57 protein-coding genes and 1 pseudogene (2 of these 58 cut by a window edge) are annotated in these 57,671 nt (G+C 66.1%); 49 read left to right on the top strand and 9 right to left on the bottom strand.

Features of this window, described 5'->3' with window-relative positions:
* Together OG430_RS33295 and OG430_RS33290 are read left to right on the top strand one after the other, a co-directional pair.
* On the top strand, nt 1-918 hold the 3' portion of the coding sequence (locus OG430_RS33295) for an amino acid permease (protein ID WP_327356351.1). It extends 609 nt beyond the left edge of the window; the window shows 918 of its 1,527 coding nt (coding positions 610-1,527); the start codon falls outside the window, past its left edge; its stop codon occupies nt 916-918.
* A gap of 156 nt (nt 919-1,074) precedes the next feature.
* Nucleotides 1,075-1,566: a helix-turn-helix transcriptional regulator gene (locus OG430_RS33290; protein WP_327356350.1), complete on the top strand. Its 492-nt coding sequence runs from the start codon at nt 1,075-1,077 to the stop codon at nt 1,564-1,566.
* Here the strand turns inward: OG430_RS33290 and OG430_RS33285 are convergent.
* Nucleotides 1,541-2,131, bottom strand: coding sequence for a 2'-5' RNA ligase family protein (locus OG430_RS33285; RefSeq protein WP_327356349.1), 591 nt, complete (start codon nt 2,129-2,131; stop codon nt 1,541-1,543). The two genes, OG430_RS33290 and OG430_RS33285, sit on opposite strands and share 26 nt — an antisense overlap.
* A gap of 52 nt (nt 2,132-2,183) precedes the next feature.
* Nucleotides 2,184-3,575 carry a helix-turn-helix domain-containing protein gene (locus tag OG430_RS33280; protein WP_327356348.1) on the bottom strand — a complete coding sequence of 464 codons (1,392 nt, stop codon included), beginning with the start codon at nt 3,573-3,575 and terminating at the stop codon, nt 2,184-2,186.
* Nucleotides 3,576-4,023: 448 nt separating this feature from the next.
* Between OG430_RS33280 and OG430_RS33275 the strand changes: the two genes are divergently transcribed.
* From OG430_RS33275 to OG430_RS33220, 12 genes are all read left to right on the top strand, one after another.
* Entirely contained in the window at nt 4,024-4,911 is an 888-nt protein-coding gene (locus tag OG430_RS33275) for a phosphotransferase enzyme family protein (protein WP_327359326.1), read from the top strand.
* The gene (locus OG430_RS33270; protein WP_327356347.1) at nt 4,908-5,711 is read left to right on the top strand and encodes a class I SAM-dependent methyltransferase; all 804 of its coding nucleotides are present in this window, start codon (nt 4,908-4,910) and stop codon (nt 5,709-5,711) included. Before OG430_RS33275 ends, OG430_RS33270 begins: the two co-directional genes overlap by 4 nt.
* A 5-nt stretch (nt 5,712-5,716) precedes the next feature.
* The gene (locus OG430_RS33265; protein ID WP_327356346.1) at nt 5,717-6,763 is read left to right on the top strand and encodes a phosphotransferase enzyme family protein; all 1,047 of its coding nucleotides are present in this window, start codon (nt 5,717-5,719) and stop codon (nt 6,761-6,763) included.
* A complete protein-coding gene (locus OG430_RS33260) occupies nt 6,760-7,443 on the top strand; it encodes a 3'-5' exonuclease (RefSeq protein WP_327356345.1) in 684 nt (227 codons plus the stop codon). The genes OG430_RS33265 and OG430_RS33260 overlap by 4 nt, the downstream gene beginning before the upstream one ends.
* A gap of 31 nt (nt 7,444-7,474) precedes the next feature.
* Nucleotides 7,475-8,074: a hypothetical protein gene (locus OG430_RS33255; RefSeq protein WP_327356344.1), complete on the top strand. Its 600-nt coding sequence runs from the start codon at nt 7,475-7,477 to the stop codon at nt 8,072-8,074.
* Nucleotides 8,071-10,335, top strand: a complete 2,265-nt coding sequence (locus tag OG430_RS33250; RefSeq protein WP_327356343.1) for an ABC transporter ATP-binding protein — start codon at nt 8,071-8,073, stop codon at nt 10,333-10,335. The genes OG430_RS33255 and OG430_RS33250 overlap by 4 nt, the downstream gene beginning before the upstream one ends.
* Entirely contained in the window at nt 10,263-11,276 is a 1,014-nt protein-coding gene (locus OG430_RS33245) for an aminoglycoside phosphotransferase family protein (RefSeq protein WP_327356342.1), read from the top strand. Before OG430_RS33250 ends, OG430_RS33245 begins: the two co-directional genes overlap by 73 nt.
* Nucleotides 11,276-12,535, top strand: a complete 1,260-nt coding sequence (locus tag OG430_RS33240) for an MFS transporter (RefSeq protein ID WP_327356341.1) — start codon at nt 11,276-11,278, stop codon at nt 12,533-12,535. Before OG430_RS33245 ends, OG430_RS33240 begins: the two co-directional genes overlap by 1 nt.
* Nucleotides 12,536-12,839: 304 nt before the next feature.
* Entirely contained in the window at nt 12,840-13,433 is a 594-nt protein-coding gene (locus OG430_RS33235; protein ID WP_327356340.1) for a hypothetical protein, read from the top strand.
* Between the two features lie 86 nt (nt 13,434-13,519).
* Complete coding sequence (locus OG430_RS33230; protein WP_327356339.1) at nt 13,520-13,963, top strand: hypothetical protein; 444 nt, start codon at nt 13,520-13,522, stop codon at nt 13,961-13,963.
* A gap of 288 nt (nt 13,964-14,251) precedes the next feature.
* Entirely contained in the window at nt 14,252-14,764 is a 513-nt protein-coding gene (locus OG430_RS33225; protein ID WP_327356338.1) for a hypothetical protein, read from the top strand.
* Between the two features lie 89 nt (nt 14,765-14,853).
* Nucleotides 14,854-15,450, top strand: a complete 597-nt coding sequence (locus OG430_RS33220) for an AAA family ATPase (RefSeq protein WP_327356337.1) — start codon at nt 14,854-14,856, stop codon at nt 15,448-15,450.
* 353 nt (nt 15,451-15,803) lie between these two features.
* On the opposite strand, the gene OG430_RS33215 is transcribed toward OG430_RS33220, so the two are convergent.
* From OG430_RS33215 to OG430_RS33190, 6 genes are all read right to left on the bottom strand, one after another.
* Nucleotides 15,804-16,229: a hypothetical protein gene (locus tag OG430_RS33215; RefSeq protein ID WP_327356336.1), complete on the bottom strand. Its 426-nt coding sequence runs from the start codon at nt 16,227-16,229 to the stop codon at nt 15,804-15,806.
* Between the two features lie 113 nt (nt 16,230-16,342).
* Nucleotides 16,343-17,311, bottom strand: a complete 969-nt coding sequence (locus tag OG430_RS33210; RefSeq protein WP_327356335.1) for a WD40 repeat domain-containing protein — start codon at nt 17,309-17,311, stop codon at nt 16,343-16,345.
* A gap of 86 nt (nt 17,312-17,397) precedes the next feature.
* A complete protein-coding gene (locus tag OG430_RS33205; RefSeq protein WP_327356334.1) occupies nt 17,398-17,523 on the bottom strand; it encodes a hypothetical protein in 126 nt (41 codons plus the stop codon).
* Nucleotides 17,524-17,596: 73 nt separating this feature from the next.
* Nucleotides 17,597-18,397 carry a hypothetical protein gene (locus OG430_RS33200; RefSeq protein ID WP_327356333.1) on the bottom strand — a complete coding sequence of 267 codons (801 nt, stop codon included), beginning with the start codon at nt 18,395-18,397 and terminating at the stop codon, nt 17,597-17,599.
* A 71-nt stretch (nt 18,398-18,468) separates the two neighbouring features.
* Nucleotides 18,469-24,843, bottom strand: coding sequence for an RHS repeat-associated core domain-containing protein (locus OG430_RS33195; RefSeq protein ID WP_327356332.1), 6,375 nt, complete (start codon nt 24,841-24,843; stop codon nt 18,469-18,471).
* 206 nt (nt 24,844-25,049) lie between these two features.
* Nucleotides 25,050-29,090, bottom strand: coding sequence for a LamG-like jellyroll fold domain-containing protein (locus tag OG430_RS33190; protein ID WP_327356331.1), 4,041 nt, complete (start codon nt 29,088-29,090; stop codon nt 25,050-25,052).
* Nucleotides 29,091-30,227: 1,137 nt separating this feature from the next.
* Here OG430_RS33190 and OG430_RS33185 point away from each other — a divergent pair.
* The 14 genes from OG430_RS33185 (at nt 30,228) to OG430_RS33120 (ending at nt 43,871) form a co-directional block, all read left to right on the top strand.
* Nucleotides 30,228-30,596, top strand: coding sequence for a hypothetical protein (locus tag OG430_RS33185; RefSeq protein ID WP_327356330.1), 369 nt, complete (start codon nt 30,228-30,230; stop codon nt 30,594-30,596).
* Nucleotides 30,589-31,011, top strand: coding sequence for a DUF6093 family protein (locus tag OG430_RS33180; protein WP_327356329.1), 423 nt, complete (start codon nt 30,589-30,591; stop codon nt 31,009-31,011). The genes OG430_RS33185 and OG430_RS33180 overlap by 8 nt, the downstream gene beginning before the upstream one ends.
* Nucleotides 30,972-31,409 carry an HK97 gp10 family phage protein gene (locus tag OG430_RS33175; protein ID WP_327356328.1) on the top strand — a complete coding sequence of 146 codons (438 nt, stop codon included), beginning with the start codon at nt 30,972-30,974 and terminating at the stop codon, nt 31,407-31,409. The genes OG430_RS33180 and OG430_RS33175 overlap by 40 nt, the downstream gene beginning before the upstream one ends.
* 5 nt (nt 31,410-31,414) lie before the next feature.
* Nucleotides 31,415-31,645 carry a hypothetical protein gene (locus OG430_RS33170; RefSeq protein WP_327356327.1) on the top strand — a complete coding sequence of 77 codons (231 nt, stop codon included), beginning with the start codon at nt 31,415-31,417 and terminating at the stop codon, nt 31,643-31,645.
* Entirely contained in the window at nt 31,642-32,076 is a 435-nt protein-coding gene (locus OG430_RS33165; RefSeq protein WP_327356326.1) for a hypothetical protein, read from the top strand. Before OG430_RS33170 ends, OG430_RS33165 begins: the two co-directional genes overlap by 4 nt.
* A gap of 638 nt (nt 32,077-32,714) precedes the next feature.
* Nucleotides 32,715-33,212, top strand: a complete 498-nt coding sequence (locus tag OG430_RS33160) for a phage tail tube protein (protein ID WP_327356325.1) — start codon at nt 32,715-32,717, stop codon at nt 33,210-33,212.
* Between the two features lie 5 nt (nt 33,213-33,217).
* On the top strand, nt 33,218-33,805 hold the full coding sequence (locus OG430_RS33155) for a hypothetical protein (RefSeq protein WP_327356324.1): 588 nt from the start codon (nt 33,218-33,220) through the stop codon (nt 33,803-33,805).
* 26 nt (nt 33,806-33,831) lie between these two features.
* Nucleotides 33,832-34,137 (top strand): hypothetical protein, encoded by a 306-nt coding sequence (locus tag OG430_RS33150; RefSeq protein WP_327356323.1) that lies wholly within the window; start codon nt 33,832-33,834, stop codon nt 34,135-34,137.
* Nucleotides 34,138-34,436: 299 nt separating this feature from the next.
* Nucleotides 34,437-39,155 (top strand): phage tail tape measure protein, encoded by a 4,719-nt coding sequence (locus tag OG430_RS33145; protein WP_327356322.1) that lies wholly within the window; start codon nt 34,437-34,439, stop codon nt 39,153-39,155.
* Nucleotides 39,152-40,039, top strand: a complete 888-nt coding sequence (locus OG430_RS33140) for a hypothetical protein (protein ID WP_327356321.1) — start codon at nt 39,152-39,154, stop codon at nt 40,037-40,039. The genes OG430_RS33145 and OG430_RS33140 overlap by 4 nt, the downstream gene beginning before the upstream one ends.
* Before the next feature lie 22 nt (nt 40,040-40,061).
* Nucleotides 40,062-40,994: a hypothetical protein gene (locus OG430_RS33135; protein ID WP_327356320.1), complete on the top strand. Its 933-nt coding sequence runs from the start codon at nt 40,062-40,064 to the stop codon at nt 40,992-40,994.
* 20 nt (nt 40,995-41,014) lie between these two features.
* Nucleotides 41,015-42,091, top strand: a complete 1,077-nt coding sequence (locus OG430_RS33130; RefSeq protein ID WP_327356319.1) for a hypothetical protein — start codon at nt 41,015-41,017, stop codon at nt 42,089-42,091.
* 24 nt (nt 42,092-42,115) lie between these two features.
* Nucleotides 42,116-43,657 carry a hypothetical protein gene (locus OG430_RS33125; protein ID WP_327356318.1) on the top strand — a complete coding sequence of 514 codons (1,542 nt, stop codon included), beginning with the start codon at nt 42,116-42,118 and terminating at the stop codon, nt 43,655-43,657.
* 7 nt (nt 43,658-43,664) lie between these two features.
* Nucleotides 43,665-43,871: a hypothetical protein gene (locus OG430_RS33120; protein WP_327356317.1), complete on the top strand. Its 207-nt coding sequence runs from the start codon at nt 43,665-43,667 to the stop codon at nt 43,869-43,871.
* A gap of 68 nt (nt 43,872-43,939) precedes the next feature.
* Here the strand turns inward: OG430_RS33120 and OG430_RS33115 are convergent, their stop codons facing one another.
* Nucleotides 43,940-44,431, bottom strand: coding sequence for a hypothetical protein (locus OG430_RS33115; protein WP_327356316.1), 492 nt, complete (start codon nt 44,429-44,431; stop codon nt 43,940-43,942).
* Nucleotides 44,432-44,631: 200 nt separating this feature from the next.
* Here OG430_RS33115 and OG430_RS33110 point away from each other — a divergent pair, with 200 nt between their 5' ends.
* The 21 genes and pseudogenes from OG430_RS33110 to OG430_RS33015 all read left to right on the top strand — a co-directional run.
* Complete coding sequence (locus OG430_RS33110; protein ID WP_327356315.1) at nt 44,632-44,991, top strand: hypothetical protein; 360 nt, start codon at nt 44,632-44,634, stop codon at nt 44,989-44,991.
* 58 nt (nt 44,992-45,049) lie between these two features.
* Nucleotides 45,050-45,742: pseudogene (locus OG430_RS33105) on the top strand (N-acetylmuramoyl-L-alanine amidase); the annotation flags it as partial.
* Nucleotides 45,728-46,105, top strand: coding sequence for a peptidoglycan-binding protein (locus OG430_RS49525; RefSeq protein ID WP_442816747.1), 378 nt, complete (start codon nt 45,728-45,730; stop codon nt 46,103-46,105). The pseudogene OG430_RS33105 and the gene OG430_RS49525, both read left to right, overlap by 15 nt.
* Nucleotides 46,106-46,109: 4 nt before the next feature.
* Nucleotides 46,110-46,325 (top strand): hypothetical protein, encoded by a 216-nt coding sequence (locus tag OG430_RS33100; RefSeq protein ID WP_327356313.1) that lies wholly within the window; start codon nt 46,110-46,112, stop codon nt 46,323-46,325.
* Nucleotides 46,326-46,413: 88 nt separating this feature from the next.
* Nucleotides 46,414-46,953, top strand: coding sequence for a flavoprotein (locus OG430_RS33095; RefSeq protein WP_327356312.1), 540 nt, complete (start codon nt 46,414-46,416; stop codon nt 46,951-46,953).
* Between the two features lie 61 nt (nt 46,954-47,014).
* Entirely contained in the window at nt 47,015-47,527 is a 513-nt protein-coding gene (locus OG430_RS33090) for a hypothetical protein (RefSeq protein WP_327356311.1), read from the top strand.
* 20 nt (nt 47,528-47,547) lie between these two features.
* Nucleotides 47,548-48,225 carry a non-canonical purine NTP pyrophosphatase gene (locus OG430_RS33085; RefSeq protein ID WP_327356310.1) on the top strand — a complete coding sequence of 226 codons (678 nt, stop codon included), beginning with the start codon at nt 47,548-47,550 and terminating at the stop codon, nt 48,223-48,225.
* 133 nt (nt 48,226-48,358) lie between these two features.
* Nucleotides 48,359-48,700, top strand: coding sequence for a histone-like nucleoid-structuring protein Lsr2 (locus OG430_RS33080; RefSeq protein ID WP_327356309.1), 342 nt, complete (start codon nt 48,359-48,361; stop codon nt 48,698-48,700).
* A 226-nt stretch (nt 48,701-48,926) separates the two neighbouring features.
* Nucleotides 48,927-49,508, top strand: coding sequence for a hypothetical protein (locus tag OG430_RS33075; RefSeq protein WP_327356308.1), 582 nt, complete (start codon nt 48,927-48,929; stop codon nt 49,506-49,508).
* Between the two features lie 349 nt (nt 49,509-49,857).
* Nucleotides 49,858-50,199, top strand: coding sequence for a hypothetical protein (locus OG430_RS33070; protein WP_327356307.1), 342 nt, complete (start codon nt 49,858-49,860; stop codon nt 50,197-50,199).
* Between the two features lie 40 nt (nt 50,200-50,239).
* Nucleotides 50,240-51,349 (top strand): AAA family ATPase, encoded by a 1,110-nt coding sequence (locus OG430_RS33065; RefSeq protein WP_327356306.1) that lies wholly within the window; start codon nt 50,240-50,242, stop codon nt 51,347-51,349.
* A gap of 75 nt (nt 51,350-51,424) precedes the next feature.
* Nucleotides 51,425-52,570, top strand: a complete 1,146-nt coding sequence (locus OG430_RS33060; RefSeq protein WP_327356305.1) for a PD-(D/E)XK nuclease family protein — start codon at nt 51,425-51,427, stop codon at nt 52,568-52,570.
* Between the two features lie 89 nt (nt 52,571-52,659).
* Entirely contained in the window at nt 52,660-53,514 is an 855-nt protein-coding gene (locus tag OG430_RS33055; protein ID WP_327356304.1) for a hypothetical protein, read from the top strand.
* Between the two features lie 223 nt (nt 53,515-53,737).
* Entirely contained in the window at nt 53,738-54,151 is a 414-nt protein-coding gene (locus tag OG430_RS33050; RefSeq protein WP_327356303.1) for a hypothetical protein, read from the top strand.
* Nucleotides 54,148-54,666 (top strand): hypothetical protein, encoded by a 519-nt coding sequence (locus OG430_RS33045; RefSeq protein ID WP_327356302.1) that lies wholly within the window; start codon nt 54,148-54,150, stop codon nt 54,664-54,666. Before OG430_RS33050 ends, OG430_RS33045 begins: the two co-directional genes overlap by 4 nt.
* A gap of 33 nt (nt 54,667-54,699) precedes the next feature.
* A complete protein-coding gene (locus OG430_RS33040) occupies nt 54,700-55,158 on the top strand; it encodes a hypothetical protein (RefSeq protein WP_327356301.1) in 459 nt (152 codons plus the stop codon).
* Between the two features lie 276 nt (nt 55,159-55,434).
* Nucleotides 55,435-55,782: a hypothetical protein gene (locus tag OG430_RS33035; RefSeq protein WP_327356300.1), complete on the top strand. Its 348-nt coding sequence runs from the start codon at nt 55,435-55,437 to the stop codon at nt 55,780-55,782.
* 281 nt (nt 55,783-56,063) lie between these two features.
* On the top strand, nt 56,064-56,198 hold the full coding sequence (locus tag OG430_RS33030; protein WP_327356299.1) for a hypothetical protein: 135 nt from the start codon (nt 56,064-56,066) through the stop codon (nt 56,196-56,198).
* Nucleotides 56,199-56,368: 170 nt separating this feature from the next.
* The gene (locus tag OG430_RS33025) at nt 56,369-56,677 is read left to right on the top strand and encodes a hypothetical protein (RefSeq protein ID WP_327356298.1); all 309 of its coding nucleotides are present in this window, start codon (nt 56,369-56,371) and stop codon (nt 56,675-56,677) included.
* 83 nt (nt 56,678-56,760) lie between these two features.
* Nucleotides 56,761-57,078: a hypothetical protein gene (locus tag OG430_RS33020; protein WP_327356297.1), complete on the top strand. Its 318-nt coding sequence runs from the start codon at nt 56,761-56,763 to the stop codon at nt 57,076-57,078.
* 465 nt (nt 57,079-57,543) lie between these two features.
* Nucleotides 57,544-57,671 carry the beginning of a hypothetical protein gene (locus OG430_RS33015; RefSeq protein ID WP_327356296.1) on the top strand. Its footprint extends 319 nt past the window's final position, so the window shows 128 of its 447 coding nt (coding positions 1-128); the start codon lies at nt 57,544-57,546; its stop codon lies off the right edge, out of view.

The following is a 57,671-nucleotide window of genomic DNA, read 5'->3' as shown; positions in this document are numbered from 1 at the left end:
GACAGGCACCAGTCCCCCGGGTTCGTGTTCACCGAGTTCGTCAACAACACCGGCTGGGGCTCCGCCGTCTATGTCGGGCTCATCGGCTTGTTGATGGCGCAGTACACGTTCACCGGCTACGACGCGTCCGCGCACATGACCGAGGAGACGAAGAACGCCTCCGTCGAAGGACCCAAGGGAATCGTCCGGTCGATCCTCGTCTCTTGGGTGGCCGGCTTCGTTCTTCTCTTCGGCCTGACCTACGCCATCCAGTCCTACAGCGGCGCTCTCGACTCAGAGACCGGGGTGCCTCCGGCCCAGATCTTTATGGACGCGCTCGGCGCGAGCACCGGCGAGATGATGCTCCTCATCGTCATCGGCGCCCAACTGTTCTGCGGCATGGCATCGGTGACCGCGAACAGCCGCATGATCTATGCCTTCTCGCGCGACGGAGCACTTCCGCTCTCCAAGGTCTGGCACAAGCTGAACCCGGGAACCCGGACGCCGACCAACGCCGTCTGGCTCGCGGCCGGCGGGGCGTTCGTCCTCGGCCTGCCGTACTTGTACAACGTCACTGCATACGCAGCCGTCACCTCGATCGCGACGATCGGCCTCTACATCGCGTACGTCGTCCCAACTTTTCTCCGGCTGCGCCAAGGTGAGGGCTTCCACCGGGGGCCTTGGCATCTGGGGCGCTGGTCGAGGCCCGTGGGGGTGATCGCGGTGCTCTGGGTCGTGGTGATCACGGTCCTGTTTATGCTGCCCCAGGTCTCCCCGGTGTCCTTGGAGACGTTCAATTACGCGCCCGTCGCCGTCGGCGTGGTCCTGGTCTTCTCCGGTACCTGGTGGCTCGTATCTGCCCGCAAGTGGTTCCTCAACCCGAGCCACTCGCGGAATGCCACTCCCGTGACCCGCGCACCGCACCAGGCGGCCCGGTGACGGGCAGGTCGAGCATCTGATGTTCTGAGGCCTGCGGAGCGACCAGCGTCAGAGGTCGGTCCGCAGGCTCAGTGCCGTGTCCAGGCAGATCGTTCGCTGCCAGAGCACACCATGTTCGTGCGGACGATCATCACCATGAGAGAAGAGCTACCTCGCATGACCACACATCGCTACGCCGTGCCTGACCGATTCACCCCGGCCCACCTGCGCATCCTCGCCAAGCTGGCGACCGGCGCCAGTAGCGCGAGCGTGGCCCTCGACTTGGAGATCACTACCGGCACCCTGGCCACCCAAGTGCAAGCGATGGGGCGCCGGACCGGTGTGAGCGGGCGCGCCCCGCTCCTGCACATCGCGTATCGCACCCAGCAGCTTCCGCGCCCCGAGCAGGCTACCTTCGACGGCATCCCGGACGAGATCGAGTTGCAGATGGTCCAGTTGGTCGCTTCAGGGGCAGCAATCCCGGAGATTGCCGACGCGTGTCGGATCTCCCGCGGCACTGCGAAGCACCGGCTGAAGCTCTTGCGGGATCGCGCGGGGGCCGCGAACGATGTCCAGCTCATCGCGCTTGGCTGGTGCTACGGGTGGCTCGACGAGTCGCTCGAGGTGAGGCCTGCGGACTTCCTTAGCGCAGCTCCAACTCGTGGATGACGTCCCAACGGTAGGTGTGTCCTTCACGCCGCAGTTCCACCAGTTGAACCCGCCGCACAGGCACAGTCACGGAGTCCAGAGCACGGAGGGGCAGTACGGCGTCTCTCACAAGGTGTGCGGGCATGCGGCGGTTGCTGTAGGCGATGCCGATGTGCGGGCGGAGAGCGGACGTCGGCTTCTTCGGCGATAGTCCTACCACGGAGCCAGCTCTGCTGAGGGCGGCGTGCAGGTCGATGGTGGAGATCCAGGGGGCCACGCTGTAGCGGATCGCGCCGCGGGAGGCTGTGAGTGGTACCGCGCGGAGGTTGAACGCCTCGGGTCGTGCTGCATGAGCGGCAGCGATCAAGCGGTGTAGCTGGCCGGGGGCTACCTGCTCGACGGTGCCAATGCGTCCCAGCGTCAGGTGGAGGGCATCTTCGTCAACGTCGTCGAAGCCGAGAGGCCGGAGTTCCTTCTGGCAGTGCCGTGCTTGATCGATGAGCAGGTCCGCGTCGGGGAAGGTGAGCATCCAGTAGTAGGCGCGGGTCGAGGAGGTCCAGCCGGGCCGGTCCCAGTGGTTGGTCATCTCCTCGACGTTGGCGAAGGCGGCCCAGTCGTGGTCTGCGATTGCTGATGCGTCAGTGGTGCTGGGTGGAGGGGTGGGAGGGAATGCGCCCGGGTCGGTCGTGAGCTGCATCCGCTGCCCCTCTCGTGTGCTCCGTCGGCGGGGACATTTTTGCAGGCTTCGCCAAGTCCCTGGTCTGGGGGTCGGTCCGCCAGGAGCGTAGGGCGTCGGCGTACTCCCTGACGACGGGCAGGGTGTTCCAGTCGTTGGCCTGGGCATGGAGTTCGCCTGCGCGTTGCACTACGGAGCGGATCGGGGGCCCTCCACCGGCTTCGAGGACTTGCCGGCCCAGGACCATTGCGTGCTCGACGTCGGGACGAGGGCCTGCGAGGAGAGCGGTGGCGACGTCGAGGCGGACGAGTGCCCGGCTCCAGGCGGAGTCGGATTGTTCGATGAGTTCGTCGATCTGGTCGGCGTAGGCGAGGACGCGTGGGGCGTTGGCGAGCGCGACGTGGACGGTCGCGGCGTTGGCCAGTGTCCGGGCCCTGCCGTACGGCTCGAAGGAGATACAGGAAGTCAGTCCCGCGGACACGGTGTGCTGGCGGCTCAGGTCCTCTGCTGCTGCGATCGCGCGCTCGGCTCCGGCGCGGTCGCCGAGTTTGCCCAGTGCTCTGGCGAGTCCGTTGGACTGGAGGCGGATGGCTTGTGGGTGGGCCGGGTCGATCGCGAGTCCCGTGGCGGCCCATCGAGCGGCTTGGTCGTAGTGGCCTGCGTAGTAGGCGTTGAGTGATCGCGTGCCGTGCGTCCACATGATCAGCTCGTGATCGGCGATTTCCTTCGCCAGTTCTTCGGCCTCCGCGCAGTAGGCGTCCGCCAGTGCTTCCCGGCCGGCATTCACGGCCATATAGCCGAGTAGTCCAGATGCTTGCGCCGCGAGCCGGAAGAGCGCCTCGCGCTGGCGCGGTGGCTGTCGGCCATCCAGCCGGTCCTGGATGAAGTTGCGCAGGTCGACGGCCTCAGGAGCCAAGCGTTGAGGGCCTTCGGCCTCATAGCGGTCGACGAGATCCGCCACGCCTTGCTCCAAGAGTCCGACCGTGGCCGGATCAACATTGGAGGAGGTCGTGTTGCTGAGCCTCTTCGCGATATCCAGCGGGCTCTCCCACACAGGCATGGAGATCGCAGTGGGCGCGGCGTGGATCTGAAGCCCGTGCGGGGTGGCAGTTCCCGGGACGGGGGTCGGCGCGATGTGCGGGGGGACTTCCATTTGCTGCAGGACGGTGATGATCTTGTCGATGTTGACGAGGCGGCGTGTACCTGACTCGAGTGTCGAGAGAAACGACTGGCTCAGGCCGGTGATCGTCGACATGTCCTCCTGCCGCAGGGAGGCGATCTGCCGGATCAGCCGGAAGGTCGTGCCGAAGTCCCAGGCGGCTAGGGCCGCGGATACGTCAGGGTTCGCCCACACATGGTCTGGCACCCGCGGCGGTGCTGCGGGCTCGGTCTCGGCGGAGCGGGTACACGCGGCGCATCGCTCATCGTTGTTGTACCGACTCAGGGGATTCCCGCACCGGGTGCATCGCCGTTCTTCGTCGCGTGCCACTACCGCCTCCCACCAGAGCGGAGATCCTGGCCGGGATCTGCGTTGGGCGCAATCACCCCAGTGATATCACCAGGCGGATGTGCGAACGCAGGCTTTCCGCCACATCCTTGATTCCCCGTCACCACCCGGTCCGGAGCGCGTCAGCGGACTCTGGCACCGCCCTGTTCGGCCCGCCCAGATCCTGCTCGGGGTCGATTGTCAGTGGCTGTTGGCAAGCTACACACCCACGAGACATCACCGTTCGCGCTCAATCGATCACGCATGGTGGCGCGCTTTGGTTTCACATACGGGAGGACGTACCACTGTGACCGACATGCCCGAGACAGTCCACCGCTTGGTGGCGTCGGTGACCAGCCGCTTCAGCGTCGTCGCCGATCACTCGTCGCCTGGCGATGGACGGCCTTTCGTGTGGGAGGTCGAAGACCCGGACGGGCGTCGGTGGGTCGCCAAACTGAACCCAGGGCCCAAGCTGCACCGGCGTGAAGTACGCGCCTACCAGCAAGGCTGGGCTGCTGCGCTCGGACAGGACCGGGCTCCCATTCTGGAGGCCGTGGATGACGAGGCGCGCGCCATCGTGATCACCAAGGTGCCCGGCCGTCCTCTCCGGCATCTCCGGCTGGACGCAAGAGAGGAGCGGGAGGCGTACCGCCAGGCCGGCCAGCTCCTCGCGCGACTGAATGCCGCAGATCCCGTAGGGCCCGAGTCGGCGACGAGCACAGCAAGTTGGGAGCAGGGCGTCGAGAAGATGCTCGCCAACGCCGGCCTGCACCTGACAGCCAATGACATGGCGATGCTCCGCTCACTCACCAGCAGGCCCCCCGCGAGACTCCCCTGGGTGGTGTCGCACGGAGATTTCATGCCTCGGAACTGGCTGTGGGATCAGGCCGAACAACGTTTGCGGATCATCGACTTCGAGCGGGCCTGTGTCGAGGCGGCCGCATGGCGGGACTTGCCTCGCCTGACATATCGCATCCTGCGTGGACGCCCAGACCTAGAATCAGCGTTCCAGACGGGCTATGGACGCGCGCTCACCATTGATGAGCGCCAGGCGTGCTCCGCGTATGCCGCGCTTGATGCGGTCAGCGCCCTGAGCTGGGGCATCGAGCACCATGACATTGAATCCGTCGACGAAGCCCACACCATGCTGCTGCACCTCGAAGGCGAGCACCACGCTGGGCTTCCGGAGGGCAGGTGGCGATGAGCGCCTTCACCGGCACCTCGGAGTTCTACCAGCAGTTCAGGCCTGAACTCCCCCACGAACTGACCACGCTGCTGGATCGGATCACCCCCACCGGCTCCCCTCGGCGATTGCTCGACATCGGCACGGGCCCAGGGCTGGTCGTCGAGGCCCTACTGGACCTGTTCAGTGACATCGTCGCGGTCGACTCAGACGCGGACATGGTCACGGCAGCAGAGGCGTTCTTGCGGCCACTCGTTCAGCCAAAGAGCCGGCTGCTTCTGCACCACGGGCTGGCTGAGGAGTTCACTCCGGCTGTGGGCTGGCAGCCGCATCTGGTGACGTTCTGCCGCGTCTTCCACTGGCTGGATCAACCGACTGTCCTGAGTCGGCTCAGTGAGTACGTTGCACCGGACGGTGTCGTCGCTGTGTTCAGCGACCGCAGCCTGTGGACCGCTGACAATCCCTGGCAGCGTGCGGTTCGAGGCGTCGTGCAGGACTTCCTCGGCGCGCAGCGCCGCGCTGGCACCCGTACCTTCGACACAGCCGGGCCACCGCACGCTGAAGTGCTCCGTGCTTCCCCGTTTAGCGAGGTCACCGAGACGGTGGTCCCCGTCCGCCGGACCTGGATCCCGGAGAAGGTCATCGGCTACCTGTATTCGACATCGTTCGCGGCCCCGCATCTCTTCGGAGAGCGTCGGGAGAACTTCGAGTCCGCGGTGAATACCGTCCTGGCGCACTTCGCCACCGACGGCGTGCTCCTGGAGAACAACGCATTCACGCTGCTCACCGCCCGACGACCCTCGCCATACGGAAAGCGGTGAACAGGATGACCGACGTCTGGGGTGACGATCTGGCCGTCGAAGTATTGGCGGACCGCTACGGGCTGACGGTCGAGGCCGTCGAGAAGGTTCCGATAGGGACTGACACCATCAACCGGCGCGTGTTGACGAACGGTGGGCACCGGTTGTTCGTCAAAGAGTATGCGTCGAGCGCCGACGTGAGTGCGGCTCGCTCGGCATGGGATATGTCGGAGTTCTGCCGGGCCGCTGATCTCCCTGTGCCGCGCGTGTGGCCCGACCGTGACGGTGACCTAGTCGCTATCGCCGAGGGAAGCGCCTGGGCAGTGGTCGATGAGGCTCCCGGTCGCGTGGCCACCGGGGCGATGACGGTGCCGCGCGCGGAACACATCGGCATGGTGCTCGGGAAGATGCACCGGGTCCTGGCCGCCTACCCGATGCCAGAGCGCGTGCAGGAGTCCCGCTGGCTCACCGAGCCCGTCACGAACGCCGTGGCACGATGCGACAGCGCGCTGTCTCTGGCGAGGCTGCAAGGTGACGACGATCTGCCCCAAGTCCGTGCACAGCTCGACCAGCGGTGCCAGGACTTGACCAAGCACGTCGGCCGGCTCCGCGACGGTCTGCCCCAGCATCTGGTGACGCAGGCACTTCACGCGGACTTCGTCCGCCCCAACATGCTGGTCCTGACCGATGTCGTCACCGGCATCATCGACTTCCGCAGCGCCCAGGCCATTCCCGCCTGGGAGTTGGGCCGTGCAGCTTTCGACCCCCGCACAGTCGCCACGAGCGATCAGTGGTTGGCCTGCGCGACCGCGATGGTGTCCGCGTACCGCTCAGAAAACCCCACCCTGCCCCTGAACGATGTTCTGGCCTGCGGTCGGATCGCTCTGCTCTACATGCTGTTCAGCTTCTACGGTTCGACCACCGCCGAATACGACCTGCCGTACGAGGCCGAGGTCGACCTGAAGCGGCACTGGCGAGAGCGGCAGGCCAGCATTGGTCGCCTCCTCGACAGTCTCGACGACCTCGAGGACACGCTCAGAACCTCAGCTCCCCTCCCGGGAGAGCACCGATGACCGACACCACCAGACCTGGCCGCAGACGACTGGCCGAGGATCCGGCGTTCCAGGACACCCACTTCGTGGTGATCGACTTCGAAGGCACCACCCCGAAGGGCGCTGCTCCCGAGCCGATCGAAGTCGCTGCCCTAGGGCTGAAACACGAACCGGGTTGCGGTCCGGTACGCAGTGGCTTCTCATTCCAGTCATTGATCCGCCCGCCCACGCATGCTCCCGTGACGCCGTTCGGCGCGAAGCAGAACGGGATCACACCGGAGGATGTCACCGACGCCTCACCGGCCACGACCGTCTTGCGCACGCTGGACGAGGAACTGCCGCCGCGGCCCGTGCTGCTAGTGGCTCACCACGCCCCGGTTGAGGGCAACTTCATCTACGCATACCGAGAGGCGTGCCCGCGGCTCGCCTACACCCGGATCGTGGACACACGGCTGCTCGCCAAGCACCTCGCCCCGGATCTGCCGGCGTACGACCTCGACGCGCTCCTGGCCCGCTACGGAATCCCTCAACCTCCGCACCGGCATCGGGCGATGGACGACGTGATCGTCACCGCCTCTCTGTTCCGCACGCTGCTGACCGAGGCCGCCCGCAGACACGCCATCACCAGCCTGACCTCCCTCATCCGCGTCTCCAGCAGGCGCCCACGGGCCAGTGCGCCAACCCAACTTGAACTGCCCTGATCGCCGACCGCGCGCCACCGAGGAGATTCCGTTGCCCGAACCTGAACTCACGCTGCCCGCCTTAGAGCGCATCGGTCCCCTGGCCCGGCGCCGCCACTCGATGGAATGGCCCTGGCACGAGGCCGAGGACGTACCCGACAATCTCAAAGTCACGCAGTCCTGGGGATGGCTATTCGTCCCGGACGGCCGCTGCATCGTCCTGATCGACACCACGCACATGCTGCCGGTGCTGCCCGGCGGCCAGGTCGAAGACGAAGACCACGACGATCCGTCAGCCACCCTGGAGCGCGAGGCAGCCGAAGAGGCCCAACTCGCCCTCGGACCAGCCCACTACCTCGGCTATCTGCACGACAAGATCAGTGACACGTACGACGGCAACGGAGCGCGCGCCCGGGTACGGATGGCCGCCGCCGTCACCCACATCGGTGCCTCCGCCGTAGATCCCGCGACCGGCTCGACCATGATCCGGCTACTCGCGGCGCCGCACCGCATCGTCGATCTGTTCGGCTGGGATGAGCAAGGCCGCAGCCAGGCCGATGCCGCGATCCGGACCGCCTGCGACCTGTGGGGCTATCCCGAGAACTCGTCATCGACGGTCAGCGAGATCCCCCTCAAAGGAGGCTGGCTGTGAAGCGAAAGTCCCCCACCGCTGAGCTCCATACAGAGAAGGTGTCCGACTCGGAGCAGCTGCTGTTCGGCGGGCCGCTTCGCTATGACCAGGGCTGGTCACGGCACGAAGACGCCCGGCTGAACACCACTTTCAGCAGCATGATCAGACAACTGCCCGCCCAGCTCGCCATCGTGGTCCGGCTGGCCTGGACCGCCGACCGTTTGGGGACCCGGCAGTTGATCGGCGCCGAGCTGGGCCAAGGGCTCGCCCGCGTGGTCACCTTGCTCGGCGTGAACGCCGCCCTGGCGCACGTGCTGACCGACGCCATCCTGCAGGAGCGGGCCCGGGCCGCCGCGCCGGCACTCGCTGTGGTCACGTTATCCATGATGGTGGCGTCGTTATGCCGGTCCCGGTCGACGTACGCGACGGGCCGGCTCGAGCCCAAGGTGGAGCGGAGGGCGACCGAAACCTATCTGGAGCGGGCGTGTCGGGTCGAGTTGGAGGCGATCGAGGATGACGAATTCCATCGACTGCTGGACTCCGCACAGCACGGCGCGATGGCGGCAAGGTTCTCCATCCGCATGGGCACCCAGGTCATCAACGCCCTGCTCGGCTTCGTGGCCGCGATCGGTGTACTCACCGTTCTCCACTGGGCATTACTACCCATGCTCGTACTAATGGCGCTGCCCAGCGGCTGGTCCGCACTGGCCACAGCCCAGCGCCGTTACCGCCTGTGGCAGACGTGGGCCCAGCATTCTCGGGCCTGCCAGAAGATCTCCCAAATGATCATTGATCCCAAGGCTGCTCCCGAGATCCGGGTGCACCAGGTCGGCCCGTTCTTGCTGGAGCAGTACCGCGGAATGTCGGAAGCCGCCGAGGCCGAAAAGGAACGGGTGGCCCGGCAGGAGGGGCGCACCGTGCTGATCGCATCGGTGTGGACAGGCCTGGCCACCGCCGCCACCTACGGGGCTTTGCTCGCTCTGTTGTGGTTCGGGTTCATGGAACTGGCCGTAGCGGGAACTGCCGTCATCGGGATCCGCACCGGGGCATCAAGTCTGACCACGCTGGTCACCCAGCTGAACAACCTGAACGGCGAAGTCCTTTATGTGGCCGACCTCCAGCGCCTGATCGCCGATGCCGATCGGCGCGCCATCCCGTCCGGAGGAGTGGACCTCCCCGACCACGTGCGGGAGATCCGCTTCGAGAACGTGTCCTTCACCTACCCCGGCCAGGACGACGAAGACGCGCTGACCCTCAAGGACGTGTCACTGTCCGTCCCAACAGGGAAGATCGTCGCACTCGTCGGAGTCAACGGCGCCGGCAAGACCACGCTAGTGAAACTCCTGGCCGGTCTGTACCGGCCGACCGCCGGCCGCATTCTGTGGGACGACGTGGACAGCGCACACGCGGTACGCGACCAACTCGCCTCGCGGATCGCGATGGTGGCGCAGGACTTCACGCGGTGGACCTTCACCGCTCGCGTGAATATCGGGATCGGCCGCCCCGAACTCCCCATGGACACTGACCGGCTGCAGCCGGCGATCGGTCACGCTGGGGCTCAGGACATTCTCGCGGGGCTGAAGCGGGGGCTCGATACGCTGCTCGGTCGGGGTTTTCGCGGCGGAGCGGAACTGTCCGGCGGCCAGTGGCAGCGGCTCGGGATCGCCCGAGCGGCCCACCGGGGCGGCGAGGTACTGATCGTTGACGAGCCCACCGCAGCCCTGGATGCCCGGGCTGAGCTGGACGTTTTCGACCGCATTCGTGCTCTGGCGGATGCCGGCCAGACCATCGTCTTGATCACCCACAGGCTCGCCTCTGTCCGGCACTCCGATCTCGTCCACGTCCTCGATGGCGGCCGTCTGGTCGAATCCGGCAGCCCCGAGGAACTCCTGGCCCAGGACGGGTCGCTGTATGCCGAGCTCTACAACCTGCAGGCCGCCCAGTTCCAAAGTGAGCGGGATTGTGTAGGGTCCACGACTCGATGCGCAATGTCGGCTGAGGATGCGCACTCGATGCGCAAATCCGAGCCTGGGTGCGCAGTGGATCACGCGACCTGTGGTGGTGCCGAAGCCGACCCTGCTCCGAACCGTGCTGGGACGGAGGGAGTGCACACTCCCGACCGACCGGACGAGTGCGCATCGAGCTCGGATTCCGGCGTTTCCGCAGGAACCAGTGCGCACGAAGTCGCGGACCCTGCAGATTGCACTGGATGCAACGGAGGAGCAGTGCCCTCGCCCCACTCATCCCGGTCCGACGCTCCCTCATCCAGCGCAGCATCATGAGCTGGCAATCTTCAACGCGCACGCGCCAGGCCCCGCCTGTGCAGCCGACGCCGCTCCCGGCTCAGGTTGCGGAGTGGGCCAGAACCAGGCTCGGGACCATCACGCCCTGGTTGCTTCCAGCGGACTTCAGTGGGGCGAGGAGTTGGCGTGTCTCGGCGCCCCAGGGGCTCATCGACATTCGTGTCACGCGCCATGACCTGGACTTCCGTCGGGAGGTCCAGGCCTACCGGGTAGCGATACACCGTCTTGGTCCTGCCAATGGGCCGCGCTTGATCGCCTCCGAGGCGCGGCTGCGCGCTCTGCTGATCACGCATCCGCGCGGCAGGCCTGTCGACGGCGAGGTGTCGCTGCATGTGCTGCCGCGCGTCCATGAGGATGCCGGGCGCCTTCTAGCTGTCCTGCACCGCAGCGTCGAGCGGGTTCCCGATGCGGCCGCTCTGGGCGTACGGCACCTCGCCCACTACATCCAGCGCATCCTGTATCTGCTCGAACGCATCGACTCGTGGCTCAGTCCGGAGGAGGCCGAGGTAATACGCCGCAGCACCGACCGGCTGCTGCACCGGAGCGAGGAACTGCCGGTGGCGTTCTGCCATGGCACGTTCGCCACCAGTTCCTGGCGGTGGAACATTCAGGGACAGACCCTGTCACTGACGGACTTGGGGCGCGCTCAAGTTCTGCCTGCTGTCTGTGACTTCACACGGACTGCCGCGCTGTGGGCCACTCATGCGCACCTCGCTGAGGCCTTCTTCGCAGCGTACGGACGCAAACTCAGCGACGCTGAGCAACTCGTCCTCGACGACGCCGCTATCGTCGCTGCCGTCGAGGATCTCCACCGCGCGATCGCCTCACGCGATGGCGATACCCTCTCTTCCGCTGGGGCGGCACTCCGCGAAGCCATGCGTCACCGGCCATCCATCGGCCGCCATGAGGAGTCGGCCTGATGCCCGGCCGAGATCGGACCTCCGGTCGGGCCAGCAGCTTGTGGCAGCACCGGGACTTCCACCGCTATTGGGGCGGCCAGGCCATCTCCGTCACAGGTGGCGGCATCACCGCCATCGGGATCTCGGTGATCGCAGTCGTGGATCTGCACGCCTCGACCATGCACGTCGCCGTGATCGCGTTTTGCGGGAGGCTGCCCCACCTGCTGCTCTCGCTACACGCTGGCGTGCTTGCCGACCGCTACCGCAAGAGGCCGATCATCATCGGCAGCGACCTGGGGTGCGCGGCAGTGCTGGTGACCATCCCGTTCGCCGCGTGGATCGCCGAGACCACACTCCTCCATCTGTACGTGGTCTCGTTTCTCGTCTCCGCGCTCCACGTGATCGGCAGCAACGCCTCGATCAGCTACCTTCCGATGCTGCTACGCGGGGAGCAACTCAAAGAAGGCAACTCGAAGCTCGGCGCGGCGAACTCGCTCGCTGACTTGGCGGGCAACAACCTGGGCGGTCTCCTCGTCACAGTCCTGGGCGCCGCCCGAGCCATCACCTTGGACGCCGTCTCCTACCTGATTGGCGCCTGGTGCCTGCTCCGGATCCGCCACCGTGAACCCAAACCGGAGCCTCGGCCCGAGGGCACCAGCCAGTGGACGGAGATCCGCGAAGGCCTCGACTACACCCTCAAGGCCCCCCTCGTGCGGTCCATCGTCACCGCGAACGCGACTACCTCGTTCATCCTGGCCGCCAGCGCCGCACTCTGGTCTCTGTATCTACTCCGGGAGTTGGCGTGGCGTCCCACCGCGCTCGGTCTCGTCATGGGCGCGGGCGGCGTCGGCGGATTCCTCGGCGCTCTCATGTGGAGACCTCTCGAGCGGCGATGGGGAGCCGGACCGGTCATGCTCACCGCCCTGGCACTCAACCCGCTCGCTCAGATCCCCCTTGTCGTCGTCGGCCCTGGCGTCGGCGGACAGGCTGCGATCGGCGCCGGCATGCTGCTGCAGACATGCGCGGCGGTCGCACACGGCGGTCTGCAGCGCAGCGTCCGCCAAGAACTCTGCCCGGACCACCTGCAGGGCCGCGCCCAGGCCACCGGGGCATGGCTGGCCCTCGGACTGCGCCCGTTCGCTGCCCTTCTGGCCGGCGTCCTGGGCACGCTCATCGGGCTACGCCCCACGCTCGTAGTGATCACCTGCGCCCTCACCGCACCGTTCCTCATCCTGCTCTGCTCCCCCGTACGCGACCTCGGCGCTGGGCGCCAGCTATAGGCATCGCGCACCGAGATCGACATGCCCGCTAGCGATCAAGCCTCAACCGGAGGGAATCAGCCGTGAACAACAAGGCGAAGAACAGCGCGTTGACCGTGACGGCACACGTGCCTGCTGGCGGGTGGCCCCGGGCACAAACTCCGACCATTACGGGCTCGCCTTTACGGTCGCTCTGGACCGGGTTGATCACTCTCGGGGCCACGACTGGACGTGACGAGCGCCCTGACGGGGTGAAGCCGGTGAATGCCTGGCAATCACCGGCTTCATCTGTGCCGTGCTACGGCCGCGAGGATGGGAGTTGAACATGGAGCGCGTGGAGATCATCCCCGGCGTGGTCGTGGACGAGGAGATGCACGAGCATGCTACGCAGGGTCTGGCCGAGCACGCGCCTGGCGAGAACGTCCCCTGGGAGACCTTCGCCGACGGTACAAGTTGGCTCTTGGTGCCGGGTCCGGATGGAGCGGGGTACAAGGCGGAGTTGGTGGTGCGGCGGGAAGAGCATCACACCATCAAGTTCAATCTATGGATGTCGCCGGACCTGCGCGCTGGAGCAGGGCCCCGCCCGCATAACCATCCCTGGGAATTCACCGCGTTCGTTCTCATGGGTGGCTACACAGAGGAGCGTTATCAGGTCGTGGACGGCGTTGTCCGTGCTTGGACCCAGATACACGAGGCTGGCGGCCGCAATCACCTGGCGCTGAACGTGTTCCACGAGGTCACGGAGATCCATGCGCCGGCTCGGACGCTGACTCTGATGCTGTGCGGGCAAGGTAGAGAGCGTGACTGGGGCTATCTGGACATCGCCACGGGCGCCTTCGAAGCGAACCAGGCCGACCCGGCATTCGAGACTCGCTTGCAGGCTCTCAATCCTCGCGCGAGAAGGGGGCGCCCCTCTTGACGGAAACAGATGTCGGGGACATGGCGGGCGCCGTACCGTTGCCGGGTCGGCCGAGACCAGGATCCGATCGGAGCGAGGGGGATTTCGTGCACATCGGTCCCAACGTGGAGTTGGCCCGCGACATTGTCGAGTTGCTGCAGGAGCTCGAACCAGGTAACGCCCAGGGATTTCAGAACATCGCCGACCATCTCCGTCTCTGGCAGGTCGACCTTCACCTGCTCCCGGGTGGATACCCCGCCGGTGATCCGCCGCGTGTACGGATCGAGTATGGCCTGGCCCAGACCATGGAGACCATGGAGAACGGGCCCCAGGAAGCCTGGTATGACCGGCAGAACATCACCTTCCACATCAACGTCCTGACTGCGGAAGCAGGCCCGCGACCGAGCCTCCCGCAAGTGGAGGAGGCGCCCGATCGCCCGGCCATGCGCCCCCACCGGTCGTACCCGTGGCAACGGGAACCCGGGCTGATGCCCGTCATCACCGGGGTCGACGACGAAGGGCGCTTCACCATGGACTTCCTCCAGGTGTGACGCGTTGGGCTGCGCTTCAGGGCAACTCTCAGCACTCACATAGCTGTTCGGTGGTGCGACACCATGAGTGGACAGCGTCGACGGTACGTCCGATGCTCAGGGAGCGGAGCGAGGAAGCAAAACCGTTGATGAGGCGGATCTCGGCGAGGAGACAGAGCCGTCAGTCGCGATGCGCCGGTCGCACTAGCTGCTGACCGGTTACTCCGGGGCCCAGGTCTCCCGGTACGGTCGCGTGACGTTCAGCGGCTGGCTTTGCGTCGTGTGGAGAAGTTCGGGAAGGTGAAATGCATGCTTCATCAGCGAGTCTGCGCACTGGCTCGAAGCACCCAGTTCTCCTTGATGTCGCAGACGCTGCTCTACATCGACTGGGAGCAAGGAGAACTGCGAGCCCAAGATTTTCCCGACCAGTTGTGGGTGAGCGTCGCGGGATTCGTCAACGTCAGCATGGACGTCTCCACCACGGTCTCCCAACTGGATGGTGAAAGTCTTCTGCCGACTCGGCTCGCGCAGGCCCGCGATGAGGCCCGGGAGGCACTCATTTCGGTGACGGCCCTCTGGCCAAGCTGGGAAGCCCACGTACAGGAGCATGATCTCAAGGGGGCGTCTGGTGCTCCGCATCCTCACGGACGTACCGAGCGCACGTTGTTCCAGGACCTCCCGAATCCGAAGGTCGTGCACGTCTGGCAAGACGCTGAAGTTGCTCGGCGGGCTGCTGAATCGGCCATGTGCTCGCTGAACCGGCTACGGGCTGCGCTGGTCGAAGTCAGCGGTGAGGACTTCGGCACCCGGCTGCGCCTGTGAGCCTGGGTTCATCGCGTTCAGGCTCACCGAGAGCCCTCGATCCGTGCCCTTGGCCGCCCGCTGAGCGACGAACGCTCCACCACGCTGAAATGCGAGAACGTCGAATGACATCACCAACGCTGGCTGTCGTGAGCGGTGGGCCCGGCACCGGGAAAACGACGCTCGCCCACGCGCTTGCGCACGAACTCGGGTGCCCCGCGATCATCCGAGATGAGATCAAGCAGGGGATGGTCATGGCCACCCCCGGATATCGGAGCGGCGGCGATGACCCGCTCAACTATCCGACGCTCGACGCGTTCTTCGACGTGCTGAAGGTGCTGCTCCAAGCCGGAGTGACTACCGTCGCTGAAGCCGCCTTCCAGGACCGGCTGTGGCGGCCCAACCTGGAACCCCTCGCCAAACTCGCACAGATCCGCGTGATCCGCTGCACCATTCCAGCGGCCATTGCCCACGATCGAATCATCCAACGTGCGCGGAGCAGCACCCACAGGGCTGCCCACGCGGATCATGATCTTCTCGAAGCAATTGCCGCGGGGAGACACTCACTTGAGTCGTTCGTACCGATCTCCTTGGAGGGGCCGACGCTGGCCGTGGATACCTCCGACGGCTACAACCCAGGCATCAGCGACATCGCCTCCTTCGTCCGCGCTGGCACTAAGGATGGGTCGCCTACAAGCATGAGCTGACAGATCGAGAACGTGCCGGCACTGCCGGTCTGTGCCAACCGAGAGAAGGGCTCGATGAGTGTGAAGGGCAAGCTCTACCTGCTCATAGCGATCGTCGTAATCGGGGTTCTGATCGGGATCAGCAACCCGGCGCCCAGCCCCTGACCTCTGAGGTCGCGACTCCTGTGTGATGTAAGGGGCACAAGAGGGAACTGGCAATACGTCATCCAGGTGGTCAGCGAAGCCGCGATCGGAACGAGGTCTAGCGGGGCCAGCGTTCAGGGTGTTTCCCTTCAGATCCCAGGTTCTCGCACCGCTTCTTCACGCACGGCGAGGCGTTAGGGCCGGGCCGCCGGGGGCGAGTCCGCTGAGAATCATGGGGTTCGTGGCCACACCTGCACGAGGACGCGTTCGTCGCCCTCGACGCCGGCAGCGTAGGCACGGACCTTGTAGGCGGCGGGGGTGACGGTGAAGTAGTTGGGGACTTCGCCGGGCTGACTCTGGCTGCTGCCGATGACGAGTGCAGTGTGGCGCCATCCCAGGTCCATGGTGCTGGTGCGGTCCCAGGAGTCTTGGGTGTTTGTAGGTGGTTCGCTGTCCCAGAGTTCCCCGCGCAGCCTGACCCACCGGTTCTCTGAACTTGTGCGGATGGTGACCGTTGAGCCGTGGTGCCGTAGCCACATGAACTCGGTGGTGTGCAAGGCCGGGTCTGGCTCCTCGGGTGGTGAGACCACAGTGAGTTGGAAGCCGTCGATGGCGAACTGATTGTGCTCGGCCGCTTCTGCGATCAATTTGGGCACGGGGTCCCCTTCTTGACGTGGCCATGGGTGTGGGGTGCGCCTGCTCGGGAGTTCAGGTGCTCAGCCTCGTTGCCAGCGCCCCAGCCTGCTGAAATCAGCCGGTCTGCAGCGCGTTACGCGGTACGGAAAGAGCATTCGTGGACCACAATGTCGCCCTGCGCCGTGCTCGTGGCCAGGAGGGCCGTCCCATCTGCCTGGGTGAGGGCACTTACGACGGCACTCTTAAGAGCGAGGCCGATCGGCTCGCCGGTGGCTGCGTCCCAGGCGCGGACGACCTCGTCGGCGCCGGCCGCGAACAGTACCGGCGCTCCGTCGATGCTCGCCGCTGCGAGGGCATAGATTTCGGTTCCGGTTTCAATCGGCGATCCGACTTCTGTGCCGGTGACAGCGTTCCATCTCTTCAGCACACCTTCTTGATCGCTGGAGACAAACAGGGGCTCCTCGGGCACGGGCAGCGTTTGAATGATGCGGACCTGACTACCGTGCCCCGGGATCGGCTGGCCCATCTGATCCCCGCTGGCCGCATTCCATCGCCAGATCTGGCCGGCCTCGTCGCCGGAGACGGCCACGCCGATACCGTCGGGGGACGGCACGAAGCCCACGGCCATCATGCTGCCTTGGTCATCCTCTGCCGATGAGGCTCCTAGCTCCTCACCGTCGACCGCGTCCCACCGGTACATCATCCCGTTGTGGCCCACGCCCAGCAGGATGGGACGACCGTCTGGCAACATCCCATGGGTGACTGCCCAGATGGTCCAGTCCTCCCAGGTCATCTCCGGGCGGTGTTGTCCGGTCAGGGCGTCCCACCATTCGATGCCATCTTCTGTGGCGACGGCCAGCAGGAGTTGGCCGTCGGGAAGCTCCACCAGGGCCGTGTCGTTGCAGCCGGACATGCCCTCGTCGTCAGACCAGACGCGATCTCCGGTCCGGATGTCCCAGCAGCTGACCTCTGATCCGTCCGGTACGGAGGAGAAGAGGAGCGGCTGCCCGTCCCGCCTCGCCCCGAGCAGCGGTCCCACGCCGTAGCCGAAGCCTGAGGAGAACCTGCGGATCTCCTGTCCCGTCAGCTGCCGCACGCTCATCCCTCTCATCGTCTTCCGCCCACCCCGCTGAGCGAAAACTCCAGCCAACTCCGGCAGCACGGGGGCGACAGACTCCACCACGACGGTCAGATCCTCGGGCATTCCGCCTGAGCCGTATCCATGGGTTGCTTCAGCATTCCGGTAAGCAGGAGCGAGCCGGAGCTCATGTGCTCGATCAACTCCTCGACCAGGCGCGGTATCTGCGAGGCCACCGAGTCACTTCACCCTTCAGATCAGCCAGAGAAGCCATCTGCTCGCTACGAGGCCTCGGTGGGCTTCGCCCCGTTACCCCGTCCAGCGCGAAGCGTCGGCTTGCGTAAATCGCACGTCCGGGAATGCGACATGAGACTTGGGCATGCCAGGAGGAAGGACTGGAGCTAGAGCCTCAAAGACTCGCCCCATTACCCCATCAGAATAGCCCGCCAGAGTCTCGCAAGACTGAAGAATTGCACCCCCGCCTTCTATCGACAGGACCCGAAAGAATGCGCCGCTGGATGCCAAAGCGTCACACCCGCCGAGGCGCTGCAGGAGCTCCTCTGGGCAGATAGTCACCCACGCGTACCCGCGGAGGATGCGCCGACTCTGCGGCACCGAGTCCCTCCGCTTGCGCCTAAGGACGACATCAAGGTTGGTTTGATCCGAAAAATCGCCAACCTCGACACGCCCAAACGCCGGGTTAGCTCCTGAAAGTGCCCCGGAAAGGAACTCCACCAGGCTGGCACAATATGCGGGATCAGCCAGGTCAGAATCATCGCCCGGCAGGGCTGCAACATTCGACGCATACGCCCCATCAAAGAAGGCCGAAGATGTACTCAGCCAGCCGAGCTGCTCATCTCTAGAATGAAATGCGAGTTGCGCATAATAGGGAGAGCAATGCAGCCCTTCAAGAAACGCGATCTGCTTCTCTCGCCCTCCTTCGAAGCTCTCTGCATTGGAGTACTCCTCTCGATTGAGCACCGCATACCACTCTGCGCTGTTCGCCAGATCCGAGAGTACAGATTCCAAGCCATCCATAAACCAGCGAGAAATGATCTGACCGCGTTGCATGCGGGCCTGATCGATAGAGACCTCGATATATAGATCCACTGATACCTCCACAGGAGGCCCTGACTGCGGGCTGACAGACGGTCCGCAGCCAGGGCCGGTGCTGTTCTAAATCAGCATGCTCCACCCAGGGCGCACGCCGGGCCTCCACTCAGTCCGGCCCCCGCTGTCCTGAATAGCCAGGTGAAGGCGGCTACGCCCGCTCCGGCGAGGACCTCCGGGGCAAACGACCGTGCACCCGGCTCAGGTGTACTGTAGCTGCCGCTTTCCGAGGGAGAGGGAGTGGGTTCCGAGGACGGTTTGGACTGCGGCTTGCCAATGCTCCGCGGGTCCGGCCCCGGGCTGGGACTAGGGGAGGCAGTTTCGGAACGCTTCTTTTTGTCCATGCCGTAATACCTCATACCGGCGGGTTTCCCCGACCAGACTCGACCGGGCCCTTGCTTCGAGGTGAAGGTCATGGCAGGAACGGTCGGGCCGGCCAGAACCCTCCGGTCGTCATTCAGCGATTCGAGATGGGGTTCGAGTTTGGAGATGTAGCGGGCCAGGTCTCTTGGACCGTCAGTCCAGCCGTACTTATTGTTCGGCTTCACTTCCCATACGTAGACGTCGTCCTCGCCCCAGAATATGACGTCAGCTTGACCGGGGTTCTTCGGGTTCTTTCCGCTGGCCCCAGGGATCATGTTCGCGTAGTACCCGCTTGATCCGATATCTACGGTCACATAGCCGCTGATTCCGTTCTGCTTGGCCCAAGCAGTTATTGCGCGTCCGGTTTGGCAGACGGATGCGTCGTGAGCACTCATGCCACCTGTTGAGCCACATTCGCTTGAGACATTCGATACGCCACCATTGGAGAGGGGCGCACTCTGCCGGTCACGTTCCGGGTGGTACTTCGACTTCTTCGTCGGTGTGCCGTTGTTGCAGTGGTCGAGTACTCCACTGTGGCATTCCTCGACACCTAGTCCGGTCGCGTCGGTGAAGGTAAGGGGGTTTTGGAGTCCGTAGGTGTAGCCGTTGAGGGATTGTGGTTTGTCGGTTTCGAAGAGGGGGTCGACGCTGATGAAGCGGCCCGTTGTGGGGTCGTACTCGCGGGCTCCGAGGTGGGTGAGGCCTGTGGCTTTGGTGTCGTCGGTGCCGCCGACAAAGCCCTTGGTGCCGGGCCAGGTGTCGGGCTGTTTGCCACGGGTGCCGCCGAAGGGCAGCGTGCGGCGCTGGCTCAGCTTCAGGGTGGCTGCGTCGATGGCGAGTTGGCCGGTGCCATGGTGGTCGGCGATGGTGAGTGTGACGGTTCCATCGTCGGCCTTGATGGCCTGGTGGCCGCCGCCGAGGTCGGTGTAGCGGGTGGCTTTGGCCTTGGTTGCGCCAGCGGGCAGGGTGACTTCGGTGTGGCCGAGGTAGAGGGTGGTTTCGGTCGGGGTGCGGCCGATGAGCCGATTGCCGTTGGTGTCGTAGACGTACTCGGAGGTCTTGGTCTTGCCGCCGTCAGCCGGTTCGCTGATCTTGGCAAGATGCCCCTCCGCATCCCAGATCAGGCTCTGGGTGGTCCCGGACAGGGTGCGAGTATCGGTGTTGCCGACCTTGTCGTAGCCGTAGCTGTCCTTCGTCGTACCAGTGGGCCCTGTAGTGGTGACGGAGGTCAGGGTGTGGGGCTGGGCTGTGCTCGGGTCTGGGTAGGTGTAGGTCCGCTTGGCGTCCTTGGTGCTGTCACCGGTGGTGTTGTGGTTGGTTTCGGTGAGCCGCTGGCCGGCCTTGTCGTAGGTGTAGCTGTCCCAGTAGGGGGCCGTGCCGCCGATCTTGTCGCCAGTTGGGGTACTGACGCAGGTGTCGGTGTTCTGGGTCCAGGCTTCGGTCAGGCGGCGCTGGTAGTCGTAGGTGAAGCACTGGTTGTCGGTGCCGTCACGGGAGACATCGGTGACCGCCAGGACGTTGCCGGCCTGGTCGTATCGGTAGGTGTTGTGCTGGTCAACGCCCGCGATGTCCTGGCGATCGACGCGTGAGGTGGCCAGGCGTTGGGTGCCCCACTCGTAGGTGTTGGTGACCTGGGTCTTCTTCGCCCCGCTGGCGGTGGAAGCGAGCGTGTACTGGAAGGGCTTGCCGGTCAGCGAGTAATTCACATCGGTCTGGAAGCCATCGCCGAGGACGGAGGTGGGCCGCAGGGTCTGGTCGTCGTAGGTGTAGGAGTAGCTGCCGCCCGGAAGAGAGCCGGCTGCTGAGTAGGACACGGTGCCGACGAGGCCGGAGGGCTTGTAGGCGGTGCCAGTTTGGTAGGTGCCCTGCAACGCACCTTCGGATGCGGGGATCACGACGGCGGTCTTGATCGGCCGGTACAGCTGGTCGTACAGCGTGACCTTGGACGTATAGGCGTTGCCGCCCACGTAGCGAGTGGCCTCGGCGAGCTGGCCCTTCGCGCCGGTGAGGGTGTCGTAGACCCACTTCGCGCGCAGTTCGCCGGTGGGGCTGTCCTTGTGCAGTTCGGTCTTGCGGCCAAGACCGTCGTACACGGCAGCCAGGGTGAAGCCGCGAGCGTCGGTGGTGGAGGTCAGCTGGCCGCGGTCATCGTAGGTGTTAGTGGTGGTGCCCTTGTCAGGGTCGGTGGTCTTGGTCTGGCGGCCGAGTTGGTCGTAGGTGTACGTCCAGTTGCTGCCGGCCGGATCGGTGACCTTGGCTCGCTCACCGCGGGGCGTATAGCCGTACTTCGTGGTGTCGAAGGGCGCGGTGGCGTTGCGGGAGTGGTGCTGGCGCAGCTCGGTCACCTGGCCGCGGGCGTCGGTGAGGGTGGTGGTGGCAGTGGCGCCGTCGGGCGGGATGACAGTGGTGCGGTCGCCGCCATAGCTGGTGGTCGTGGTGTTCAGGACGGCGCCACCGTCGCCATTCCCCGCGATCTGCTTGTTCTCGGTCTCCCGGCCCAGGCCGTCGTAGGTGTGGCGGGTCTGGGTCTCCACCGAGAGGGCGTTGTCCGGCTTGAACAGGTCTCGGTTGGCCGCCGTGGTGTTGTAGTAGGGGGCGAAGGTCTTGGTAGTGAGGCCGCGCTCGTCGTAGAAGACGTCCGTGAGGATGCGACCGCCGTCCGGGCCTGGAGCTTGGGTCTGGCGTTCGCGAAGGTATCCGTCGTAGAGCGTGTAGGAGGCGATCTGTGCGCCGCCGTTGTTCAGGGTCTGGGTGCGAACCGCGACCGGCTTGTTCTCCTCTACGAAGTAGGTGAACTCGTAGTTCGGGGTCTGCTCGGTCTTGCGGTCCGCCAGCCAGACTTTGCTGGAGCGGCCCAGTGCGTCGAAGGTGGACTCGGTGCGCTTGCCATTGGTGTCTACCACCGCTTTCGCCTGGCCGCGCAGGGGTTCCAGTTCCGTGACCGTGGTTTGCGCGGTGGTGGCATCTGCCTCCTTGGCCGGCGGGGTCGTGGTGGTGACCTGTGTGGCGAGGCCGGTGCTGGGGCTGTAGGCCGTGCTCGTGGTGCGGCCGTCGCTGCGCGCCGTGCGCACCAGGTTGTCGGTGGTGGCGTTCACCGTGATGTCGGCACTCAGGTCGGTGGCCTTCAGCTGGCGCCCGTAGATGTCGTAGCTGCTGGAGGTCTCCAAGTAGGTGGCAGTGGTGCCGTCATGCTTCTTCAGCTTGGCGACGCCGGTCGCGTCTCCCTTGTCGGGGGCCGCTCCGTAGCCGCCACCGTCGTAGGCCGTGCGCACATCCGAGATCACGCCGGTAGCCCGGTCCACCGTGTCGCCGCACGACGTGGCAACGGTCTCCACCCTGGACGGCAAGGTGAGGATGTTGTTGCTGGTGTTGGTGGCGTAGGTGGTGCGAGCGCAGCGGTTGTCGGCGGCGGTGGTGTTGTCTCCGAAGTCGTCGACCTGGGTAACTCGGCCGGCGACTGTGTCGTGGGTCATGGCGGTGGATGTGGTGCGCCAGTTGGTACCGGCGCCGTTGTCCAGGGAGGTCCAGGTCTTGGTGTTGGAGGTGCCGGTGAAGTTGGCGGTGATGGTGCCCCAGGTCCGCTTCTTGGATGCGGTCTGGTGGTGCCAGGGCCGCTCCACCGTCTTGACCAGTGCCTTGCCGTCCGGGCCGGAATAGCTGACGGTCTTGTAGCTGAAGCCCACTGCCGACTCGTGGTCGGTGATCGGATCGCCTTCGCCCTCGCCGAGGGAGACGCTCACCGTCTTGGTGCTGTCGCCTGTGGCGTCGGCTCGGTCGCCGTGCATGCCGCGCAGGAAGTAGGTGTCCTGCTGCGTCTTCAGTGCGGCCGCGCCGCCCTGGCCACCGGTCTTGGCTCGCACCTGCCCGTAGCCGCGCCACTGCGACCAGGTCTTGAACTTCTCCTTGGTCAGGCCGTCGTCATCGTCGAAGTGCCAGGCCGCATCGCCCTTGTACTCATATGCGGTGACTTGGTCCGGGCCGCCGCCGGTGCGGTCGGTGGTGGTCACCGAAGTGGTGACGTACTTGTTGAACCACTGCCGATCTGGATCGTCGGAGGTGGAGCCGCCGATGTACTGCGGGAAACACCGAGTGGTATTGGTCTGCGGTGTGGGCAGTGCGTCCCAGTTGCAGGCCGCCGCTGAGTAGTTGGCGTCGATCTGGCCGCCGGACTCGTCCGCGATGGTGGACAGACGGGCCTTGATGTATGGCGCGTAGCCGTCACCGGTCTTGTCCAGACGGTTCTCAAGCTGCGTGTACGCGAAGGTGGTCTTCGGCAGAGTGATCGTGGGAGTGGCGGTGTGCCCGGTGTGCTGGATCGAGTCGAGCAACAGTTGGTAGTCGACATCGGCCTGGCCCCAGCGATGGGTGAGGGCCCAGGAGTCAACCTTGCTGTACTCGGTGCCTTTGAGGACCTGTGTGTTGATGCCGGTCAGGCGCTTGCGGGTCCAGAAGGTAGGGGCTAGGCGGCCCTTGTCGCAGTCCGTGGCCGCCTCGCAGTTCATGTCCCACGGGGTGTCGTACCAGTAGAACGAGTCCTTCGAGATGGACGAGCAGTCGGTGCTGGCGTTGGGGATGCACCTCTCGGAGCTGGTGAACTCCACCTTGGCCAGGGGCTTGTCATAGAAGGCGCGCAGACCGTACTCGATCCGCTTGAGGTAGCCACCGCGGGTGTAGGAGGTGTCGTCGGACGCCTTGAGATTACGGCCGTAGGAGTTGCTTTCCTTGCCGTAGTAGTGCGTCATTAGGTTGCCGTGTGGGTCGATGACGGCGTCCAGGTTCCAGCGCCAGGTCTGCTGGCACCAGGATTCGGCGAAGGTGTCCTTGTGACACGGTTCACCGGAGTCGTCTCCGTAGACGGGCACGGTCCAAGACGAGTTCGTCTCGTCCTTGCCCTCGGCCCAGCCGGAGGGGCGGTTGTAACCGAAGTAGTAGCGGGTACCGTCGGCCGTGGTCACCCGCCAGTACTCGCCGTCGTTGTCCCCATTGGCCAGAGCGGTGTTGCGCAGCCGCTTGATCAGGGTGCCGTCGTCTGCCTTCAGCTTGAACTCGTCGGCGGTCCCGGTGGGAACGAGCTCGCCACCCTTGCCGTTAAAGGTGATGTAGGCGTTGTCGTAGCCCCAACAGAGGTCGCCGGGCTTGTTGACGCCGTCGCCGGCCGTCTGCCCATCCTCGGCGCATGGCTTGTAGCGCCGCTCGATATACCCGGGAGACAGCTCGAAGCCGTCACCGATCCAGGAGGACTGGTTGTTGGTGCTGCCGGTGCGGCCGTCGATCGTTCCGGAGGAGTACGAAAGCCCTACGTCCGGGGCCATGTCCCCCGGCACCTCGGGGACCGGAATATCGTACGACCAGCCGAAGTCTCCGGTGTTGAGGTCGGTGTTCCAGGCAGCCGACGGAGACAGTGACGTTGCCTTGTAATCCCCGGACTTCGCCTCGTCACCGGCGACCGCCGCCAGGACCGTGGGCGTGTCCGCGCTGAGAGAGACCGAACGGCCGCTCACGGTCCGCTTCTCGGTGTCGTTCACCGTCGCGACCGGCGTGGCGGTACGGCACTTGGCCTTGTCCGGCGTCTCGAGTACGCACGCGGGCAACTCGACGAGGGTCAGACGTGCACCGTAGTTGCCGCCGTACGCCTCGGCGAAGTCCGCGTAGCTGACGCTGGCCCCGATCGTGCCCGCGTCCTTGGCGGACTCGGGCTCCAGCGTGAACAGCAGCCCGACGACGCCCGCCTTGTCGGCCTGCTTCCGGGATAGGAGCCGGGTGTTGACCTTGCCGTCGAGCGGCTTCTTGGTGTGCTTGGTCGAGGCCGTGTTGAGCTGCAAAGGGAGGCCCTTGGCCTGCACCGGGCGGCCCGTCTTCTCGGTCGGCTCGGTGAGCGTGACTACAGCCTCATCGGCCGTGGGCCACTTCGCCTTGGGAGCCTTCTGCGGGGTCCGCGGGCCCTTCTCAAGGGTGCGCGGCTCGACCGTGTTGAGGCTCTTGCCCGCGACGGGCTTGTCGGGGTCGATGGCCTTGGGGCGGCCGCCGCCTGCGGCATCGGCTGCAGGTGCGAATGTGATTGCTTGGATCAGGGTGGCCACCATTGCTGTCGAAGCACCCAGCGCGATTCTGCGCCGTAGCTTCACGGCACCACGGGGCCGTCTTATTCCATACATGTCTGAATCAATTCTCTGAATGGAGGGGGATGCGCTGCCACGGCTTCGGGGCGCGCGGATTCGGAAGACGAGACGGACAGAAGGCGGCTGCAGCGGGGTGCCGGGCCACAGCCCGGCACCCCATACGCTTGAGATCAGTCGCCGGGTACTTCGGTGGGAATGTCGAACCAGGAACCGGCGAGCCTTTCGACCTGGGCGTCGCTCAGAGCGCCCTGGAAGGCCCACACATCGTCGACCAGCCCGGGGAAGTAGCCCTTGGCGCGGCTGCCGGTGCCTTCCCGGCCGACCTGGAGTGAGGTGGCCTTGAAGGCGAGAGCGTTCTCCGCCCACGGCACTGCGTCTGCGCAGGTCGGACTGTCGCTGGTGCCGTCCCCGTCGTCATCAGCGCAGGCGACTTCGGCGAGGCCGCCGTTGACGTACAGCCGCGCTTCCTTGGCGAAGCCGTCGTAAACCAGGGCCAGGTGGTTCCAGTTGCGGGCGTCGTAGAACTCGCCGTTGCTGGCCTCAGCCACGGTGGCCTCGGTTGTGTCTCTGTCGGCGACGGTCAGCTGCCAACGGCCCGGATTCGTCTCCGGAGCAGTGGCGTCCGGTACGTAGCGGACCGCGAAGGCACTCTGGTTGGTTCCTTCTGCGCTGGTCAGGGCGACGGCTCCGTCCGGCATCGCGGCGGCCTGAGCCCACGCGGTCAGTGTGAAGCTGCCCGAGGAATCGACCGGGACTCGGTCAGCCGTGGCGTAGCCGGTGGTGCCGTTCAGCTCCATCGCGCCAAGGTCGATCATGCCCATGTCGGACTTGGTGGCGCCGCCGTTGAAGGTCAGCTTGTTGCCGGTGCCCGCGTCGTCCGGCGTCGTGGCCGGGGTGGTGGTGGAGGTTTCCTCGAACTTCCAGCGGGATTTGACCAGCGGGCGCTGCTTAAACATCTGCGCGACCTCGTCGGCGGAGACGGACCGGTCCAGCAGACGTACGTCGTCGATGCTGCCGGGGAAGTAGGCCGCCATGGCGCCGCTGTAATTGCTGGCTCCGATGTACATCGACTGGTCCGCGTAGAAGGCCCCGGCCAGCTTCGTGGATCCGGCCTTTGTGCCGTTGACGTACAGGGTGAGCGTGTCGGCCACCGGATCGTGGACACCCACCAGGTGCACCCACTCCCCGGCCCGTGCGCTGGTGCCGTCGGGCTGCATGGCCCGGATGGGTGTGGCCTCGGCGGCGTCCGCCGAGTACTGGTTGACGGCCCACCGGTCATACGCCTGCGAGTAGTACAGCTCGAATCCGGGCTTGTCCTTCCCGGCCTGTGCGGTGATGACCGCGGCGCCGCTCGGCTTCTTGTCCAGCTTGGCCCAAGCGGAAACGGTGAAGGCACGCGAGGTGTTCAGGTGCGGGCCGCTCGTCTGGCCGATCTTCGCGTAGCTGGAGGCGCCGTTGAAACTGGCGGCCTTCCCAGCGACACCGGGTGCCCCGGTGGTCACCCCGCCGTTGTACTTGGCGGGCAGCACCCCGCCGTGACCGGTGATCTCCGTGGCGCCCACCGGCTCGTCCAGGCCGAAGACGGCGAGGGCGGGCCGGCCGGGGTCGCCGATGCTCTGCTTGGCGAAGAGCTTGTCGACCTCATCCTGCGCCAGCGGCTTGTCGAACAACTGCAGTTCATCGACCGCACCCGGGAACAACGCCGACACACCACTGCCGTAGTTCTTGCCGCCGATCTGCAGGCCCCGGCGAGCCTCCCACGGCGTGCTGTAGGCCGCCGAGCCGGCCAGCTTGCCATCCACGAACAGCTGCAGCTGATCACTCGTCGAGGAATACGAGCCCACCAGATGCGTCCACACACCAGCCGTCACCGCGCCGGTGCCGCCCTGGTCTGCGCGCACCAGCCCGCCTGCCACATCGTCGGACTTGTACTGGTTGAACGACCAGCCATACGTGGCCGAGTAGTACAGCTCGAAACCAGGCGCATTGTTACCCGGCTGCGTGGCCACCACTGCCGTCGTCTCCGGGATCTTCGCCAACTTCACCCAAGCCGACACCGCGAACCCGCCGCTGGTGTTGACCACGGACAGGTCGGTGGAGGCGTAGCCGTCGGTGCCGTTGAACTCCACCGCCGTGTCCTTCACGCCCGCCACCTTGGGCGTCACGCCACCGTGCAAGGCCAGGGTGCGGCCGGGCGTGGAACCGTGCGTCTCGGTGGCGTCAGCAGCCTCGTCCAGTTGCCAGGTGGCGCGTTCGGGCTGACCGGCCTTGACCCGGTACTGGTAGGTGCGGATCTCACTGCCGTTGCCCGCCGAGTCGAATGCCTGCGCGGTAAAGAAGTTCACCCCCGGCTTGGCCGGCAGCACCTTCACGATCTGGGCCGCACCGCCCGACGTGGTCACCTTGTTCTTCGAAGAAGGGTCACCGTTGACGCCGTACCAGTACGTCGTCACATCCGTATTGGCAGCCTTCATCTCGAACGATCCGTAGCGGCCCACCCCGTCGTACCAGGGGTCATCGGGGTTGTCGGTATCGGAGGCCGGGTACTCGCCCGAGCTGACCGCCGGAGCCTTGGGAACCTTCGTGTCGTACACGAAGTAGCAGGCATGCGGATCACCCGCGTACGACCACGGCGAGTACTGTGCCCCGTCGTAGGAACGGGCGTACCAGTTGACCGTCTTGTTCTGCGGGATCGACGAGGGCAAGCTGATCGCGAATGTGGACCCGGACTTCTTCGACGTGGTCTTGGCGGGGCTCCACGAGCCGCCATCCCACTTCGCCTGGAACTGCACCGACACACTGTCCTTGTCAGGGTCGGTGACATTGTTCGCGTAGATCTTCCCCAGCGTGCGTACCCGCGCGGCACTGGAAGACGGCTTACAGGTGCCGCCATACTCCATGGTCAGCTGAGTCCTCTTGAGCTGCGACGGCGGACGGTTGTACTTCACCCGCAGATACGCCTTATCCGAGAACCGCTTCCACGCATGGCCGTCCGACTCACTCGCGGCCCGCAGGCCGAAGGTCATCGTGTCGTCCTTACCGTTCGCGGCCGACTGCACCGCCGACTTCACATTGAACTCGGCGTCCTTCGCACTGCAACCCGTGTAGCCGTACGCGAACGAACGAGAGGCCAGCTCCTTGACCCAGAACCCGGACGCGTTCTGCGAGTTCCACGTCGTGGACGACGAGATCGGCTTGGTCTCCCACAGCTCCACCGACCGGTCCGCGCAGGACGCCGACCAGGTGTTGCGGACCACGAACTCCGCCGACAGGATCGACTTCCCCGCAAACCGTGACGTCGGGATCCGGTAGAACAACCGCTTGGTGTCATGAGGGGCGCAGTAAGCCCAGTTGCAGTAGCCCATGCCGGCATCGGAGTCGCCGTTGAACTTCCACTGCGGCGAGCCTGCCCAGTACTTCGACGCCATCGTCCACGCCGACGCGCGCGGCGAGTACCACTGCGGGTCGATGAACACCGGATACGTGGTGTCCGCACCCTTGAGTACGTCCTGGTCCGGCGTCAACACCAGCTCGTCCTGGCCGGCCGGAATCTCCACTCCTACCGGCGCAAGCTTGGCGGACTCGCCCGCCCCCGGCTCATCGTCCGCACCCATCGCCGCTTCGCGCGTCGCCTGCGTGCTGGCCTTGGCCGCACCCGCGCCGGTGCTGGAGTCCCACATCATCGGCTTCGGTGCCTCGAACACCGCGCCCTTCGCTCCGGCGTCGACTGCCTGGAGGCCGCCCTCAACAGTCTCCTTCACGTTCATGCCGTCCGCGTCCAGCCTCAGCCGCAGCTCGGCCAGCTCCGAACTCGCCGCTGCCTTGGCCGTCTTGACGACGAGGAGCTGGGTGAAGCCGTCTTCCTGGGCCCCCATCCGCAGATCGACATCTGGGAGCACGTCGCGGTAGGTCGCGGTCGCACCGTCCAACTCCGGCGCGGGCAGCTTGCCGGGCCACGACAGCGCCAGCTCACGTCCGGCCTTCACCATCTTCACCAGCGGTGCGTCGCCCCCACCGGAGAACTCCAAATCCACCGTGGTGACTTTCGGGGCAACCGAGCCGTCGGCAGCCTTTGCTAGCGCCGTGTCGACCGGCTTCCACACACCGCCGACTCGCGCCCGCACCGGACGCAGATACTCACGCGCCTCCAAGTCCCCCTGGGGCGTGGCGAAGACCTCGCTGCTCTCCCCTCGCAGCGACGCGATCTCCACGCTCTCACCCGTGCGCTTCGCCTCGGCCTGCGCCTCCGCCTCCGTGAACTCCCTCGAGCCGGTGGCTGCGTTACCTGCTTGAGGCGGGGCACCGGACGCTTGCGGCACTGACGCCAACGCGGTCTCGGGCACCAGTCCGATGGCCAGCGCGGCGCTCAACGTGACCGCGAACAGACCTATAGGACCGGCACCATCAGCACGACGCGATCTGCGCCTAGGTCCACGGGCATGACGATGCCCACACCTCAACTCCACAGTCCCCACCCCAGAGTTACCTAATATTCACGAGTGACGGGAGTTAACGCTGCATCAGCTCCCGGCGTCAAGTGAGATACCTCTCAGTGGCGACCTAGAGCACCTCTTTGACCTGCAGAAATAGCACTGGATGCCCGGCTTGCGGGCCCCTCATCAAACTCCCGTGACACTCACATTGCGTAACAGGAAGGGCTCTGATTTCGCCATCGGGCGCCCTCGCTCCGGCGAAGGTCGTCCGCCACCCGTCGACGCGAAGAGCTCCCACTTCAGGAGAAGTTGAGCCATAGAGTGTGGTCGGTTGGGCGCACAGAATCGGCCATGCTCGCGGCTGCCCGGACCTCCAGCGTCACTGGCGGCGACCAGATCGGGGCGGGCCGGCAGAGCACCTTCTTGATGGCTCTGAAATTGGCGCAATGGACGGCTAGTTCGCGAGCGTTTGCAAGATCATTCAGGCGGCTGTCTCCAACAGGACGCTTGTAGGGCACCCGTCTCACCACACTGCGCTGCCCGGACCCAACCGCCTGCCCCCACGCAAGAACAATCACCGCACACCCGGTAACGCCGCAGACAGCGAGCCTGACCGTATGCAGCGGTAACTCTCCGCGAGAACCGGCAGACTTGTTCCTGGAACGCTGCTGTACCCGCGTGCGGGGGTGATTCAGGCTGTCCACCTACAGCAGCCTGGTAATAATCAGACCAACCGCCTCAGGGAGCGTGGCTGTGGCCCGCCCTGCGTCTTGCAAGGGCGGGCCACAGTTCGAGCGATGCAGCCAGCAGCTCGGATAGGACCCGGTTCACGCTACGGCAGCCAAGGCGACGTGCTCGGGCAGCGACTCCTGCTGACCGGGAGAGGGTGCGTTTCGCGCACCTAGGGTCGGGATCATGAGCACGTACCTGGAGCCGCAGCGCGTTCGGATCGCTGCCCGTCCGGATGAACCGGCCGTGATCGAGGTCGACGGGCACAATGTCGCCTCGGCAGTCGAGGCGTATCGGATCACGCAGACCGTCGACGAGGGCCCTGAGGTCACCCTGTACGTACAGCAGGGCTGGCGTGGCGTCGAGTTCGACGGCCTGGCCGAGGTTGTCGTGGAGCCCGCGGACGTTCGTCATGTCGTGATCGGCTTCCTTGACGCGGTGGACTGGCAGAAGCTCGACGAGGCTGTTCTCGACCGGGATGACCTGGATGGGCGGCCGGGTGAGCTGACTCGCGGGATGCTGGCGCAGCTGAGGGAGTGGGCTGCGGGTGCTTGATCAGTCTGGGCTCGTCCGCTTCGCGGAGCGCCATCTGATGCCGGACAAGGTGCAGGTCAGTCGGGGCAGTGGCGAGGACATGCTCGACCCGGAAACCGGTGACCTTGTGCCGGCGCCGCCGGTGGTCGTGTACGAGGACAAGGCGGGGCTGTACGCGCACCAGGAGCGGATCCGCAGCAAGGGCTCGGGGCAGGACAGTGCGTATGTCCAGGAGGTGCGTGCCGGATACCGGCTGCTGCTGCCTCTTGAGGCTCCCGAGGTATGGGAGAACGACACCGTTCTGATCGTTGAGGCCCGTGATGAGCAAGCCGTCGGCCGTACGTACCGGGTATCGGCGTTGGGTGAAGTGTCGTCGTTCCCGGTGCTGCGCACCGTGTGGCTGGAGGAGCACAACCGGACGCTGGCGGCGCAGTGAGCGGCGGGACATATCGGGATCCGTCGCAGCTGGCTGCAGCGTTGAACCGTGGTGGGAAGGCTGCGGTGTCCGCGGCGGAGACCGCGATGCGGCACGGCGCGAAGGCGCTGGTGGTGCAGGTGCAGCGCAATGCGTCCGGCCGACCGGGCCCGCGGGTGATCACCGGCCGGTATCGGGCATCGTGGCAGGCCGATGTGCACCGGGCCGGGCCCGTGATCGTGGGTGAGATCGGCACGAACGCTCCGCAGGGCAGGCGGCTGGAGTTCGGGTTCGTCGGTATCGACAGCCTCGGCCGCCACTACAACCAGCCTCCGTTCCCGCACCTGGGGCCAGCAGTCAACGCCTTCGGGCCGCTCCTCGTACGGGAGCTTCGCAGCGCGGCCTCGGGAGCGTTGTGAGCGACATGAGCAACAACCTCGAGGACGCTCTTGCTGGCGTGCTCGCCGAGCATGAACGGGGCCTGCTGGCCAGGGCTGTCGTGGTTGCCGAGGTCTTCGATGAGGACGGTGAGCGGAGTCTGTCGATCCTCACGACGCCCGGGGTCATGGAGTGGGATGCGCTCGGTCTGTGTCGGTACGGGGTGCTCAGCATCGAAGGTCCTGCGGCCGCGTACTTCGCTGGAGGCGAGTTGTGATCGACCGCGCGCCGGTGACGAAGGCTCTCCAAGGCATGATCGCGAAGGCGACAGGCCGTCCATGCGGCCTTGGGAAACTGCCGTTGATGAACGGGAAGCCCACCGAGGTCCCGTACACCGTCCTGTATCCGCTGGGCGGATCGGTAGGGGGTGCTCCGCTGGCCGACTTGTCCGAGGACGCGGAGCTCGTCTATCAGCTGACTTCGGTGGCCGGCCGTGCCGATCAGGCCGAGTGGATGGCCGACCGGGGACGGCGAGCCCTATTGGAGCGGGGAGGGTCCGGCGTGTGGCTGTTTCCGCTGGATGTACCCGGAGTTGATGTGTGGGCGCGCGAGCTTGACGCTGACGACGGCATTGACGCCTCCGCTGCCGTCGAGGGGATCGTGACCAGTTCCCAGAGGTATCGCCTCAGCGCCAGTGGAAGTATGTAGTTCGCCTTGCCGTCCGGTTCGATCCTCGAGGGCCAAGGTGTACAGGTCAGCCGCTCATCCGCCCTTGTGCCTCCGCAGCATCTCTGCGTACTCAGCAACGACTCGCTGGAGCTCTGCCCTGTCGAGGAGATCCAACTCCTCCCGCGCTTCGCATACTTGACCACCTCCGCCCGATGCAGTTCTCTCTCTTCCTCCGTCTTCGCGTAGAAGAAGAACGAGCTGTGGACAGCGACCACCTGATCGACCAATTCAAGGGCCACTTCGTAGTCAACGCTCTCGCTCTGGGGCCAACTGCCCAGCTCGTTCCCATCCGTCACTCCGTGGTCCTCGGCTGGACGATCCATGTCTCCTCCGAAAGTTGTGTGCCAGGTAGGGCTGCTGTCTGCGGGGCCGGGAGCTCGACCAGCAGGGAATTCGTCAGCGCCAGCAGAGCTGAGCGTTGGCGACAGTATCGTGATCTGCATGTAGTGATTCGCGGCCACCGTCACCGGCGGGCCTGGCTCGCTTCCTCACCGCGGAGGCCCCGCGCGGACGCCCACCCGATACCGGGATGGGCCGGTTCCCCGACACGTCGTCGAGGGGCGGGGCCACCCCAACTCGCTTGACCTGGCTGCCGTCCCGGAATCGGACAGCAGACCTTGCAGGTAAAGAAGTTCTCCCGGCGCGGAGTTACCCGCGTCCTGTGGCTCAAGAGCGTCACCGACACCGGCCACGTCCCCACCCGCGCTGAGCTCACGGCCGGCACCGACCTGACCGACACGATCGCGGCGATCGACGGCTGGACGCTCCAGAACCAGGCCATCGAAACCCCCGACCTCGGCAGCACCTTCGAGTCGAAGATCCCCGGCACCGACCAGGCCGACGACTCCTCCCTCGGCTTCTACGAGGACAAGGTGTCGGACGAGATCGAGCAGCTCCTGAAGAAGGACGACACCGGCTGGGTCGTCTTCCTGCGCAAGGGCGACGTGCCTGCCTCGCGGTCCATGGACGTCTTCCCGGTTCGGATTGGATCGCGGTCGCCGAACTATTCGACGGACAACGAAGCGGCCAAGTTCACGGTGAACTTCTCGATCACAGAGAAGCCGACGCAGGACGCCGCAGTACCTGCTGCTGTGGCGCCGAAGGTCGAGAAGTGATGCCGGTGTCCACGGAGACCAAGCCCTCCCCTGCCCCGTCGGCCAAGGCTGTTGCCCGTGACGCGCATTGGGCGAGCAAGCTGGCCCGGCTTCGTGCCCGACAGTTGCCTGAGTACACGCTGGTGATCTGTGACGACCAGGAGGCCAAGCGGCACCTGGACGAGATGCTGCGGGAGTTGGCCCGTTGCCGGATGGCGGATGCGGAGAACGGCCGCGCGCACAGCGACGCGACGGCGAAGGCCGAAGAGGAGGTCGAGAGTGCGCAGGAGTTCTTCGACAATGTCTCGGTCGAGCTGACATTCAAGGCGCTGCCGCGGCCGATCCTCGATGGGCTGATCAAGCGGTTCCCTCCGACCGAGGCGCAGGCCGAGGACGGGGATGCTTGGAATCCGGAGACGTTCCCTGCGGCTCTGATCGCTGCCGCGCACATCGAGCGGGACGACGAGCGCAACGCCGTGGAGGGCATGAGCGATGAGGACGCGCAGGATCTCCTCGACTCCTGGCCGGTTGCTGAGTCGAATGCCCTGTTCGCGGCCGCGTGGCAGGCCCAGCAGATCGTGCGAACCAGCACCGTGGACCTGGGAAAAGGCTGATCACGGACGTACAGCTCCGTACCGAGTTGGAGCTGTGCGACCGCTGGGGTATCCCGCACTCGCAGTTCCTCGGCGCCGGTGATGGCCGCTGGACTGAGCTGGACCGGGCGAAGGCCCTGTCGTTTGTGGCGTATCAGCGGACGTTGTGCGATCAGTGTGGGACCCGGGCCGCGGAGTGGGACGAGGAGCAGGGTGGTGACCGGTTCGCGTACGTCACCACGAGCGTGCGCTGCACCGGCTGTGAGCTGATCGCGCACGAGCAGGACCAGGTGCCCGACGGCCCGGATGGGTACGGGGTGCGGATCGGTCTGGTGCCGCGAGCCGTGCGGTAGTGGGTGGTTGAGGGTTGGGGGCTAGGAGAAGGGGCGCGGGGAGGTAGGGGCACCGGCAGGTGTCGTCGTACACGCTCAGTGTTCAGGCGCGGGCGGACTTCTCCCATCTCCTGTCGGAGATCCGGCAGGCTTCTCGCGCCATGCGCGGCCTGGGCCGCGATACTGCCTCCCTCAACAGGCATCTCAACCAGATCGGGACGGGTGCCCGCGGCTCTTCCACCGGGCTGCGGGCTCTGACCCGTGATTCCGATCGTGCTCGTGCTGGTCTGCGCCGTGTCGGTGCGGATGGGCATGCGTCGATGCGGCAGCTCCGGCACGGGCTGCTCGGTGCCCGCCAGGAAGCCCACCACCTGCGCGGCCTGTTGGTCGGCGGAGGAATTGTTGCCGGGCTTGCGGAGATCGCGAAGGAAGGCAACGAGTACCAGCGGGCGATCAACAAGTGGGGCGCGGTCACCAACGCGTCCGGTCTGGAGATGGTGCAGGCCGCGGCGAAGGCCCGTGAGCTCGGCGCCGATCTCAAGCTTCCTGGTACGTCGGCGGCGAAGGCTGCGGACTCGATGCTGGAGTTGGCCAAGGCCGGCCAGACCAGTACGTCATCTATCGCGAATGCGCGGGCTGCGATGCAGCTCGCCGCTGCCGACAACCTGAGCGCGGCGGACGCCGCCCGGTATTTGGGCGACGTCATGGACCAGTTCGGGCTCAGCTCGAACAACGCCGGTCGTGCCGCCGATGTGCTGGCGGCGTCGGCGAACGCCGCCTCGGGCGGGCTGCAGGACATCTACTACGCGATGTCCTACACCGGGCCGGTCGCCGCCCAGTTGGGCATCTCCATCGAGGACACGTCGGCGGCGGTGGCGATGCTGGCCCGCTCCGGCATCCTCGGCTCCAAGGCAGGAACGTCCCTGCGCGGGATGCTCACCAACCTGTCCAGGCCCACGGCCCGGATGAAGCGTGGGCTCTCCGAGCTCGGTATCGAAGCCTGGGATGCGCAGGGCAATTTCAAGGGCCTGCGCACGGTGATCGAGGGCTTCGAGCAGGCCCAGAACCGGATGTCCCAGAAGGACTTCCTGGGTTCCCTCGCCGACGTGGTCGGCAAGCCCGCTCTCGCGGGTGCGTCGGCTCTGGCGCATCAGGGTGTCGAGTCTTTCGACCAGATGCACACGGCGATCGCCCGCACTGGCGCGGCCGGGGAGATTGCCGCTTCCCAGACCAAGGGCCTTGCGGGGGCGGTCAGCCAGCTCAAGACCCAGGCCTCGAACACCGGGCAGGTCCTCTACACGGCGGCCGCGCCCGGTCTGGAGAAGGTCACACGCCTGCTGACCTCCGGGATGGCCACGGCGACGCCCGGTATGGCAGCAGCCATCGACTACGTCCACGACCTGTACACGTTGGCCGGCCCGTCGGTGTCCAAGGCCGTCTCGGCGGGCTTTGACGAGGTCGGTGAATCGCTCGGCGGTTTGGGCGGGCCGTTGAAGGACCTTGCCTTCGACACCGCGGCTGCGGGGTTCAACGTCCTCATCAACGGCGGCCGCGCCGTCATCGACATCCTGCGTAACGTCGGCTCCGCCGTCTCTCCGGTCGCCGACGCCATCGGCGATGTGGCCGAGGAGGCGGATGCGGGCGGGACCGCGCTCGACATCATCGTCACCGCCCTGAACCTGGTCTCGGCCGCCGCGGGCACCGTGTCGGGTGCGCTGGTCCCGATCGGGCACGTTGTGGCGGGCCTGGTGCGCGGGTTTGGGGCGCTGCCGGGGCCGGTGCAGACGGCGATCATCGCGATGCTCCTGGCGCGCCGAGTGGCTCCCATGATGTCGCGGCTCGGTCAGACGGTGTCCGGGCCTGTCGTGGGCGCGTACCGGTCTCTCGGGGACCAGATGCGGCTTCAGCAGACACTCGCGGCCGCGCAGGGACAGTCGATTGGCCGGATCGGTCAGGCTCTTGCGGTGGTGCAGACCCGCATTCCGGTGGTGGGTCAGATGGCGTCCGCGTTCCGCAACGCCAACGGACCGATCACCGGAGTGGCCCGTGCCATCGGCGCTGGTGTCGGTGGTGCGGCCCGCGGCCTCATGGGTGCACTCGGCGGACCGTGGGGTGTGGCGCTTGCTGCTGCGGGTGTCGGGCTGTCGATGCTCGCCTCCCACCAGCAGAAGGCCGCCCAGGCGGCGGCCGAGCATCAGTCGCGGATCAGCAGCCTCACTCAGGCGCTGCGCGAGTCGAACGGTGCCGTGACGGAAAGCGTCCGAACTGCGGCCGCGCAGTCGTTGATGGACGCGAAAGTCCTGGATGGCAAAGAGCGCCTGGTCGACGTCATGTCGAAGGCGGGGGTACCCATCCGGGAGCTCACCGACGCCTACCTCAGCCAGGGTGACGGGCTCGGCAAGCTCCAGCAGCACATGGAGGACGTCGCCGCGATCAACCTGGAGCCGGTGAAGGGCGGCGGCGTCATGTACAACGACGTGGGCCAGCGTGCGCACGACGCTGCTGAAGCCCTGGGTTCCGTCAAGGGCGAGATGTCCCAGGCGGTGAAGGACGCCCGCGATCTTGCTGACGCCACAGGGTCTGGGGGCCGTTCGGCTGCCGACGCGGTGGGCCCGTTCGGGAAGTTCAGTGACGCGATGCGCCGTCTGTCGGACACGACTGCGGACGCAGACTCCCGGGCTCGTGCCCTGCATGACGCTCTGGACATCCTGGCCGGCGGTTCAGTGAACTTGTCTGCTGCTGAGGCCCGGTTGAACCGGTCCGTGTCGGATGCGGCCGAGTCGTTGAAGGGCGGCGTCGACAACGCTCAGGGATATGGCAAGTCCCTGCTGAATCTGGATGGTTCGCTGTCCACGGTCACGCGTAATGGGCAGAAGCTGTACGACTTGCTGCAGGGGCTGTCGACGAACTCGGCGGAAGCCGCGATGGCGGCCTACGAGTACGCCGAAGCGAACGGGAAGAGTGTCCCGGAGGCGTTGAAGGCCGCGCAGGACCAGATGCTCACGGCCCGCGAGTCCGCGATCTCCACCGCTGAGGGTTTCGGTCTCACAGCGGATCAGGCAGCGAAGCTCGCCGACAATGCCGCGCTCATCCCGGAGCAGGTGTCGATCCTGCTGGAGAGCAGGGGCTTGGAGTCGGTGCAGGCTCAACTCTTTGCGGTACAGCAGACTTTGAAGGCTGTTCCAGAGCGGAAGACCATCACCGTCACTTCGCTCGACGACGAGGCCCGCCAGAAGCTCAAAGACTTGGGCTTCAAGATCAAGGATCTGAAGAACCGACAGGTCGAGGTCACGGCCCCCACCGACAGTGCCCGAAGCGATCTGGACGCTCTGGTCGCGAAACTCTTGCAGACCCCGGGTGGAAAGCACGTCAACGTCACCGCGTCGACGCAGGCGACGATCGACAGCCTGGAGGCGGTCAAGCAGAAGATCGCCGGTGTGCCGGGCGGGAAGAGCGTCACGGTGAGCGCGCCGACCGGGGAGGCCCGCAAGCAACTGGAGGACCTTGGCTTCAAGATCGCCGAAGTGCCGGGCAGTAAGAACGTCACCGTCACCGTGCCCACGGCCGGCGCGACGGATGCGGCCAGCCGAATCCAAAGCGCGATCAACGGGATCAGCGGCCGGTCGATCGGCATCGGCGTGTTCCTCAAGCCGAATAGTTCAGACCGGGACGGCAACGGCATCCCGGACTCGATCCAGGCCCCGCAGGCTCGCGGCTCGGTGATCGACTATTACGCGAACGGTGGTGTCCGCGAGAACCACGTCGCGCAAATCGCCCCGGCCGGTGCGATGCGGGTGTGGGCGGAGCCGGAGACGCACGGCGAGGCCTACGTGCCGTTGGCTGCCGGCAAGCGGCCCCGCAGTAAGGCCATCGTCGAGGAAGTCGTGCGGCGCTTCGGCGGCGATGTTGACTGGTATGCGAGCGGCGGCCTGTCGAACTGGTCGTACCAGCCACTCGGCGGCTCCGGCTTCGGCATCTCGGATGTCGTCTCGAAGTCGCAGCGCAAGGGCAAGGGCGGCAGTGAGCACTTCGATCTGGGCATGTTCGAGCGGAACCTCCGCAAGTCCGTTCGCACTGCCTCTGCTTGGCGCAACGACTTGGCGACGGTGTCACGGCGGGCCGGCACCGATGTCGCCAAGGCGTTGGAGGAGATGGGCGAGGACGGTGTCGCGCTCACCCGCAAGATGGCCCACGGTTCTAGCCGGTACGTGCGGGACATGGCCGCGCAGCTCACGAAGCTCGCCGGCACCGCGAAGGCCACGCTGGGCGACTACACGGGCCAGCTCCAGAACGCGGTCAAGGACTCCACGACGTTCCAGAACGACCTCGCCAAGCTGGCCTCCGGCGGGTACGGGGCGCTTGCCGCTCGGTTGGCCGAGCAGGGTGACGAGAACGCAGAGGCGCTCGCCGCTCAGGCTGTGCGCGACAAGAAGAAGGCGAAGCAGGCCAACAGCGCGGCCCAGGCAGCCGGGAGGACCCTCGACTCGGATCAGCTCGGCGACTTCGTGAAGCTCATCGGCGCCCTGGCCAAGGGCCGCGGCATTCACGCGGTGGCCGAGTCGACAGGGATCGACGAGGACCGGCTCATCGAGATCGCCAACCGAGGCAAGGGCCAGATCAAGGCCACGGGCAGCAAGGGCGACCGGTTTCTTGCCGATCTGGTGAAGGCGAATGCCGGGAAGGCGTACGCGAACGGCGGCATGTGGGAGCCCGGCGTCTATCCGCCGTCGGGGAACGGGCTGATCAAGTTCGCTGAACGCTCGACGGGCGGGGAGGCGTACCTGCCGTTCGCCGCTTCGAAGCGCGGCCGGGCAACGGCGGTGCTGGGTCAGGTCGCTGACCGGTTCGGCTACGGACTCGCGCCAAGGAAGCTCGTCGATGCCGCCGGTGGGCGTGCCCGGGTCGTCGTGGTGCATCAGGCCCCGGCGATCGGCAGTCAGACCATCCACGTCACCCGTGCCGGGGCGACTGCCGACGACATCGCCTCCGCCGTCTCGTACCAGATGCGCCGGGCCAGGCGTGGAGGAGCCCTACGATGAACATCCCTGAACTGAGCGACTTCCAGCTGGACTTCAGCGGCGTCGTCCTTGGACACAACACCCGCATTCCGATCGCGGAGATCGAGGGCCTTGCCCGGCCTGGTACGCGCGGAGAGCTGGTTGAGCAGCCTGGTGCGGATGGTGTCTGGGCGGCACCGGACTGGTATGAGGGTCGCACTCTGCGCATCGACTGTGGCATCAAGACCCCCGGTGATCCGGCAGCGGCCCGGCAGATCCTCGCCGACCTGGAGGCCATCGCCGACAATCCGCGGGTCCGTACGGTCGGTGGGGCGGTGATGCCGTTGCGCATCAAGTGGCCCGGCTCCCCCGTTCGCGTTCTGCTCGGGCGGTTGAAGAAGCTCGAGGCCAAATGGGCGGAGGCGGCGCACGGCTGGATTCCCCTCGACGTCGAGTTCTCCGCCGACCCGCGCTACTACGCCGACATTGAGGAACGGCAGCAGTTGCGGCTGGGCTGGCTGTCCGGCGGCGGCTTCACCGCGCCCGTGCAGGCGCCGGTCCATGTGACGAGCGGCAACCCGTCGGGGCAGAACCGGCCGGGCTGGGTCACCAACGTCGGCAACCTCGACGCCCATCCGGTGATCACCGTGCACGGGCCGTGCGCCAATCCCGTCGTCACGCATGTGGAGACGGGCCGTTCGGTGGCGTTGAACGTGACGCTCGCCGCCGGCCAGTGGGCGCGTATCGACACTCGGCCCGGCCGGTGTGTGGTGACCCGCGAGAACGGCGGCAGTGTCGCCACCACCTCGAACCTTGAGGCCTTCCGCCTGCCTCCAGGGCGCAGCGAGATCCGCTGGACCGCCTCCGACCCGACCGCGACCGCCCGCCTCAGCGTGGTGTGGCGGGCTGCTTACACCGCCCTCTAGACAGAGACGAGATCCCTTCTTCATGACGCTCGCGCAAGCCCCCCTGCTCACCGACGGTGCCACGCACAGTGCCCAGACCTTCCGCATGATGATCAAGGACCTGTCGCGGGGCATGGAGGGGGTCACCGAGGCACCCGATTTGAAGGTCACTCCCCTGCCGGTTCCTGGGGGCGGGGTGCAGGTCGGGGACGGGTCGGCGGTGATCCGCGGCAAGGCCAACATGTGGCAGGGCTCCTACACCGCCTACAACATCGGCCCGGCCACCGTACCGATCGCGCAGACGGGGGCGGTGCCGCGTTCGGATCTGATCGTGCTGCGCGTGCAGGACCCCGAGTTCGAGGGCGGTCTGGACCCGGCGACGGATGCGATCAACTTCTTCGACGTCATCCCCAACGTCTCCTCCACCGCCACGGCAGTACCGAAGGGCGTGACGGGGGTGGCGTTGGCGCGCCTCGACATTCCGGCGAGCACCGGCACCATCACGGCGGCGATGATTCGTGACCTGCGCAAGGTCGCGAACCCGCGCCGCGAGCGCACCTTGTATACGGCGTATCCGAGCAAGCTCACCAAGGCGTGGCGTGATGACGACAAGTGGCACAACTGGCCGCCGGAGGCGCGCTGGCAGATACCAGTGCCGGAGTGGGCAACGAAACTGATCCTCACTATCACCCTGGCCGGCCTGCGCATGGACTTCGACTCCCTCTACGGCCGCCTGCAGCCGGTGTTCGGCAGCATCGAGGGCCAGGACACCGTCGTCGACGACAACCAGGGCAAGGTCGTACGGCGCTCCACCGCCGTCGTCGCCGACACCATCACGCTGCCCGCCTCATACCGGGGCACCACGCAGACGCTGTACATGCAGGCCGCCATGTCCGCGAACTGGAAGGGTGACCTGAGCGTGGACGGCGGCACGTCGATCATCACTGACATCGAGTTCACCGAAGGCCCGGTGTAGTCAGCGTGGGATACCGGTATATGACGCAGAACGCCCTCACCGGCGAATGGCTAGCACCTCATCTTCCCCTGACAGATGTGGAGTTCGGGCCCGAGTTGAACGGGCCGGGCGAACTGCGTGGGTCGCTGTCTCCCCGTCTGCTGTGGTCGTACCCCAAGCTCGCCGAGCCGGGCAACACTCTGCTGTATGTGGAGCGCAATGGGCTGCTGCGCTGGGGTGGCCTCATCTGGCAGACCGAGCCTGAGGGCAACGAGATGAAGGTCGAGGCGGCGGGCTGGTCCTCGTACTTCCACCGCCGGCACGACCTCGATGGTGAGCTCGGCGGCCGCGGCCCGTACGTACGCGCCGACCCGTGCAAGGTCATCCGGGACATTGCCGCCTACGCGCAGTCCGTCCCGGACGGGGACCTCGGCGTGAGCGTCGATGGCACCACGTCGAAGACGACGGTCGGGACGCCGTCGGAGCCGTGGCATTCGCGCTGGTGGGAGAACCCGGTGCTCGGGGACCTGCTCGACGACCTTGTGAAGGACCCGGATTCGCCGGACTACACGTGCGCCACCTGGTGGGACAGTAACCACCAGCCGGTGCGCCGCATCCGGCTCGGCTACCCGCGGCTCGGCGCCCGCCGCACGGATATCGCCTTCGGCACCGGCATCAACATCATCGACTCGACGCCGGTCACCTACAGTGCCGACGAATACGCGCAGGTTGTCATCGCCACCGGCACCGGCGAGGGCCGCTCCCAGCAGCGGGCCATCGAAGCCGTCCGGAACAAGCGGCTGCGTCTGGAGCACGTCCTCGAACTCCCGGATGTGCGCGGCCGTGACGTGCTCGCGCAACGGGCGAAGGCCGAGCGGGCCTGGCGGCAGAACCTCGGTCACGTCGCCGAGATCACCGTCCGCGACCATCCGTCAGCGCCGATCGGGTCGTGGCAGATCGGCGACGACGTGCAGGTCAGCGTCCGCAACGAGTGGGGCACCTGGTCCGGCTGGTGCCGCATCACCGGCTACACCATCCGCCCCGATACCAAGCAGGGCGAGACCGCCACCATCCGCTTCGAACCGGCCGGCGCCCACCAGTACGCCACCGCCGCCTGAATCTCACCAAGGACGCTGATCTTCTTGCCCACCGACATAGGTACCCGACTCGCCCGCCTGGAGAAGCTCCTCCGTACGGCGATCCGCTCCCCGAAGCTCGCCAACGCCAGCCTCGAGAACGGCGCCGTCGACGTATACGACGAGAACGGCTCCCTACGAGCGGTCATCGGCCAGCAGGCAGACGGCACGAGCGGCATCGTGCACGTGAACGGCCCTCCTCCACCCACCCCCACTACCCCGGCTCTCACCGCCGTCCTCGGCGGGGTCGCCGTCACGTGGGATGGCCGGTTCGTGGGCGACGATGTGGCTCCGCTGGACTTCTCCCGCATCGAAGTCCACTCCTCACCAACTGCGGACTTCGAGCCCACACAAGAGACCCAGGTCGGCACGATCGAGTCCCCACGCGGCGGCACCGTGCCCATCCCTGCCGAGGAGCCGGTCCATGTGCGACTGCTGGCCCGGAACCTGTCCGGCACCGCTAGTGCGCAGCCCTCCGGCACCGCGGGGCCGACGGGGCCGGCGGTGGTCGTCGCCCAGGACGTCCTCGACGGGATCATCACCGAGACCAAGATTGCCCAACAGGCGATCACCGAAGCGAAGATCGCGTTGGGTGCGGTCACCGAGACCAAGGTCGCGGCAGGGGCTGTCACCACCGACAAGCTCACCGCGCTGAGTGTCACCGCGGAGAAGATCGCCACGCTCGCGGTCACCACCGACAAGCTGGCCGCACTGTCGGTCACTGCCGACCAACTGGCCGCGAACGCGGTGACAGCCACCAAGATCAAAGCAGGGGTGATCGAGGCAACCCACATCAAGGCCGGGTCGATCACAGCGGAGAAGCTCGACGCGAACGCGATCAACGGCAAGACCATTACCGGCGCCACCATCCAGACAGCCCCCGATGGGCCCCGTCTCGTTCTCAGTGCCTCCCGCCTGCGGGCGATCGGCAGCAACGGATCCAGCATCGGCATGGAGCCCAACGCCGCCTACCCCTACATCTACTGGTCGTCCGTGGACGGGACGAACCAGGCGTTCGTCAACGTCAGCGGCAGCACCTCGGATGCGAACATCGGCATCAACTCCGGCAGCTTCACCGACCCTGACAGCGGCGGCACCTACAGGTGGCGCACGTTCTTCGGCAACGATTTCTTCGCCGCGGAACGCATCACCGTGAAGGGGGCCGACGCGGTGGCCGGCCGCCTGTACCTCAACAAGAACCTGGCACAACTCCACGCTGGCGGCGGCAGCCTGACCCTCGTGGACAAGGCGGCAACGGTGTCCGCACCTACCATCCGGGCGGCTGGTGTGCTGAGAGCAGACAACATCTCGATCGGCACCTCCACCATCACGCCTGTACCGAACAAGCCCACCTCGGTCACACTCACCGGCGGCACTATCAAGGGCACCAACCATCGTGCGTTCGTCACCCCGGTCACGTCAGCGCCGGGCGACAAGGTCCTGGGCGTTGGTGTCACAGGCGTCTCGTCGAGCGGACTGACGATCTGGCTCCACCGCACCAACAACACGAAGACCCTGGTCAACTGGATGATCATGGGAGAGGACTGACACACCCATGGACGAAGAAGCACCGGTCACCATGGCCGCAACCTGCCGCACACCGGAATGCCCGGTCGAAGGCCAGCCCTTCACAGCCGCCTTCTACGCCAACAGTGAGCCGCCCACCTACCGGGGCATCTGCATGCGATGCGGGCAGGAACTCACCGATCTTGTCCCCGTCCGTGCCTCTGCAGCGGAGAACGGCTCGGCCAACTCGACGTAACAGGCCGCGTCATCGAACACCTTCCCCGCTGAACTATGGCTCTGCTCAGAGGAGTTACCGTGCAAGGCCTACTTCTTGCGTGGCGTCCAGGGCTTGACGTCAAACTCCTTCGCGGCCAAGTCCATGTTGTTGTGGTACGTGTAAACGGCCGCGAGATACACGCCCCCGGCATCGTCACCCGCGGACACCTGCTGGTTCGCGTGGAACTTGATGATCGCCTGGCACCAGTCCTCGGCAGCGTCCGCAAAGTCCTGCGTCTCGGCTGGGGCGCGTCGGGAGACACGCTCAAAATCGTGTACTGATGCCTGAGCCTGGAGCGTTGTTTCCTCGATCGCGCTCTTCACCTCCTCGGGATCCCTCTTGTCCTTAACTGCCTTCCACTCCGCGTCCCAGGCCTCTCGGAGAGGCTCAACGAGTTCGCGTACGTCGCCGATCGACTTCTCCACCTCTGTGTCAGCTCCGCATCCAGCTATCCCGAGCATGAGCAGCACGGCTATAGCTCCGGTCATGACCCGACGTTTGGCAAGCATGAGTTCCCCATATGTGAGTAGCGGCTTCATCGGGGCACAGCATTGAAGGCAAGCTATAGACGCCATGGAGACGGAGTGCAGATAAGCACGTCATCTGCTGCTCCTCGAATGCACACCGTCCGTCCCCGACTGGACGTCAGTTTACGCTTCTTGATCAACTTTCCGCGGCCGCAGTGCTCTTGGGCCCCTTACGATCAAATCAGGGCACGGGGCCGCCAGGAGTGATCGCGGTGTCCGTGCCGCCGAGCGCCGAGCCCACACTGTGGGAGCTGCACCGTGCCGTCTCGCAGCTGCGTGAGGATCTCCGTGGTGACCTCGCACAGCTCGCCGCACGCCTCGACCAGGTCGTCACCCAGGACGTATACCGGGCCGATCAGCGGGCAGTCGATCAACGCATCAGCCAGGTCGAGGCAAGCCTGTCCGCCCTGCGCGGTGAGCATGACCAGAGTCTGGATCGGGCCGAGCAGCAGCGCCGGGAGGACCAGGCGCAGGCTGCAGCGACGAGGCGCCTGGTGATCTCTTCCTTCGTGGCCCCGCTGCTCCTCATGGCCTTGCAGCTGTGGATCGTCTCGCGCGGGACACCGCCGTAGGGCATAGGCGAGCAGGTTCAACATCAAGTTCGGGCGCGGGGAGATTTCGAGCGCCGAGTTGGCAACACCTCTTACCCCTGACCGGCTGGTCGCGGCCCTGCACGCTGAAGGCGTACGTGTCGTCGAGCGGTCTGGCTGGCAGTCCCACAACCGAAACCACAAGGGGCCCTGGGGGCCTGTCCGTGGCGTGATGATCCACCACACGGTGACCTCCGGCACGAGCAACACCGTCAGTATCTGCGAGCGCGGCTACTCGGGGCTTCCCGGCCCGCTCTGCCATGGTGTGATCGCGAAGGACGGCACGGTCCATCTGGTCGGGAACGGCCGCGCCAACCATGCCGGCCGCGGGGACGGCGACGTGCTCCGTGCGGTCACCGCTGAGCGGCCCCTTCCTTCGGCGAACCAAGCCGACACCGACGGCAACACGTCCTTCTACGGCTTCGAGTGCGAGAACCTCGGCGACGGCCATGACCCCTGGCCTGCCGCCCAGTTGGAGGCGATCGAGCGGGTCTCGGCCGCGCTGTGCCGCGCGCACGGGTGGGGCTCGGCGAGCGTGATCGGGCACAAGGAGTGGCAGCCCGGAAAGATCGACCCCAAGGGCTTCACCATGGGCTGGCTCCGCGGCCAGGTCGCCACGCGACTGAAGTCCAAGCCTTCCGGCGGCAGTTCGGGTGCGGGATCGAAGGATGGCGGGGCAGCAACATACGTCGTCAAGAGCGGCGACACGCTCTCCGGCATCGGCAAGAAGCTCGGTGTCAGCTGGGAGCGCCTTGCTCAGATCAACAAGATCACAGCCCCGTACGTCATCAAGGCCGGGCAGAAGCTCACCATCCCCGGAACGACAGCCGGGGGCACGTACACGCCGCCTCCGTTTCCGAACGGTCTTGCTCCGGGCCGCTCGTCACCGTCTGCGAAGAGCCTGCAAAAGGCACTGAAGGACACCGGCTGGCTCGACCGGTCGGTGCCGCTCTCCGACAACTACGGGCCCCAGACGCAGAAGGCCGTGGCCGGCTTCAACCGCAAGCACAACCTGTTCACCACTGGCCGCCCCAACGATCCTTCGATCGGCCGCCGCGGCTGGGACCTCCTGCACCGACTCGCCTACGGGAACTGACACCTTGACCGACTTCATTCACGCCCACAGCACCCGCCTCTACGCCATCGCCGCCGCGGCACTCTCGCTGATCGCCTACTACGTGGACGGGCTACCGACAGGACTGATCCTCGCCCTGGTCGCTGCGGTCCTCGGTACCGGCGAAGCCGTGCAGCGGGCTGAGGACCGCAAGACCTCCAAGGCACTCCATCAGGAACCGCCCGTCCCGACACGCCTCTAGACCCGAGCCGGCCGCGGACTGTCGCGGCAAAGCGGTCAGTTCCAAGCGGCCTGCGGCCTCCTCCTGACGGTGCCATGATCGGCACCTGGTGGGAGGAGGCTTTGCTGTGCACCCTGTGGTTCATCTCGTCGGTTGCGGTACACGTCCAACCAGGGACCTGCCCGGCTTCGCGGCTGCACTTCGGGGCGACGGCTGGGACCCGTACATCGTGCCCAGCCCCGTAGGGCTGCGCTTCCTCGACGTCGCGGCCGCTGAGAGCGAGTCGCAGCACGCAGTGCACTGGGACTTCGTCCCCGATGCGCCCGAGGAGTTGCCGCAGGCTCAGGCCGTGATGGTGGCGCCTGCGACGTTTAACACGATCACAAAGCTCGCCGTCGGGGCCGCCGATACCCTCGCTCTGGCCGTGGCCGCTGAGGCGATCGGCGCGCGGCGCCCCGTCGTGGTGGCGCCGTGGGCCAACGCCAGCCTGAGCAGCCACCCCGTGTACGCGAGATCGCTGCGTGCACTCCAGGAGTGGGGAGTGATCGTGCTGCCCGGTGATCAAATCCAGCCGTTCCCATGGACGCCGCTTCGCGAGCATCTCGCCCGCATCCGGACCGGACTCGTCGCCGAATGCGACGGTGCCTGAACAAAACGACTCCACCGCTAGCCCCTGCCGCAACACCGTGCCGCCTGGCAGACTCCCCGCCATGGTGATCGACGACCCCCGACTGATGCAGATTGAGGAGCTGCTCAATCGCGCCGACGCGCTGCTGCACGGCGGCGATCCGAAGGCCGCCTTCGCCGCCGCACACGACGCACTGCAGGTGCTGCCCGCAGACGGGACGCTCTCCCGCGAGGAACACGACGAGTGGCTGCTGCGCGGCTGGCTGATGTACGCGCGGGCCCAAGAGGCGCACAGCCACGTACAACAGGCGCTCTTCCAGGAGTGCGAGCTCAAGCCCGCCGAAGGCGCCTGGCGGGACGGCTTCGTCCGATGGCGGCATGCACTGTTGTGGCGCGCGGCCGCGGTGGTGGGGGTCCTGCTCGCTGGCATCGTCTTCCTGCTGGTCGGCGCGTCGGTGGTCGCGTCCGCGCCCGCCGCGCACCGTGCTCCCACAACCGCGGCCGTCGCCGCAGGGACTGTGGCACTGGCCATGGTCCAGGCACTGGCCGTGTGGCTGTTCGCGCAGGCTGCCCGGCGCCCAGCAACCAGCAGGTAGCGGCCTGCGCCCCAAGTCCGATGGAGAACTACCGGTCGGACACCTCGCTGGACTTCTTCAACGAGCCGGTGGCGCCACGCATTAGAGAGAGGACGGCTTCACCGATGGCCGGTCATGTCTTGGCGATGTGCACAGGAAACCCGGGCAAGTTCCGTACCGCGCAGGAGCATCTGGCTCCATGGGGCATCGAGATCGAGCAGGTGCCTCTGGAACTGGATGAGATCCAAACAGTGTCGGTTGAGGAGATCGCTCGGCACAAGGCCCGGCAGGCTTTCGCTGCCCTTGGCCGGCCGCTGTTCGTGGAGGATTCCGGTTTCTACATCGACGAGTTCAGCGGGTGGCCTGGGCCCATGGTCAAGCATGCACTGGAGGCGTTTGGGCCTGGCGGGCTGACGCATCTGGCAGACCGTACGAAGGATCGGGTGTGCCGGTTCGTGAGTGCCGCCGTGTACGTGGACGCGTCCGGGGATCTCCACGTCTTCGCCGATGACACGAGGCAGCCCGGGACCATAGCCCTGGAGCCTGCGCGGGGCGCTGGAGAGAGGGCGTGGTCGGATCTGTGGTCGATCTTCATCCCGCGGGGTGCTGCGACGACTCTGTCTGCGCTTCCCTCCGCCGAGCAGGATTGGTTCTTCGCTGAGTGGCGGAAGGCCTCAGTCGTCGCGGCGCTGGGCGCGTGGCTTGCGCATGGGCAGTGACGCTTCTGGTTGATATCGAGGAACGGCAGTTGGGCTCATCGGGCATGCGTGTGGCAGCCGGGAGGTCTGGCATAGCTCAGCCCCTGTGCAGAGGATTGTTGGATCGGGCTGAACGTGGCCTACGATCCCCCGCATGGCCCAGAAGGTAGTCACAACATATGTGGACGACTTGACCGGCGAGGAATCGTCGGACATCGCCACGCACAGCATCCTCATCGACGGCGCTGGGGTCGATATCGATCTCACTGATGGAAACTACGAGAAGCTCCTCGAGCTCTTGAATCCGTATCTCCAAGCTGACGGCGCTCGCCGAATTCGCGGTGCCGCGAAGGCGAAGGGGAAGTCCCAGGCGTCGACCGGCGGCAGGGACGACTCGTCCGCGATCCGAGCTTGGGCGAAGGTGAACGGGTTCGAGGTCAGCGATCGAGGTCGTGTTCCGGCCGCCGTCCGTGAGGCCTACGAGAAGGCTCGCTGATGTCCGTCGAATAGGCGGTGCCCCCCACAGCCTGTGGGGGGCACCGCTCATTTCGTGGAAGGCGGAGACCCCCAGAGCATCGGCAAGTCTGGGGGTCTCGTGCACCTCTTGGAAAGTGCGGCTTCAGCCTAACAAAGCCCAGGTCACGGGCCTCGGCCATCGGATCTGGACCAGCTACCACTATTCTGCTCTCTCAAGCACGTCGTAGCGGAGAGAGGTGGCTGGAGTGGCGAAGCCACTGCTGTTCGGACGCATGGAGATTGGCCGGGTCTACAAGATCAAGCCCGCGGCAGTCAGCAACAACTGGGTGTACAAGGGTGTCCTCTCCTACGAGGACGCGGTGATTGTCTCCGGCAAGCCGGTCTGGCCCGGAGGGCTCGTGATCGCCCTGGCGCTGCCCCCGGGCAGTCGTGGCCGGCAGCTGGATGAGCAGGAACTCGCCGCGCTCGAGGACGAACAGCTGGCTGGCTACCGTCCGAAGAAGAAGGCCGAGCTTCCGCCGCTCGTTGGTGCTCAGGAGTACGGCGAGCTGTTCGGCGGCGTGAGTGAGTTCACGGTCAGCAGTGCGGCACTCTCCGGTTCGGGCCAGGTGCCGGCGCCTGACTACGAGTTGTCGGGTTCCAAGGTGTGGCTCCTGGACACGGTGCTGGCCCATGCTCCGACGACGATGGAGATGTCGCGGAAGAAGATCTGGGTGCTGCGCGACGAGGTGGCCGCGGCATTGCGTGAGGGCCGGTACGCGGGCCCGGGTTCGTTCTTCTCGCAGCGGGGGAACAAGGCGACGGTGAACTCGGAGACGGGCGATTGATTCCGCTGCGGCGGCCGACCGGAGGCGTTGACGTTCTTCCGCCCGCGGGTGAGAGGGACGCGGGTAGGCGCCTGCTCCCCGCGGGACGTTCGTTGATGGCCCTCAGTGCGAGTTGAGATTCACGGTCTGGCGCGCCGATTTCGTGTCGCCTTGGCCACATTCGCGGGGATCGCTCCATCTGGCCGGTGAGGGCAGGTCGCGGCGATGGCCCTGTAATGCACTGCGTTTGAGCTGAGTTGACCCCCTCCATTAAGAGAGTAGAATTCAACAAAGAAGGGGAAGGGGTCGGCACTATCGCCGGATCTTGTGGCGCAGAATAGGTCGCGATAGAAATGAGAAGGGAGAGGTCATGCTTCCTGTGCAGCTGGAGCTGCCCATCGCGCCACTACGGCATCCGGAACCGGCCGGCAAGGGGGTGAGCATCCAGGAACGCTTCGAGTCGTTCCATCAGCTCAACCCCTGGATCCTGGAGCAACTGGAGAAGCTGACCGCCGACTGCGCCGAGCGCGGCCTGCGGCGCATCGGCATCGGCATGCTGTTCGAGGTGCTGCGCTGGCAGTATGGGCGCGCGACGCGGGGTGAGCCGTTCAAGCTCAACAACGACTTCCGTTCGCGCTATGTGCGCATGCTGCTCAGCCGACATCCGGAGTGGTTGCTGCTCTTCGAGACCCGGGAGCTCCGCACCCCTTGACATAGGTCGCGATAAATACACGCATCTCTTGGAGAAGTGCATGAACCACCCTGTACCGAAGCTCCGCACCCGGAAACCCACAGGCGTTATCCCGTGGCCGATCATCCTGATCGAAGGCGTGGAGAAGAGCGGGAAGAGCCACCAGGCTGCGGCGTTCACCGGCTCGGAGCAGACCGGGCAGGCTTACTGGCTGGAGCTCGGCGAGGACACGGCCGATGAATACGCGAACGTGCCGGGCGCGGACTATCTGCTGATCGAGCACAACGGCAGCTACCACGACATCCTCGGCCAGATAGAGGCCGTGCACGCAGAGGCCAGGCGCGCGGCCGCCGCGAAGGAGAAGCCGGTCGTCCTGGTCATCGACTCGGTGTCGATGCTGTGGCGGATGCTCGTGAACTGGACCAACGAGCGCGCCCGCCGCACTTCGAAGAACCAGGACAAGCTGCGCTACGAGCCGGATGCCGAGATCAAGCCCTCGATGAATCTGTGGAACGACGCGTCCGAGCGGTGGCAGCGGGTCATGTACCTCGTGCGCACCATGCCGGGCATCGTGATCCTGCTCGCCCGGGGCAAGGAAGTAGCCGCCGTGGACGGCAACGGGGATCCGATCCCGAAGACGAGGGACTGGCGGGTGGAGGGCCACAAGTCCCTCGCGTACGACGCGACGGTGTGGGTGCGCCTGCAGCGTGACAGCGATCCGCAGGTCATTGGTGCCCGGTCGCTGAAGTTCGAGGTGCCGCGCAGCGGAAGGCCGAAGACGCTGCCGGACTTCTCCATCGAGAGGCTGGTGTTCGGCCTGATGGGCTGCTCGATCCACAACCAGCCCAAGGTCGCCCCGGAGTTGACCGGGGATCTGGCGCAGCAGTGGATGCCGAAGGTCCACAAGGCGTCCGAGGAGGGCGTCGAGGGCCTGAAGGAGCTGTGGCGCCAGGTCGAAGCGGACGAGGATCTCAGCCGCAACGAGGTGCTTGTGGTGCGGGCTGCCATCGAGCGCAAGGCCGCCGAGGTCAAGAACCCGAAGAAGTTCAGCGACCCGACGAGCGACGACGTGGCGCGGCTGCGGGCCGCTGCGGCTGAGCAGCAGGGCCAGGACGCAGAGGTCACGGACGGCTTCGAGGAGCTCCCGTCCGACGAGTTCACCGCCGCCTGACCCTCGAACCCCCTCTTTCTCTTCCGGGGCCCGCCGTGACGGGCCGGGCCCCGGCATGCCCTCTAGGAGACTGCCGTGACCGCCACAACCTTCCGTGCACCCGGTTCCTTGTCGATCTGGGATGCCGCGCACGCTGCCGACTCCCGCCGCCCCCGGTCTGTGCAGACCCAGTTGGGGGCGTCGGACACGATCTGCTCACGCCGGGCCGGATACATTCTGGCCGGCGCGGAGCGTACGAATGCCGGGGACAAGCGGGCAGCGATCCTCGGGACGTACATTCACCAGGGGCTGCTTGAGGATGCTCGCCGCGAGTATGGGTGGCTCATCGAGCGCACCGTCGCCGATGCCACGCTGCGCGGCCACATTGATGTCGTCCAGCTGGATACCGCGACTGCGGCCCGGCTGCCCAGGCGGCACAGGCCTGTTGAACCTGCCGAGGTCGTGACGGTGGAGGACGTGAAGACGAAGTCGAGCCGCGTCTGGGATCGCGTCGTCAGATACGGGCCGACAGCCGCGGAGATGCGGCAAGTCCTGCTGTACGCCGACCTGCTGCGCACGGTCGGGTTCGCTGATGTTCCCGGTCAGCGGTATCTGCACCGGCTCGGTCCGGTCGACGTGCAGCGTGTCCGGTTCCGCTTTGTGTGCCGCGATACGGGTGAGGAGCACATCCAGGAGTTCGCGTTCGACGAGTGGCTGGCTGCCCAGGCTCGTTGGTGGGTGGACCGTGTTACGGAGGCGGAATCGCCGGAGGAACTGCGGCGCGACCACGACGGCCCCGGCCTGTCGGTGATCTGCGACAACTGCCCGTTCGTCCAGGCCTGCTGGCCAGGGGTGGCGCCGGGCCAGCCTGCGCAGACGACTCTCATCCACGATGACGAGGACCGGGCCAGGGCTCTCGCCGATTACGTGCGGGCGCATGAGCGGCTCCGGGATGCCAAGCAGGCCAAGGAGATGGCGCGGGCGATGCTCGACAACTCGCCGGAAGGCAACTACGGGGACAACCACCTTGGTTGGAGCGGGGGCAACGACAGGGAAGAGACCGATGTCGCCGCGATGGTCGAGCAGTTCGAAGACGCCGACCTGGCGGTGCCGATGATCCCGGACACGGAGGCCATGGTGTCCATCCTGCGCCGCGCCGGCATGGCCGTGCCTCGGCGCAAGGCCGCTGGCCAGAAGACCGCCCGCACCATCAAGGTCAGCCGGGCCCGTAAAGCCGCCTGACGGCCTCTGTGGCGGCCCCGCACGGGCGGTGCGGGGTTCGCCCTCTTTCTTGATCTTTTCGAAGCTCTGCTGCCCTGGAGGCATGTTCCGTGTCGATTCTGCGCCGCCACCTCAGCACCGGGTTCACAGTGCTGCCGACGGCCACCCTTGAAGACTCCCGGCTGTCGTTTCGCGCGCGAGGGATTCTCGCCTTCCTGATAGCCAAGCCGGACGACTGGAAGGTGCGGGCCGAGTCGATCGCCAAGGCGGGCAAGGAGGGCCGGGACGCGGTGCAGGGCGCGCTGCGGGAGCTGCGGAACTGTGGCTACTACCGGGTGGTGACCGAGCGGCTGGATGACGGGACGCTGGCGAGGGTCACGGAGGTGTACGACACCGCTCAGGAATGGGCGGCTGAGGAGTATGTGCGGCAGGTGGGCAGGCGGGTCGAGCGCAGGTTGAAGCGGGAGGTCGAGGAGGCCGCAGATGGGGGTCGCGAGGAAGATGAGGGGACCGAAACCGGGTTTTCAGGCGTCGGTTCACCAGGCGTCGGTGAACCCGTCGCCGGTTCTTCAGGCTTTCTAGTTAGTAACCAGAACAAGTACCCACAGGAGAAGAACCCCCCTCCCCCCGCAGCTGACGCAGCAGGGGAGTCCGGTGCCGCTCCGTCCCCAACTGGCGAGACCGCGCCGCCGTCGTGCACCGCGCACCCTGACCGCCCAGGAGGCTCCTGCCGTGGTTGCGGTACGAGTCCGCGACAGCAGCGGGAGGCGGAGCAACGGGCACAGAAGGAGCGACTCAAGACCGCCGAGCGGGAGGCGAATGAGCGGGTACTGAAGTCGGTGCGCCGCGATCCTGGTGGGCCGGGGCTGTCGGCGGTGGCCCGTCGCAGGCTTGAGGAGATGCGCGAGGCGCGCGCCGGGGCGGCTGACGGTGATGGCGGGCAGGAGAGCATCGGCGCAGGATAGGTCACATCTGATATGAAGGACTTGGGAGCGGATCCCATTTGCCACCCCTACCCCACAGAGTAGAATTGGCGTTCCGGGTGAAGGGGAGATTCCCCAAGAGTGAGGCTTTCAACTGCGGTGTCATGCGACTGTCGGGGCCCTGAATGGACCTCCACTCATCAATCGCGACCCCCTAACGCGGCGACTAAATAGGTCGCTACATTAAATCCAGGATCGGATTCTCATGCTGAACGTCACTTCGAAGGTTGCTGCCATTCACGCCGAGTACGGGCCGGAGGAGCTGGACGCGCTGGCCATCTACGGCGACGTACACGCTGCGCTCGAGGCGATCGGTCTGCACCCGTACATCGAGACGCGCGGGGGCCTGGCCGTCTGCGCGTACGCCCCGGACGGCTCGTTGCTGATCTGGGCTGGCCAGGATGCTCTCCCGCTGGAGCGTCGCATGCTCATGGGCTGGCACGTCACACATACCCCGGAGGATTCCAACCGCCCGCCATGGCGCTGCGTCGTGCGGGACACGACACCTGCCGACCTGTGCTGTGATCCGCCGGGCGATCTGCGGCTCGATGCGATGACCGAGGCGATCGCCCAGCACTTGGCCAGCTGCTCGCACACGCCTGTGGGGGCAGGACAGTGAAGCTCTCTGACGATGACCGGCTGATGGCAGTGCGGGACTTCTTCACCCCACCGCAGTTGCTGGAGTTCTTTGACCTTCCCGACGGTGCGGCACGCATCGAGTGGGGCGAGCGGCAGTTCACCGAACGCGACGGACGCTTCCGTGTGCGCCGCCTGGACGGGGAGCCGGATGCGGGGGCGTCGACCGTATGGACGCCGACGCCGGGCGGCTTCCGGTACGAGGTCCATGCACCGCAGGGCGTGCGCGCCGAGATTGCGACCTGGCGTGACGCTCATGAGCTCATCACGGCACGCATGACCGCGGTGCGCTACGGCGCGCTTCGCTCAGCGGTCGAGCTGGCCCGCAGCCACGAGGAGTCCTACGTGCCGTGCCCGGGTACCTACGCCGACCCGGAAGCGTGGGCGGCGAAGTTCTATCGCCGCTGGTCACGCCAGAGTTCGACTCTCCAGCTCAAGGCCTCCGCCGCGCTTGACGCGATCTTGCCTGCCGCTGTCGCGCACCCGTCCCTGTTCTGAATCACCCTGCCGCCACAAGGATGCGTAACCCTCGTGATCACCTCCACCACCTCGACCGCTTGGACCGAGCTCGCACCGTGCGCCGGCCTGGACGGCTACCTTCCCGACGATGCGCTGCTGCGCAGGCCGAAGCAGCTCCTGGAAGCCTGCGGGCCGTTGATGCAGGGCTGCGCCGAGTGCCCGTTCTCTGCCCGCTGCTACGACCTGGTGCGACCGGAGGCCAACCGGTTCGACGGGGTGTGCGCGGCACGGATATGGGTCGATGGAAAGGCGGTTGCCGCAGCCTCGGGCTCCTCTGGGCTGCCCAAGTTGCCCAGCCAGGCCGGGACATGCGGTACGAGCAGCGGGGTGGCGGGGCACCGGCGCCTCGGTCAGGCACTGTGCGGGCTGTGCCGGGTGACGGCACAGCGTGCCGAGGTGCGTCGCGCCGGGGCGGCAAGCATTCGCAAGCGGGCTCGACGCAGTACCGCCCTCGCGGGGGCGGCAGCATGATGGACCCGCAGAACGCACTCATCGCAGCCCCTTCTCGGTCAACTTCCCAGCGCGTCCGGAAGGTTCGTTCGCCTGGTCAGTGCCGTCGCCCAGGAGCCCGTTCAGGGCGGCGTGCGCCGCCGAGCCACCGACGACGCGCTCGGCAGCCGCAGTGAAGCGCCAAGTCCAGGCCTGCGGGCTGGGGAAGCAGGTTTGACACCCCTTCACTGAAGAGTAGAATTCAATTACAAGCAGGAGGAGCCCCGCCTGCGACCGAACCGGAAGGACACCGCCCCGATGCACGCGCCACTACCGGACCCACTGGCCGTCCTCAAGCTCGCCGCCGAAAAGAACATCAGCGAGGGGCAGGCTGCCGCCGCGATCGACTGGGCCGCACGCCTGACGGTCGAGGCGTGGCACGAGTACGCCGACTTCTGGGGCAAGACCCGGGATGACCTCACGGCGATGGAACTGTGGCTCGCCCTGCTCGGCGACGACCACGTGAGCCTGCTCGACGACGCGGTGAGCATGATCCTCGGCGCGGAGAACGTCCTCGAGCAGATGTACCGGGAGCGCGACGCGGATCACGGCGACCGGCAGGCGCGGGTGATCCGCACAAACCGTCCGCGCATACGAATTCACTGACATCCACTCTCCGGCGGACGCACACAGACAGCCACTGGCCGGAGTCGTTCATTCACCGCCTGGCGAATACGGGCGGGCGCGAGGCCACACACATCAGGAGGGCACCCGTAGGCGCTATCGCATTCTTCACCACGGCCATCAGCACTGACCCAACGAGCGCCTTCAACGCCGCGCGAGAAGAGGCACGTTGGGAGCATGGAAGCGACGGCTACACCGGCAGCATCGCCGAGAAGGACAGCTTCGAGCTCTTCGTTGAGCCGAGGCGCGGCGAGGAGGCCGCCTTGACCCGCGCCGAGGAGTTGCTCGATCGCGAAGATTCCGCGATCGCCGACAAGTGGGGGCCGGCGGGAGCGTTGCCCGTCACGGTCGATTCCGGCGAATCCGGTTGGCTGTTCTTCGGCTTCGCGACTTACTGAGAACCCTCCCGTGGCGCGCATTCCATAGCGGGCAGGAGCCAGGAAGCCCTGGAGCATGTAAGGGATTTGAACTGGGAGAACGGGTTTGACGCCCCCTCCTTAGAGAGTAGAATTCAATCATAAGGCGGAGGGGAAATCCCTGCCGAACCACTCAACGCGGGAGCACAGGCATGGGCGCGATGGACTTCTACACACCTGCCACGGGACGCAGTGTCCACAGGGCCTTTTTCAATGCACGTTCACAGGCTGCCTGGGACCACGGTCACCGCATGTACTCAGGGACGGTCTACGAAAAGGACGAGGTCACAGTTCTGGACGAACCCAAGCGCCCGCTGGCACAGGCAACAGAACGCGCTATGGAGCTGATTGGAGGCAGGGACCCGCGGGTCTTTCCCAAGGAAGGGCCTGCCGGGGCGCTGCCGATAGAGACGGACGCAGGTGAGCCTGCATGGCTGTTCTTCGGGATGGCTGCCTGCTGAATAGGCCTTGGTTGCGCCCACTCCAAGGTGGGCGCAACCCGTCAAATACCTCTTATGCCGTTGCCGAAGGAACCCGCACAACCATGCTCGATAAGCACCTGCCGCTTCAGGCGGCTGCCGAGATCATCAACAGTCTCGGACTCGACAGCGGCCAGACCCGCCGGGCCAACCGCACCATGCAGCGCGTCGTCCGCCGCGCCTGGACCCGGCGCAGTGCCGCCAAACGAGCCGTGACGCTCGATGAGTTCGCCGATGCCGTTCCTGAGTGCCACTGGTCGTTGATGTTCGAGGTCTGCGGCCTGATCCTCCTGCGCCGCGACAGTGAGGCCTGCGCGCTCATCACCGTGGCCCGACGCCTGCGGACAGCGCACGAACAACGGGCGAGCGACACGACTCACTGATCCAACGCCTGCCCGATGAGAGAGAACTCCTTTGATCCTCAGCCCTCGTGAGATCGCCCGTGCCGGGGTTCGCGACCGATACCCCGAAGACGACTTCCCCAACCGGCAGATAGCCCTCCGCGTCCGGCGCGCCTTGAAGCGCCGAGACCGCCAGCGCACCCGGACCGAAACCGACGAGTTCTACTCGCACCCACCCAGCCCCGACGAAACCGAGCACCCATGACCTGCCATCCCCTGCCGATCGGCACGCGGGTCTCGCACATCAACCAGCAGTGGCCCCGCAGCCTCCCGGACGGCACCGCCACCGTCATCGACCGTAAGGGCCCCTGACCGGACGGCTCATGGGAGTACCAGGTGTGCGCGGCTGGCGACTTCTCGCGCCGCCAGAGCCCCGACAATCCCAGATCCCGCACCACGTGGTGGCCGTCCTGGGCCACCACACCGTCACTACCGAAGGAGAAGGCCGTGAACAAAGGCCCCCATGACAACGAGATCGAGAGCGCCGAGCAGGAAGCCCTCCCACTCCACCGGCTCCTCGCCCGTGCCATAGCCGCAGTCGACGGCGACATGGAGGAGGCCTTCGTTGTCTTCGG

Origin of the sequence: Streptomyces sp. NBC_01304 (genome assembly GCF_035975855.1) — a bacterium.
Lineage (GTDB): Bacteria > Actinomycetota > Actinomycetes > Streptomycetales > Streptomycetaceae > Streptomyces.
This window is presented reverse-complemented; position numbering and strand designations above follow the sequence as displayed.

What these genes read in the sequence shown, in the direction of transcription:
- OG430_RS33085 (WP_327356310.1), top strand. Translation starts at nt 47,548, where the DNA reads ATGGAGAACTACCGGTCGGACACCTCGCTGGACTTCTTCAACGAGCCG.
- OG430_RS33025 (WP_327356298.1), top strand. Translation starts at nt 56,369, where the DNA reads ATGGGCGCGATGGACTTCTACACACCTGCCACGGGACGCAGTGTCCAC.
- OG430_RS33185 (WP_327356330.1), top strand. Translation starts at nt 30,228, where the DNA reads ATGAGCACGTACCTGGAGCCGCAGCGCGTTCGGATCGCTGCCCGTCCG.
- OG430_RS33115 (WP_327356316.1), bottom strand. Translation starts at nt 44,431, where the DNA reads ATGAAGCCGCTACTCACATATGGGGAACTCATGCTTGCCAAACGTCGG.
- OG430_RS33260 (WP_327356345.1), top strand. Translation starts at nt 6,760, where the DNA reads ATGACCGACACCACCAGACCTGGCCGCAGACGACTGGCCGAGGATCCG.
- OG430_RS33270 (WP_327356347.1), top strand. Translation starts at nt 4,908, where the DNA reads ATGAGCGCCTTCACCGGCACCTCGGAGTTCTACCAGCAGTTCAGGCCT.
- OG430_RS33080 (WP_327356309.1), top strand. Translation starts at nt 48,359, where the DNA reads ATGGCCCAGAAGGTAGTCACAACATATGTGGACGACTTGACCGGCGAG.
- OG430_RS33265 (WP_327356346.1), top strand. Translation starts at nt 5,717, where the DNA reads ATGACCGACGTCTGGGGTGACGATCTGGCCGTCGAAGTATTGGCGGAC.
- OG430_RS33090 (WP_327356311.1), top strand. Translation starts at nt 47,015, where the DNA reads ATGGTGATCGACGACCCCCGACTGATGCAGATTGAGGAGCTGCTCAAT.
- OG430_RS33065 (WP_327356306.1), top strand. Translation starts at nt 50,240, where the DNA reads ATGAACCACCCTGTACCGAAGCTCCGCACCCGGAAACCCACAGGCGTT.
- OG430_RS33290 (WP_327356350.1), top strand. Translation starts at nt 1,075, where the DNA reads ATGACCACACATCGCTACGCCGTGCCTGACCGATTCACCCCGGCCCAC.
- OG430_RS33145 (WP_327356322.1), top strand. Translation starts at nt 34,437, where the DNA reads ATGCGGCAGCTCCGGCACGGGCTGCTCGGTGCCCGCCAGGAAGCCCAC.
- OG430_RS33035 (WP_327356300.1), top strand. Translation starts at nt 55,435, where the DNA reads ATGCACGCGCCACTACCGGACCCACTGGCCGTCCTCAAGCTCGCCGCC.
- OG430_RS33245 (WP_327356342.1), top strand. Translation starts at nt 10,263, where the DNA reads ATGCAACGGAGGAGCAGTGCCCTCGCCCCACTCATCCCGGTCCGACGC.
- OG430_RS33275 (WP_327359326.1), top strand. Translation starts at nt 4,024, where the DNA reads ATGCCCGAGACAGTCCACCGCTTGGTGGCGTCGGTGACCAGCCGCTTC.
- OG430_RS33135 (WP_327356320.1), top strand. Translation starts at nt 40,062, where the DNA reads ATGACGCTCGCGCAAGCCCCCCTGCTCACCGACGGTGCCACGCACAGT.
- OG430_RS33285 (WP_327356349.1), bottom strand. Translation starts at nt 2,131, where the DNA reads ATGACCAACCACTGGGACCGGCCCGGCTGGACCTCCTCGACCCGCGCC.
- OG430_RS33225 (WP_327356338.1), top strand. Translation starts at nt 14,252, where the DNA reads ATGCTTCATCAGCGAGTCTGCGCACTGGCTCGAAGCACCCAGTTCTCC.
- OG430_RS33210 (WP_327356335.1), bottom strand. Translation starts at nt 17,311, where the DNA reads ATGAGCGTGCGGCAGCTGACGGGACAGGAGATCCGCAGGTTCTCCTCA.
- OG430_RS33240 (WP_327356341.1), top strand. Translation starts at nt 11,276, where the DNA reads ATGCCCGGCCGAGATCGGACCTCCGGTCGGGCCAGCAGCTTGTGGCAG.
- OG430_RS33140 (WP_327356321.1), top strand. Translation starts at nt 39,152, where the DNA reads ATGAACATCCCTGAACTGAGCGACTTCCAGCTGGACTTCAGCGGCGTC.
- OG430_RS33170 (WP_327356327.1), top strand. Translation starts at nt 31,415, where the DNA reads ATGAGCAACAACCTCGAGGACGCTCTTGCTGGCGTGCTCGCCGAGCAT.
- OG430_RS33070 (WP_327356307.1), top strand. Translation starts at nt 49,858, where the DNA reads ATGCTTCCTGTGCAGCTGGAGCTGCCCATCGCGCCACTACGGCATCCG.
- OG430_RS33120 (WP_327356317.1), top strand. Translation starts at nt 43,665, where the DNA reads ATGGACGAAGAAGCACCGGTCACCATGGCCGCAACCTGCCGCACACCG.
- OG430_RS33130 (WP_327356319.1), top strand. Translation starts at nt 41,015, where the DNA reads ATGACGCAGAACGCCCTCACCGGCGAATGGCTAGCACCTCATCTTCCC.
- OG430_RS33235 (WP_327356340.1), top strand. Translation starts at nt 12,840, where the DNA reads ATGGAGCGCGTGGAGATCATCCCCGGCGTGGTCGTGGACGAGGAGATG.
- OG430_RS33220 (WP_327356337.1), top strand. Translation starts at nt 14,854, where the DNA reads ATGCGAGAACGTCGAATGACATCACCAACGCTGGCTGTCGTGAGCGGT.
- OG430_RS33195 (WP_327356332.1), bottom strand. Translation starts at nt 24,843, where the DNA reads ATGGTGGCCACCCTGATCCAAGCAATCACATTCGCACCTGCAGCCGAT.
- OG430_RS33020 (WP_327356297.1), top strand. Translation starts at nt 56,761, where the DNA reads ATGCTCGATAAGCACCTGCCGCTTCAGGCGGCTGCCGAGATCATCAAC.
- OG430_RS33050 (WP_327356303.1), top strand. Translation starts at nt 53,738, where the DNA reads ATGCTGAACGTCACTTCGAAGGTTGCTGCCATTCACGCCGAGTACGGG.